46 protein-coding genes and 1 tRNA gene are annotated in these 50,369 nt (G+C 67.4%); 38 read left to right on the top strand and 9 right to left on the bottom strand.

Annotated features, from left to right (window positions below; translation table 11 throughout):
* Window positions 1-86 precede the first annotated feature (86 nt).
* The 4 genes from OJI97_RS06780 to OJI97_RS06795 form a co-directional block, all read right to left on the bottom strand.
* On the bottom strand, window positions 87-875 hold the full coding sequence (locus tag OJI97_RS06780; protein ID WP_297662298.1) for a hydrolase 1, exosortase A system-associated: 789 nt from the start codon (window positions 873-875) through the stop codon (window positions 87-89).
* On the bottom strand, window positions 860-1,528 hold the full coding sequence (locus OJI97_RS06785; protein WP_297662299.1) for a hypothetical protein: 669 nt from the start codon (window positions 1,526-1,528) through the stop codon (window positions 860-862). The genes OJI97_RS06780 and OJI97_RS06785 overlap by 16 nt, the downstream gene beginning before the upstream one ends.
* A 125-nt stretch (window positions 1,529-1,653) precedes the next feature.
* On the bottom strand, window positions 1,654-1,914 hold the full coding sequence (locus OJI97_RS06790) for an acyl carrier protein (RefSeq protein WP_297662300.1): 261 nt from the start codon (window positions 1,912-1,914) through the stop codon (window positions 1,654-1,656).
* A complete protein-coding gene (locus OJI97_RS06795) occupies window positions 1,911-2,927 on the bottom strand; it encodes a GNAT family N-acetyltransferase (protein WP_297662301.1) in 1,017 nt (338 codons plus the stop codon). The genes OJI97_RS06790 and OJI97_RS06795 overlap by 4 nt, the downstream gene beginning before the upstream one ends.
* Window positions 2,928-2,962: 35 nt before the next feature.
* Here OJI97_RS06795 and OJI97_RS06800 point away from each other — a divergent pair, with 35 nt between their 5' ends.
* From OJI97_RS06800 to OJI97_RS06855, 12 genes are all read left to right on the top strand, one after another.
* Window positions 2,963-4,486, top strand: a complete 1,524-nt coding sequence (locus OJI97_RS06800; protein ID WP_297662302.1) for an acyl-CoA ligase (AMP-forming), exosortase A system-associated — start codon at window positions 2,963-2,965, stop codon at window positions 4,484-4,486.
* Window positions 4,483-5,712 carry a pyridoxal-dependent decarboxylase, exosortase A system-associated gene (locus tag OJI97_RS06805; RefSeq protein ID WP_297662303.1) on the top strand — a complete coding sequence of 410 codons (1,230 nt, stop codon included), beginning with the start codon at window positions 4,483-4,485 and terminating at the stop codon, window positions 5,710-5,712. The genes OJI97_RS06800 and OJI97_RS06805 overlap by 4 nt, the downstream gene beginning before the upstream one ends.
* Window positions 5,713-5,895: 183 nt before the next feature.
* On the top strand, window positions 5,896-6,552 hold the full coding sequence (locus tag OJI97_RS06810) for an XrtA/PEP-CTERM system exopolysaccharide export protein (protein WP_297662304.1): 657 nt from the start codon (window positions 5,896-5,898) through the stop codon (window positions 6,550-6,552).
* A 52-nt stretch (window positions 6,553-6,604) separates the two neighbouring features.
* Entirely contained in the window at window positions 6,605-8,143 is a 1,539-nt protein-coding gene (locus OJI97_RS06815; protein WP_297662305.1) for an XrtA system polysaccharide chain length determinant, read from the top strand.
* Between the two features lie 14 nt (window positions 8,144-8,157).
* Window positions 8,158-9,189: an AAA family ATPase gene (locus tag OJI97_RS06820; protein ID WP_297662306.1), complete on the top strand. Its 1,032-nt coding sequence runs from the start codon at window positions 8,158-8,160 to the stop codon at window positions 9,187-9,189.
* Window positions 9,186-10,910, top strand: a complete 1,725-nt coding sequence (locus tag OJI97_RS06825) for a hypothetical protein (RefSeq protein ID WP_297662307.1) — start codon at window positions 9,186-9,188, stop codon at window positions 10,908-10,910. The genes OJI97_RS06820 and OJI97_RS06825 overlap by 4 nt, the downstream gene beginning before the upstream one ends.
* A 13-nt stretch (window positions 10,911-10,923) precedes the next feature.
* Window positions 10,924-12,093 carry an XrtA/PEP-CTERM system-associated ATPase gene (locus OJI97_RS06830; RefSeq protein WP_297662308.1) on the top strand — a complete coding sequence of 390 codons (1,170 nt, stop codon included), beginning with the start codon at window positions 10,924-10,926 and terminating at the stop codon, window positions 12,091-12,093.
* A 45-nt stretch (window positions 12,094-12,138) separates the two neighbouring features.
* Window positions 12,139-12,999, top strand: coding sequence for an XrtA system polysaccharide deacetylase (locus OJI97_RS06835; RefSeq protein ID WP_297662309.1), 861 nt, complete (start codon window positions 12,139-12,141; stop codon window positions 12,997-12,999).
* Window positions 13,000-13,016: 17 nt separating this feature from the next.
* On the top strand, window positions 13,017-14,063 hold the full coding sequence (locus OJI97_RS06840) for a FemAB family XrtA/PEP-CTERM system-associated protein (protein ID WP_297662340.1): 1,047 nt from the start codon (window positions 13,017-13,019) through the stop codon (window positions 14,061-14,063).
* Complete coding sequence (locus tag OJI97_RS06845; protein ID WP_297662310.1) at window positions 14,063-15,268, top strand: TIGR03087 family PEP-CTERM/XrtA system glycosyltransferase; 1,206 nt, start codon at window positions 14,063-14,065, stop codon at window positions 15,266-15,268. The genes OJI97_RS06840 and OJI97_RS06845 overlap by 1 nt, the downstream gene beginning before the upstream one ends.
* Window positions 15,265-16,743: an exosortase A gene (gene xrtA / locus OJI97_RS06850; RefSeq protein WP_297662311.1), complete on the top strand. Its 1,479-nt coding sequence runs from the start codon at window positions 15,265-15,267 to the stop codon at window positions 16,741-16,743. Before OJI97_RS06845 ends, xrtA begins: the two co-directional genes overlap by 4 nt.
* A gap of 13 nt (window positions 16,744-16,756) precedes the next feature.
* Window positions 16,757-18,652, top strand: a complete 1,896-nt coding sequence (locus tag OJI97_RS06855; RefSeq protein WP_297662312.1) for an XrtA/PEP-CTERM system amidotransferase — start codon at window positions 16,757-16,759, stop codon at window positions 18,650-18,652.
* 117 nt (window positions 18,653-18,769) lie between these two features.
* On the opposite strand, the gene OJI97_RS06860 is transcribed toward OJI97_RS06855, so the two are convergent.
* Together OJI97_RS06860 and OJI97_RS06865 are read right to left on the bottom strand one after the other, a co-directional pair.
* Window positions 18,770-19,117: a GntR family transcriptional regulator gene (locus OJI97_RS06860; RefSeq protein WP_297662313.1), complete on the bottom strand. Its 348-nt coding sequence runs from the start codon at window positions 19,115-19,117 to the stop codon at window positions 18,770-18,772.
* A 70-nt stretch (window positions 19,118-19,187) separates the two neighbouring features.
* The gene (locus tag OJI97_RS06865; protein ID WP_297662314.1) at window positions 19,188-19,769 is read right to left on the bottom strand and encodes a nitroreductase; all 582 of its coding nucleotides are present in this window, start codon (window positions 19,767-19,769) and stop codon (window positions 19,188-19,190) included.
* A 318-nt stretch (window positions 19,770-20,087) separates the two neighbouring features.
* On the opposite strand from OJI97_RS06865, the gene OJI97_RS06870 reads away from it, so the two are divergent.
* From OJI97_RS06870 to OJI97_RS06925, 12 genes are all read left to right on the top strand, one after another.
* A complete protein-coding gene (locus tag OJI97_RS06870; protein ID WP_297662315.1) occupies window positions 20,088-21,734 on the top strand; it encodes a peptide MFS transporter in 1,647 nt (548 codons plus the stop codon).
* Between the two features lie 2 nt (window positions 21,735-21,736).
* Complete coding sequence (locus OJI97_RS06875) at window positions 21,737-23,155, top strand: amidohydrolase (protein ID WP_297662341.1); 1,419 nt, start codon at window positions 21,737-21,739, stop codon at window positions 23,153-23,155.
* Complete coding sequence (locus OJI97_RS06880; RefSeq protein ID WP_297662316.1) at window positions 23,152-24,453, top strand: amidohydrolase family protein; 1,302 nt, start codon at window positions 23,152-23,154, stop codon at window positions 24,451-24,453. Before OJI97_RS06875 ends, OJI97_RS06880 begins: the two co-directional genes overlap by 4 nt.
* A 142-nt stretch (window positions 24,454-24,595) precedes the next feature.
* Window positions 24,596-25,297 carry an NnrU family protein gene (locus OJI97_RS06885; RefSeq protein WP_297662317.1) on the top strand — a complete coding sequence of 234 codons (702 nt, stop codon included), beginning with the start codon at window positions 24,596-24,598 and terminating at the stop codon, window positions 25,295-25,297.
* A 12-nt stretch (window positions 25,298-25,309) separates the two neighbouring features.
* Window positions 25,310-25,858 (top strand): DUF1003 domain-containing protein, encoded by a 549-nt coding sequence (locus tag OJI97_RS06890; RefSeq protein ID WP_297662318.1) that lies wholly within the window; start codon window positions 25,310-25,312, stop codon window positions 25,856-25,858.
* A 257-nt stretch (window positions 25,859-26,115) separates the two neighbouring features.
* Window positions 26,116-27,300 (top strand): GNAT family N-acetyltransferase, encoded by a 1,185-nt coding sequence (locus OJI97_RS06895; RefSeq protein ID WP_297662319.1) that lies wholly within the window; start codon window positions 26,116-26,118, stop codon window positions 27,298-27,300.
* The gene (locus OJI97_RS06900; RefSeq protein ID WP_297662320.1) at window positions 27,297-28,163 is read left to right on the top strand and encodes a cupin-like domain-containing protein; all 867 of its coding nucleotides are present in this window, start codon (window positions 27,297-27,299) and stop codon (window positions 28,161-28,163) included. Before OJI97_RS06895 ends, OJI97_RS06900 begins: the two co-directional genes overlap by 4 nt.
* 83 nt (window positions 28,164-28,246) lie before the next feature.
* Window positions 28,247-28,465, top strand: coding sequence for a translation initiation factor IF-1 (gene infA / locus OJI97_RS06905; RefSeq protein WP_010162480.1), 219 nt, complete (start codon window positions 28,247-28,249; stop codon window positions 28,463-28,465).
* Window positions 28,466-28,491: 26 nt separating this feature from the next.
* Window positions 28,492-29,064, top strand: coding sequence for a nucleoside triphosphate pyrophosphatase (locus OJI97_RS06910; RefSeq protein ID WP_297662342.1), 573 nt, complete (start codon window positions 28,492-28,494; stop codon window positions 29,062-29,064).
* Window positions 29,057-30,022 carry a ribonuclease gene (locus tag OJI97_RS06915; RefSeq protein ID WP_297662321.1) on the top strand — a complete coding sequence of 322 codons (966 nt, stop codon included), beginning with the start codon at window positions 29,057-29,059 and terminating at the stop codon, window positions 30,020-30,022. The genes OJI97_RS06910 and OJI97_RS06915 overlap by 8 nt, the downstream gene beginning before the upstream one ends.
* Window positions 30,012-30,206: a DNA gyrase inhibitor YacG gene (locus tag OJI97_RS06920; RefSeq protein ID WP_297662322.1), complete on the top strand. Its 195-nt coding sequence runs from the start codon at window positions 30,012-30,014 to the stop codon at window positions 30,204-30,206. The genes OJI97_RS06915 and OJI97_RS06920 overlap by 11 nt, the downstream gene beginning before the upstream one ends.
* 97 nt (window positions 30,207-30,303) lie before the next feature.
* Window positions 30,304-30,379: transfer RNA gene (locus OJI97_RS06925), tRNA-Phe, on the top strand.
* A gap of 75 nt (window positions 30,380-30,454) precedes the next feature.
* On the opposite strand, the gene copD is transcribed toward OJI97_RS06925, so the two are convergent.
* Together copD and OJI97_RS06935 are read right to left on the bottom strand one after the other, a co-directional pair.
* Window positions 30,455-31,414, bottom strand: coding sequence for a copper homeostasis membrane protein CopD (copD, locus tag OJI97_RS06930; protein WP_297662323.1), 960 nt, complete (start codon window positions 31,412-31,414; stop codon window positions 30,455-30,457).
* A gap of 4 nt (window positions 31,415-31,418) precedes the next feature.
* Window positions 31,419-31,718, bottom strand: coding sequence for a copper resistance protein CopC (locus tag OJI97_RS06935; RefSeq protein ID WP_297662324.1), 300 nt, complete (start codon window positions 31,716-31,718; stop codon window positions 31,419-31,421).
* Between the two features lie 214 nt (window positions 31,719-31,932).
* Between OJI97_RS06935 and OJI97_RS06940 the strand changes: the two genes are divergently transcribed.
* From OJI97_RS06940 to OJI97_RS07000, 13 genes are all read left to right on the top strand, one after another.
* Window positions 31,933-32,199: a hypothetical protein gene (locus OJI97_RS06940; RefSeq protein WP_297662325.1), complete on the top strand. Its 267-nt coding sequence runs from the start codon at window positions 31,933-31,935 to the stop codon at window positions 32,197-32,199.
* Window position 32,200: 1 nt separating this feature from the next.
* Complete coding sequence (locus tag OJI97_RS06945) at window positions 32,201-32,638, top strand: periplasmic heavy metal sensor (RefSeq protein ID WP_297662326.1); 438 nt, start codon at window positions 32,201-32,203, stop codon at window positions 32,636-32,638.
* A complete protein-coding gene (locus tag OJI97_RS06950) occupies window positions 32,635-33,213 on the top strand; it encodes an RNA polymerase sigma factor (protein ID WP_297662327.1) in 579 nt (192 codons plus the stop codon). Before OJI97_RS06945 ends, OJI97_RS06950 begins: the two co-directional genes overlap by 4 nt.
* Window positions 33,214-33,298: 85 nt before the next feature.
* Complete coding sequence (locus OJI97_RS06955) at window positions 33,299-35,095, top strand: copper resistance system multicopper oxidase (protein ID WP_297662328.1); 1,797 nt, start codon at window positions 33,299-33,301, stop codon at window positions 35,093-35,095.
* A complete protein-coding gene (locus OJI97_RS06960; RefSeq protein WP_297662329.1) occupies window positions 35,092-36,039 on the top strand; it encodes a copper resistance protein B in 948 nt (315 codons plus the stop codon). Before OJI97_RS06955 ends, OJI97_RS06960 begins: the two co-directional genes overlap by 4 nt.
* Window positions 36,040-36,303: 264 nt before the next feature.
* Complete coding sequence (locus OJI97_RS06965; protein ID WP_297662330.1) at window positions 36,304-38,628, top strand: TonB-dependent receptor; 2,325 nt, start codon at window positions 36,304-36,306, stop codon at window positions 38,626-38,628.
* Between the two features lie 147 nt (window positions 38,629-38,775).
* A complete protein-coding gene (locus OJI97_RS06970; RefSeq protein WP_297662331.1) occupies window positions 38,776-40,533 on the top strand; it encodes a hypothetical protein in 1,758 nt (585 codons plus the stop codon).
* A 185-nt stretch (window positions 40,534-40,718) separates the two neighbouring features.
* Window positions 40,719-41,636, top strand: a complete 918-nt coding sequence (locus tag OJI97_RS06975) for a hypothetical protein (RefSeq protein WP_297662332.1) — start codon at window positions 40,719-40,721, stop codon at window positions 41,634-41,636.
* A gap of 10 nt (window positions 41,637-41,646) precedes the next feature.
* Window positions 41,647-42,324 carry a fumarylacetoacetate hydrolase family protein gene (locus OJI97_RS06980; RefSeq protein ID WP_297662333.1) on the top strand — a complete coding sequence of 226 codons (678 nt, stop codon included), beginning with the start codon at window positions 41,647-41,649 and terminating at the stop codon, window positions 42,322-42,324.
* A gap of 96 nt (window positions 42,325-42,420) precedes the next feature.
* Window positions 42,421-44,049 carry a thiamine pyrophosphate-binding protein gene (locus tag OJI97_RS06985; protein ID WP_297662334.1) on the top strand — a complete coding sequence of 543 codons (1,629 nt, stop codon included), beginning with the start codon at window positions 42,421-42,423 and terminating at the stop codon, window positions 44,047-44,049.
* Complete coding sequence (locus tag OJI97_RS06990) at window positions 44,046-45,488, top strand: aldehyde dehydrogenase family protein (protein WP_297662335.1); 1,443 nt, start codon at window positions 44,046-44,048, stop codon at window positions 45,486-45,488. Before OJI97_RS06985 ends, OJI97_RS06990 begins: the two co-directional genes overlap by 4 nt.
* Window positions 45,478-46,725, top strand: coding sequence for a kynureninase (gene kynU, locus OJI97_RS06995; RefSeq protein WP_297662336.1), 1,248 nt, complete (start codon window positions 45,478-45,480; stop codon window positions 46,723-46,725). Before OJI97_RS06990 ends, kynU begins: the two co-directional genes overlap by 11 nt.
* A gap of 23 nt (window positions 46,726-46,748) precedes the next feature.
* Window positions 46,749-48,122, top strand: coding sequence for an amino acid permease (locus tag OJI97_RS07000; RefSeq protein WP_297662337.1), 1,374 nt, complete (start codon window positions 46,749-46,751; stop codon window positions 48,120-48,122).
* Between the two features lie 52 nt (window positions 48,123-48,174).
* Here the strand turns inward: OJI97_RS07000 and OJI97_RS07005 are convergent, their stop codons facing one another.
* Window positions 48,175-49,137: a LysR family transcriptional regulator gene (locus OJI97_RS07005; protein ID WP_297662338.1), complete on the bottom strand. Its 963-nt coding sequence runs from the start codon at window positions 49,135-49,137 to the stop codon at window positions 48,175-48,177.
* 161 nt (window positions 49,138-49,298) lie between these two features.
* On the opposite strand from OJI97_RS07005, the gene OJI97_RS07010 reads away from it, so the two are divergent.
* Window positions 49,299-50,315 carry an amidohydrolase family protein gene (locus OJI97_RS07010; RefSeq protein WP_297662339.1) on the top strand — a complete coding sequence of 339 codons (1,017 nt, stop codon included), beginning with the start codon at window positions 49,299-49,301 and terminating at the stop codon, window positions 50,313-50,315.
* The last annotated feature ends 54 nt before the right edge of the window (window positions 50,316-50,369 follow it).

Below are 50,369 nucleotides of genomic sequence, written 5' to 3' on the forward strand. Positions count from 1 at the left end.
GTGGGGTCAGCCGACGCATGCTCTGGGTTCCCGCTTTCGCGGGAATGACGAAGATGGGGAATGGTCGCTTCCCCACCCCGACACCGTCAGCCCAGTCTTTCCAATATCCGCGCCGCCAACCAATCGGCGTCCGCACCGGCGAAGCTGTGCGAGCCGCTGTCCAGACGTTCGACCTTTATGTCGCCCGGCCGGCAAGCCTCCGCAAACGCCTGCGCGGTGCGGTCGCCGGTTGCGAGGAGGATCGTCGCGGGGCAGGGCAGCGCCGCCATCGCTTGGTCGAGGCGCGCGGGCAGGCTGTCCGGTGCGGCGGGCGGCTTCGCTTTGCCGAGCGCCGACAGCCCGCGCAGCAATTTGCGGACATCGATCTCGCCCTTGAGCAAGCGGAGCAGGCTTTTCGGGTCTTTCAGCCGCGCCAGATAGCGCGCGCGGATCGCGGCCGCGGGGGGCAGCGCGGGTTCGTCCGCTTCTGCCTCCTCCTCCTCATAGGTCCACGGATTGGCGAGGATCAGCCCGTCCAGCGGCAGCGGTTGATGCAGCAGCAGGGCGCTCGCCGCGTCGCAATTGCCGAAGGCGATGATACGCTCGACATGCGGCGCGGCCGCGCGGAAGGCGGCGATGGCGGCGGCGATGTCGGGACCGCTGCTGGTATAGCCGCCGTTCGCGCCTTCGCTGTCGCCGATCCCGCGGCGGTCGAAGCGGAAGACCGGATGCCCCGCGGCCGCGATGCGCTGCGCGAGCGCCGCCATGCCGCGATGCGCGCCGCTGCGGATCTCGTTGCCGCCCGAGACGATCAGCAACCCCGTCGCGCCCGGTGCCTCGTCGAGGCTCGCGGCGAGCGTATCGCCTTCGCAGGTGAAGGTCAGATGATGCCGCATGTCTGGCTCCATGCGATGATATCGGCGGCGATCGCGGCCGCCATGGCGGCATCCTCACCGGGCTCGGCGCGCAGCCAGAGCGGGGTGCCGGCGATGCCATCGGCGCCGAGACCGACGCTGCGCAGCGGCTCGACCGGCTGCGCCTCGGCGGTGCCGAGCTGCGCGATCATGGCGGGCGACAGGGCATTGCCCGCGAGCAGCAGCGGTGCGGTTCTGGCCGCCTCTTGCAGGCTGTCCAGCGACGACAGGATTCCGGCTTCGCGATCGGCGGCGACGCGCGCGCGCATCATCGTGCGGAGCAGCGACGCGCCGCCCACCGGCGCGAGGCGCCACCAGGCAGCGGCCTTGGCGCGATGGTCGATCAGCGCGCCGCCGCGGATCGCGGCGATGATGACGGGACCGACGATGCTTGCCGCGATGTCGGCGAGCGCCTCCCGCCACCGTTCCAGATCGACGTCTTCGAGCGCGACGAGGCTTTCATTCTGCCCGGGCAGGTCGGGCAGGACCGCCGCGAAACCGTCCGCCGTCAGCGCGCGCATCGCGAGCACCAGCGTGCGGCGCAGCCGGTTCGCTTCGTCGAACAGCGGGGGGACGAGCAGCACGGTGGCGCGGTGGGCGCCCGCGGGGGCGAGGCGGAACTGGTGTTCGGCCATCGCTCAGGTAAACCGCGTGTCCCCGCGAAGGCGGGGACCCATTATCTGCGGGTTCGAGATCGCGCCGACCGGAGATGGACCTCCGCCTTCGCGGGGGAACACGGCAGATGGGCTGGCGCTGATTGTCAACCGGCCACCTTGCGCTGCGAGAAAGCCAGCAGATGACCGTAGGTTTCGAAAATTTCGCCATCGATCTCGTCGTCGTCGATGGTGATGCCGAGCCGGTCCTCCATTTCGGTGAGGACGGTTGCGACCGCCATCGAATCGAATTCGGGTAGCTCGCCGAACAGGCCGCTGTCGCCGGTCAGCGCGGCGGCGCGTTCCTCGCCGAGGCCGAGCACGTCGGCGAGCAGGGCGCGGAGGGTGGCGTCGACGGTATCGGTCATGTGTCTTTCCTGATGAGCGAACGCGCAAAGGCTTTGCACGCCGGTCCCCATGCCGCGATGCGCGCCGGATTGAAAGCCTCGATGCGCCACAGCGGGTCGTGGCGGTTCATCCAGTCGCGCTTGTAGGCGTCGTTGCCGGTGCCGAAATCGACCCGCGCCACTTCGTCGACCTCGATGACATGGCGGAACAGCGCCGCCGACAGCAGGGTGCCGGGCGACGCCTTCAGACTATCCTCGACATGCGCGAGCTTGTGGATGAAGGCGGTGCCGTCCTCGACGGTCCAATACTGCGCCGCGACGGGCCGCCCCTCGATGCGGGCGAGCCCCATGCGCAAGGTGCCGCGTGCCGATTCGCCCTCGGCAAAGGCGCGAAGCAGCGCGGGATCGCCCTCTTCGGGCTTCCAGCTCGCGGCGTAAATGGCTTCATAGGCGGCCCAGGCGTCGGCGTCGAAGCGGGTGAAAAGCGCAATGTCGACGACGCCCTTCTTTGCCTTGCGCTTGACCGTGCTGCGGAGCGCGCCGGGGCGGCTCTCCCACCAAGCATCATGGTCCGTCCCTGCAAGGTCGAGCCAGTGGCGGTCGCCCGCGGGCGTCGCCCGGACCCACCAGCCCGCCTTGCGGAGCGCAATGGCGAGGTCGCCGGGCAGGTCGTCCATCTCGGGCACCGGATAGAGCGTCAGGCGCGCGGCGCGGCGCTTCAGCCGCGCGAACAGGTCGCTGAGCGCCCCGCCGCGTTCGCCGGGATGCGCCGGGCCGACGTAGAGCGGCCGGATACCGAAGCTGTACCAGCAGGTCAGCCCCGAAAAATGACCCGGCTTTTCAAGGCGCAGCGGCAGCCATGCGTTGACCGCCCCGCAGTCGCCGCGCGCGTCGTCGCGGCCTTGGCCCGCGAAGCCATGCGCCGCGAGCAGGTCGAACCACTCGGCGCGGTCGAAGGGCGAGGCAAAGCCCGCCGCGCGCGCTGTGGCGGGCAGCAGGACATTATTAGCGTGATCTTCACCGTTCCCTTGCATGACCCAGCGCTCTATCACCTAGCTCCTAACAGCCGATGACCATGATACAAAATCCGCCGTCGCGTCCGATCGACCATCTCGTCCGTTTTGGCGCCGCCGACGCGCCTGCGCTGCTGACCGGCGACCGGGTGACGAGCTATGCCGATCTCGATGCCGGGGTCGGACGGCTCGCGGCGTGGCTGCTCGATCAGGCGGGCGGCCCCGGCGAGCGCGTCGCGAGCTGGGGCGCGAAGAGTCGCGCAACCTGCCTGATGCCGCTCGCCGCGGCGCGCGGGGGGCTGATCCATGTGCCCGTCAACCCGCTGCTGAAAGGACCGCAGGTCGCGCATATATTGGCCGACAGCGGCGCGGTGCTGCTCGTCACCAACGGCTCGCGCGCCGACATGCTCGGCGATGGCCGCCCCGACGCTTGCGCGGTGCGCGATCTCAAGGTCGCTGAAGAGGTAATCGATTCGGGCGGCGACGGCCTGCCGCTTTCGGTCGCCGAGCCCGACGACCTCGCCGCCATCCTCTATACCAGCGGCTCGACCGGGCGCCCCAAGGGGGTGATGCTCAGCCATGCGAACCTGTGGCTCGGCGCCGAAAGCGTCGCCTCCTATCTGAAACTTTCGTCCCATGACCGCGTGCTCGGCGTGCTGCCGCTCAGCTTCGATTATGGGCAGAACCAGCTTTTGTCCGCGTGGCACGCGGGCGCGGCGGTCGCGCCGCTCGATTATCTGACCGCGCGCGACGTGGTGAAGGCGGTCGCGCGGCACCGGATCACGACGCTGGCGGGGGTGCCGCCCCTCTGGGTGCAACTGGTCGAAAGCGACTGGCCGGCCGAGACGGCGGCGCTGCTCGAACGGCTGACCAACAGCGGCGGCGCGCTGACCCCCTCGCTGATCGACGCGATGCGCGGCACCTTTCCGAACGCCGCCATTTATCCGATGTATGGGCTGACCGAGGCCTTTCGTTCGACTTACCTCGACCCCGCACTGGTGGCGACGCATCCGACCTCGATGGGGCGCGCGATCCCGCACGCCGAAATCCTCGTCTGCCGCCCCGACGGCAGCATCGCTGACGATGACGAGCCCGGCGAGCTTGTTCATTGCGGGCCGCTTGTCGCCAAAGGCTATTGGCGCGATGCCGAGCGCACCGCCGAACGCTTCAAACCCGCCCCGGCGGCGTCGCGCTATGGCGGGACTGCGGTCTGGTCGGGCGACACGGTGCGGCGCGATGCCGAGGGTCTTCTGACGTTCGTCGGCCGCGACGACGCGATGATCAAGACCGCGGGCAACCGCGTCAGCCCGACCGAGGTCGAGGATGCCGCCGTCGCGTCGGGCCTGATCTACGAAGCGGTCGCCTTCGGCGTCCCCGACGCGCGCCTCGGCGCCGCGATCGTGCTGATCGTGCGGGGGAAGGGGGCGCGCGACGAGGCGGGGCTGGCGGCGTATCTTCGCCAGACTCTCCCCAATTTCATGCAGCCGCAAGCTGTCGAATGGCGCGACGCCTTGCCGCGCAATCCCAACGGCAAGCTCGACCGGGTGGCGATCGCCGCCGACTGGAAGGTGACGGCATGAAACCGCACGGCCCGATCCCGCCCGCCTTTCGCGCCGATGCGAGCGGCATGTTGCTGATCGGCGGCGACCGCGCCGAAGCGCTTGCCGATGCGGCGGGCGATACGCCGCTGTTCGTCTATGACAGCGCGATGCTGACCGCGCGCGTCGCGGAGTGGCGTGCCGCGATGCCGAAGCAGGTCCAGCTTCATTATGCGATGAAGGCGAACCCCTATGCGCCGCTGCTCGCCTTGATGGCGGGGCTGGTCGACGGGTTCGACGTCGCCTCGGGCGGCGAGCTCAAGGCGGCGCTGGCGAGCGGGATGGCGGCGGCGCACATCAGTTTCGCGGGGCCGGGCAAGCGCGACCGCGAACTCGAAGCGGCGATCACGGCGGGCGCGACGCTCAACCTGGAGTCGATGGGCGAAGGTGAGCGGGCGCTTTCGATTGCCGAGCGGCTCGGCGTCGTCCCGCGCCTCGCGGTGCGGGTCAATCCCGATTTCGACCTCAAGGGATCGGGGATGAAGATGGGCGGCGGCGCCAAGCCCTTCGGGGTCGATGCCGCCGCGGTTCCGGCGCTGGTGCGCCGCCTGATCGACGCCGGCGCCGACTGGCGCGGCTTTCATATTTTCGCGGGATCGCAGGCGCTTGACGCCACCGCCATCGCCGACACGCAGGCGCAGACGGTGACGCTCGCGGCGCGGCTGGCGAACGACATCGGCGCGCCGCCCCCGCTCGTCAATCTGGGCGGCGGGATGGGCGTGCCCTATTTTCCCGGCGATACGGCGGTCGATGCCGCGGCGGTCGGCGCGGCGCTGGCGGAGACGCTCGGCGACCGCGATCCGGTTCTGGCGAATAGCGGTTTCGCGATGGAACTCGGGCGCTGGCTCGTCGCCGAGGCCGGGGTCTATCTGACCCGTATCGTCGATCGCAAGACCAGCCATGGCGAGACCTTCCTCGTCACCGACGGCGGGCTACACCACCAACTCGCCGCGAGCGGCAATTTCGGCACCGTGATCCGGCGCAACTATCCGATTGCGGTGGCAAGCCGCTTTGGCGAAGCGCCCGCGGAGACGGTGTCGGTGGTCGGCTGCCTCTGCACCCCGCTCGACCGGCTCGGCGATCAGGTGGCGCTGCCGCGCGCCGATGTCGGTGATCTTGTTGCGATTTTTCAGGCGGGGGCTTATGGAGCGACCGCGAGTCCAGCGGCCTTTCTGGGACAGGGACCGGCGCAGGAAATGCTCGTCTGAACCGCCGGCACGGTTAATTTCTGTGCCAAGGCGGCACAAGGTTCGACGAGCGCGGTGCGAACTTATCCCAATACTAACGGTATGTTCACCCTTTCCGAGCAATGGCTGACCCTGACGCAAAGGCTGTTGTCGCGGCATATGGAGCCTGCGCAGGGCCGCGGCCGCTCGAAAGGTGATTTGAATATGATGTCCTTCCCCCTGCTTCGCGCCGCCAAGGCGGCGCTTGTTTCGGGCATCGCCGCCACCGCGCTGACCGGCTGCATGGGTGCGGGCGGCGCCGCGCCGCAACTGCCGAGCGCCAATTTCGTCGCGAATCAGGAAGGGCCGGGCGAGGAATATATCATCGGCCCGCTCGACGAGCTTCAGATCTTCGTGTGGCGCAATCCCGAACTGGGCGGCAAGGTGCAGGTCCGCCCCGACGGCCGCATCACCACGCCGCTGATCACCGACATGCCCGCGGTCGGCAAGACGCCGACGATGCTGCAGCAGGACATCAAGCTCCAGCTCAGCCAGTATATCACCGACCCGATCGTCAGCGTGATCGTCACCAGCTTCAACAGCACTTTCTCGCAGCAGGTGCGCATCGTCGGCGCGACCGAAAAGCCCGCGTCGATCCCATTCCGCGCCAACATGACCGTGCTCGACGCGATGATCGCGGTCGGCGGCCTCGGCGAATATGCCGCGGGCAACAAGGCGCGGCTCGTCCGGTTCGACAAGGGCACGGGCAAGCAGCACGAATATGCGCTGCGCCTCAACGACCTGATCAAACGCGGCGACATCAAGGCGAATGTCCGGTTGCAGCCGGGCGACGTCATCATCATCCCCGAAAGCATGTTCTGACGCGGAGCCAGAACTCCGCACGATGCCGATTGCCAAGGATTGAAACCAGACGATGAACGGCCTTTACGACGAAATCCGGGTGATGGTGCACAGCGTCTGGACGCGGCGCTGGCTGGTGCTGGGCGTCGCATGGGGCATCTGCATCCTCGGCTGGCTGGCGGTCGCGTCGATCCCGAACCGCTATGACAGCCGCGCGCGGCTGCTCGTCGAGGTCAACCAGATCCTGCCCGACGATGCCGGCGGCAGCCCCTATTCGGGCGCCCGGCAGATCGACCAGATTCGCGAAACGCTGACCAGCGCGCGCAACCTTGAAAAGGTCGCGTTGACGACGGGTCTGATCGGTGCCGACGCCGGCGAGCGCGACAAGGCGGGCGCCGTCGCGATGCTGCAAAAGAATATCAAGGTCGTCCCGCAGCAGCAGAATATCTTCGAGATCACTTCGTCGGTCGGGGTCGGCAGCCTGTCCGACGCCGACAATGCGAAGCTGGCGTCGGGCGTGCTCGACAGCCTGATCACCGTGTTCCGCGACGATCAGCTTCGCGGCGGGCGTATGGACGCGCGCGAGGGGCTGAAATTCCTCGATGCGCAGATTGCCGATCGCGAAAAGGGGCTGCGCGAGGTCGAGGCGCGCCGCGGCGCGTTCGAGGCGCAGAATATCGGGCTGATTCCCGGCGGCAGCGGCTCGCCCGCGCAGCGTGTCGATGCCGCGCGCGCCGAACTCAGCCAGATCGATTCGCAGCTCGTCTCGGCGCAGGCGCAGCTCGCGGCGGCGAATGGACAGCTTTCGGCGACCCCCGCCACGGTGCCGGGCGTCGGCGGTGTCGGCGGCGGCGTCGCGCGTCAGCAGCTTGCCGGGGCGCAGAACGAACTTGCGTCGATGCGCGCGCGCGGCCTGACCGACGCGCACCCCGACGTGATCGCGCTCAAGAGCCAGATCGCCTCGCTGAAGGCGATGGCCGACCGCGAAGGTAGCGGCGGCGGTGGCGGCGGGATGCAGAACCCCGCCTATGCCTCGCTCGCCGCGATGCGTGCCGATCGCCAGGCGACGGTCAGCGCGCTGTCGGCGCGCAAGACGCAGCTGATGGGCGATATTGCGAAGATCACTTCGCAGCAGATCCAGAACCCCGGCATCGCGGCCGAATATGACCGGATCAACGGCGAATATACCGCGCTGAAGGCGCAATATGACAAGCTGCTCGCGCAGCGCGAGCAGGTGCGGCTGCGCGGTGAGGTGCAGACCGAAACCGACGCGATCAAGGTCGAACTGCTCGACCCGCCGACGAAGCCGACGAGCCCGGCGGCGCCGAACCGGCCGCTGTTCCTGACGCTCGTCCTCCTCGCGGGGGTCGGCGGCGGTATCGGCGCGGCCTTTGCCCTGTCGCAGGTGCGCGCCAGTTATGCGACCGCGGCGAAGCTCGAACGCGCGAGCGGGCTGCCGGTGATCGGATCGATCACCGAGGTGGTGACGCCCGACCGCCATGTCGAGCGGCGCAAGCGGCTCGTCTGGCTCGGCGGCGGCGCGGCGGCGCTCGTCGGCCTCTATGCGCTGTTGCTGATCGCCGAATTTGTCCAACGCGGCATGGTCGCGTGAGCGGGGAAGACGACATGAACGATCAACGCCCCGTCAAGCGCCCCCCTTCGCTGCTCGAACGCGCCGCCGACATGTTCGGTCTCGACCCCGCGAAGAATGCGGCGACGATCGACGTCTCCAAGCTGCCGCCCGAGCCCGAGAAAAAGGCGAAGAAGGCCAAGGCGAAGGAAGCGCCTGCCGACGTGCTGCCGCCCGAGGCGCCGGTGGTCGAGGCCGCGCCCGCGGTCGAGCCCGCGCCTGCGAAGCCGTCGCCGCGCAAGGAGATCGCCAGGGCCGCGCCCGCGATCGTGCCGAACCGTCAGGGCACGATCGACCGCGAGCGTCTCGCGGAGCGCGGCATGGTCGTCCCCGGCGCGCCGGTGACCGGCATCGCCGAGGAATATCGCATCGTGAAGCGCGAGATCATCCGCAATTTCGCGGGCACCGCGAACCGCCCGGTCGTGCCGCGCGGCCACCGCGTGCTGATCGCCTCGGCCAATCCGGGCGAGGGCAAGACCTTCACCGCGGTCAACCTCGCGCTCAGCCTCGCGGTCGAGGCCGATCACGACGTGCTGCTGATCGACGCCGACATCGCGAAGCCGAGCGTGCTGGAAACGCTGGGGCTGAAGGAGGGGCTCGAGAATGGTCCGGGCCTGATGGACGCGCTCGCCGACCCGCATCTGGCCCTGGGCGACTGCCTGATCCAGACCGACATTCCGGGGCTCAAGGTCATGCCCGCGGGCGCGCAGCATATGCACGACACCGAACTGCTCGCCTCCGCGCGCACCGAGACGCTGCTCGCGCAGCTCGAGGCGGGGGCGCCGGGGCGCATCGTCATCCTCGATTCGCCGCCGGTGCTCGCTGCCTCGCCCGCGGCGGTGCTCGCGGGGCATGTCGGCCAGCTCATCATGGTGGTGCGCGCCGACCAGACGCTCGAATCCGCGCTGCGCGACGCGATCGGCCTGATGGGCGCCTGCCCGCATATCCAGTTGTTGCTCAACGGCGTGAAATTCTCGCCGGGCGGCCGCCGCTTCGGCACCTATTATGGACAAGGAGGCGCGTCATGATGCGCACCAGTCTCAAGCTGCGCCGCGGGGCGGCGTTCGCGGCGCTGCTGCTCGCCGGAACGGCGACGGGCGCGCAGGCGCAATTTTCGGGCGATCCGGGCGCGGGCGGCGGGGACACGCCTGCCGCGGGCAGCGCGCTGGCGCCGGATTCGGGCACTGGCCGCCAGGGCAAGCGCGGCGAGCGTCAGCAGAAAAAGCGCCAGGTTGCCGTCACCCCCTATCTCGAAGTCGGGCAGGTCCTGTCCGCCGACCTCAAGAACGGCGGCGACGTGCTGACCTATACGACCGTTGCGGCGGGGGTCGATGCGTCGATCGTCACGCGCCGCGCCGAACTCGCGGGCACGCTCCGCTACGAGCATCGCTTCGGCGAGTCGGGCGGGCTGAGCGACGGCGACATCATCAGCGGCCTTGCGCGCGGGCGGCTCGAAGTATCGCGCGGTTTCAACCTCGAGGCCGGGGCGCTCGCGACGCGGACCAGCGTCGACGGGCGGGGCGCCGACGGGCTGTTCATCGGCCGCGCGAGCAACGCCGCCGACCTTTATTCCGTCTATGCCGGTCCGACGCTGGCGCAGCGCATCGGCGGGCTCGACGTCGGGGCGGGCTATCGCTTCGGCTATACGAAGATCGACGTCGGCTCGGCGCCGCTGCTCGGGCCCGGCGCTGCGGCGCAGGACGTCTTCGACAGCTCGACCAACCATGTCGCCTGGGCGAGCATCGGCCAGCGTCCCGGCGATCTGCCCTTCGGCTGGCAGGTGTCGGGCGGCTATGAGCGCGAGGATGCGAGCCAGCTCGACCAGCGATTCGAGGGCAAATATGCCCGCGCCGACGTCACCGTGCCGATCGGTCCGACCGTCGCGCTGCTCGGCGGCGTCGGCTATGAAGATATCGAAATCGGCCAGCGCAGCCCGGTTCTCGATCAGAACGGCGCGCCGGTGCGCGATGCATCGGGCCGCTTCGTCACCGACAAATCGGCGCCGCGCCAGCTTTCCTTCGACACCGACGGGCTGATCTGGGACGCCGGGGTGATGTGGCAGCCGAGCCGCCGCACCTCGCTGACCGCGAAGGTCGGCCGCCGCTATGGCGACACCATCTATACGGGCAGCCTGACCTATCGCCCCGACCATGCCACGCTGTTGCAGGTCGGCGTCTATGACGGGCTGTCGAGCCTCGGCCGCGGCATGTCGGGCGGGCTGTCGGCGCTGCCGACGCAATTCGACCCGACGCGCAATCCGATCAGCGGCGATGTCGATACCTGTGTCTTCGGACAGGGAACGGGCGGCTGTCTCAACGGCCAGATCGGCAATGCCGGGGCGTTCCAATATCGCAATAGCGGCGTTCAGGCCGTGCTGTCATCGCGCTACGGACGTTGGGCCTATGGCGTCGGGCTTGGCTATGATCGCCGCCGCCTGCTCGTGCCGCGCGGCTCGGTTCTTGCCAATCTCGACGGCGTGACCGACGAAAACTATTATCTGTTCCTGAGTGCGGGGCGTCCGCTGGGCGCCGCTGCCGACATCAGCATCACCGGCTATCTCAGCTATTTCGACAATGGCGCCCCCGGAGCGAGCGACGTTCAGTCGGCGGGACTTACGGCCTCCTATTCGCAGCGCTTCTGGCGCGGGCTGACCGGGACCGCCGCTGCGTCGATCAATGCCTTCGACCAGGACGGCTTTAACAGCGAGCTTATCGGTTCAGCCCTGGTGGGCCTGCGCTACAACTTCTGATCGGGGAATTTCGATGTACGATCAATATTATGGTTTCACCGGTCGTCCGTTCCAGCTGACGCCCGACCCGGCTTTCTATTTCGAGAGCGGCACCCACCGCAAGGCGATGTCCTACCTCGGCTACGGCCTTGCGCAGGGCGAGGGTTTCATCGTCATCACCGGCGACGTCGGCGCGGGCAAGACGACGCTGGTCGGGCATCTGATGAACACGATCGACCCCAATCGCCTGACCGCGGTCAAGCTGGTGTCGACGCAGGTCGAGGGCGACGACCTGCTCCGCCTCGTCGCCGAACAGTTCGCGATCGAATGGGAAGGGCAGAGCAAGGCCGAACTGCTGCGCGCGATCGAACAATATCTGCGCGAACAGGCGCGCGCCGGCCGCCGCACGCTGCTGATCGTCGACGAGGGGCAGAATCTCGCCATCTCGGCGCTCGAAGAACTCCGGATGCTGTCGAACTTCCAGCTCGGCGACCATTCGCTCCTGCAGATATTCCTGCTCGGCCAGCCCGAGTTTCGCCAGACGCTCTTCCACACACCCGCGCTCGAACAACTTCGCCAGCGCGTGATCGCGACGCACCACCTCGACCCGATGGAGCCCGAGGAGGTCGAACCCTATATCCTCCACCGCCTCAAGAAAGTCGGCTGGACGGGCAACCCCAGCTTCGCGCCCGAAGCGTTCGAGCTGATCTTCGATTATAGCGACGGCGTGCCGCGCAAGCTCAACGTGCTGGTCAGCCGCCTGCTGCTGTTCGGCGCGGTCGAGGAACTGCACCGTATCTCGGCGCAGCACGTCCGCAACGTCATCGCCGAGGTCGAGGCCGACCGCGGCATCGACGAGGCGAGCCTCGCGCCGCTGCCGGTCGAGGAGGTCGTCGCCCACGCGGCCGCCGCGACCGCGCCGCTCGACTGGCCGGCGCCCGCCGAAGCCGCGGATGATCGTCCTCCTTTCGCGGCGCCGGTCGAGTCCGTTGCCGAGCCTGCCGAAGCCGCGTCGGCTGTTCCGGTGCCGCCGGTCGACGACGCGCAAATCGACGCGCTCAAGGCGCAGATCGCCAGCCTCGAGGCGCGTCTCGTCGAACAGGACGCCGCGCTCCGCCGCGTGCTCGACCTGCTGATCGAATGGGTCGAGCGCGATCCCGAAAATTCGCCCAACCCTGCCCGGTCGGAAGTGTGGGCCGCGTGACGTGCTGAGCATCATCGGCTAAGATGCTGATGAAGGTGAGGGAAAATGCAGAACGGCCTGTCGGTCGATGTCGAGGACTGGTTCCAGGTCGGCGCCTTTGAGCGCACGATCGACCGCGCCGACTGGCCGGCGCTCGAATGCCGGGTCGAGGCGAATTGCGACGCGGTGCTGCAGATCTTCGCCGATGCGGGCGCGAAGGGCACTTTCTTCACGCTGGGCTGGGTGGCGGAGCGCTATCCGGCGCTGATCCGGCGGATCGTCGATGCGGGGCACGAACTGGCGAGCCATGGCTATGACCATAAGCGCGTGTTCCAGATGACCGCCGAGGCGTTCGCCGCCGACCTCCAGAAGACGCGGGCGATCCTCGAAGATCTCGGCGGTGTTGCCATCCGCGGCTATCGCGCGCCGAGCTTCTCGATCGATACGCGCACGCCTTGGGCGCATCCGGTGCTTGCCGAGCAGGGCTATGCCTATTCGTCGAGCGTCGCGCCCGTGGTGCACGACCATTATGGCTGGCCGCAAAGCCCGCGCCATGTCTGGCGACCGGTGGCGGGCAGCGATCTCGTCGAATGGCCGGTGACGACTGCGCGGTTTGCAGGGCGCACGCTGGCGGCGGGCGGCGGTGGGTTCATGCGCCTGCTTCCATACGCTTTCACGCGCTGGGCGATCGCGCGGATGAACGAAGAGGGGCATCCGGCGATCCTCTATTTTCATCCGTGGGAGATCGATCCCGGCCAGCCGCGCGTCGCCGATGCGCCGGTCAGGTCGAAGCTCCGCCATTACAGCGGTCTGTCGGCGATGGCGGGCAAGTTGAAGAAATTGCTTGTCGATTTCGAGTGGACCCGCGCCGATGCGCTGCTCCCCGCGCAGCAGGATCGCGCGCAGCCGTGGCGCGCCGCGGCGTGAACGCGCCGGCGCATCCGGTGACGCGGGGGCTGTCGGTCGCGCCGCTGGACGATGCGGCGGCGTGGGATGCCTATGTCGCGGCGCATCCCGGCGCTACGCCCTTCCATGCCCGCGCATGGTGCGAAGCGATCACCAAGGCGACGGGGCACAGATGCCATCTGCTCGCGGCCCAAGATGCGGCGGGCGCCGTCGTCGGCCTGCTGCCGCTTCACCATATCCAATCGCCGCTGTTCGGGCAGGCGCTCGTCGCGACCGGCTTTGCCGTCGACGGCGGGCTGCTCGCCGACAGCGAGGCGGCGGCGGACGCGCTTGCCGATGCGGCCGCATCGCTTGCTGCATCGCTCGGCGTTCCGTCGGTCGAACTGCGCGGGGGGGCGCTGCCCGCTGGTTCGGGCTGGCGGGTCGAGGAAGGCGTCTACGCCGGTTTCGCGCGCGACCTCGCCGTCGATGACGAGGCCGAACTGCTCGCCGTTCCGCGCAAGCAGCGTGCCGAGGTGCGCAAGGCGCTCGAAAGCGGGCTGAGCGTGACGACGGGCCGCGGCGTCGCCGAGCGCCGCGACCATTATCGCATCTATGCGACGAGCGTCCGCAATCTCGGCACGCCGGTGTTTCCGAAGGCGCTGTTCGACGCGGTGCTTGATGCCTTCGGCGACGATGCCGACATCTTGACCGTGCGCGACGGCGGGAAGCCGGTGGCGAGCGTGCTCAGCCTCTATTGGCGCGGCACGGTGATGCCCTATTGGGGTGGCGGCACCGCCGAGGCGCGGGGCCTGCGCGCCAACGAACGCATGTATTTCGCGCTGATGCTGCACGCGCGGGCGAAAGGCTGCACGCGCTTCGACTTCGGGCGTTCGAAGGTCGGCACCGGCCCCTTTGCCTATAAGAAGAATTGGGGCTTCGAGCCACGCCCGCTTGTCTATGCGCGCTGGCTCGCGCCGGGCGAAACGCCGCGCGACACCAATCCCAACAGCGCCAAATATAGGCTGCAAGTCGATCTCTGGAAGAAACTGCCGCTGTGGGCGGCGAACCGCATCGGCCCGCTGATCGCGCGCGGGCTGGGGTAATGGCCGAAATCTTGTTTCTGGTGCACCGCGCGCCATGGCCGCCCGATCGCGGTGATCGCATCCGCAGCTGGCATATGTTCGAGGCGCTGGCGAAGCTGGCGCCGGTCCACGTCGCCGCGCTCGCCGACACCGAAGCCGACGCAGCGGTCGCGCGCGCGAAAATGGCGCCGCTTTGCAAGAGCCTGTGCATCGAAGTGCGCAAGGTGTCGCGCCCCGCCGCGCTGGCGCAGGCGGTGCTGCGCGGCGAGCCGGTATCGAACCGGCTGTTCCGGAATGCCGCGCTCGCCGAGCATGTCGGGGCACTGCTGGCGCTCGGCACCGTCACCCATATCGTCGCCTTCTCGGGCCAGATGGCGCAATATCTGCCCGCGCGCTTCGACGGGCCGGTGATCATGGATTTCGTCGACGTCGATTCGGCGAAGTTCGCCACTTATGCGGAGCAGGACAAGCGCCAGCCGCTGAACTGGGTCCATGCACGCGAGGCGAAAAAACTCGCCGCGTTCGAGGCCGATGTCGCGCGCCGGGTCGATGCCAGCCTGTTCGTCAGCGAGGCCGAAGCGGCCTTGTTTCGCGAACGGAGCGGGCTCGGCGGCGATATCGTCTTCGCGGTCGAGAATGGCATCGACACCGATCGCTTCGACCCCGCGCTGGCGTTCGACAGGGTGGACGAGGGCGAAGGGCCGCTCGCGGTGTTCACCGGCCAGATGGACTATCGCCCGAACATCGACGCGGTGCAGTGGTTCGTGGCCGACATCTTCCCGCTCATCCGCAAGGCGCGTCCGGGCGCGCGCTTCGCGATCGTCGGCCGCGCCCCGCCTGAAGAGGTGCGTGCGCTGGCGGCGCTGCCCGGCGTGACCGTCACCGGCGAGGTGCCCGACGTTCGTCCGTGGCTCGCCGCCGCCGATGCCGTGGTCGCGCCGCTGCTGCTGGCGCGCGGGGTGCAGAACAAGCTGCTCGAAGCAATGGCGATGGCGCGGCCGGTGGTCGCGAGCGCCGCCGCCGCGACCGGAATCGACGCGGTGGACGGCGAACATCTGCTTGTCGCCGAAGATGCGACGGCCATGGCGGCAGCGATTGGGCGCCTGTTCGACGATCCGGCCGCGGCGGCCACGATGGGCAAGGCGGCGCGCGCGCGGATGATCGCGCGCTATGGCTGGGACGCCCGCCTCGCGCCGCTCGGCGCCTTGCTGGGGCTGGACGCGTGACGCGCTGGCAGCGGCATCTCGCGGCGCTGGCGGGCCTGTCGGCGGCGATCCTCGCGATCTTCCACGCCGATGCCGCCGACATGATCGGCATCTGGTGGCATAGTTCGACCTTCACCCACTGTCTGCTGATGGTGCCGATGATCGGCTGGCTGGTGTCGCAGCGCGTCGCGCCGCTGAGGCGGCTGACGCCGGCTTTCTGGTGGCCCGCGCTGGTGTGGATAGCGGGCGCGGGGCTGGTCTGGCTCGTCGGCGAGGCGGCGGGGGTCGGGCTGTTCCGCCAGCTCGCGCTGATCCTGATGCTGCAAGGGGCGGTCGGCGTGACGCTCGGCGAAAAGCTGGTGCGCGGGCTGCTCTTTCCGCTCGGCTATGCGCTGCTGCTCGTGCCGTTCGGCGAGGAACTGGTGCCTTTGCTCCAGACGCTCACCGCGCGGATCAGCATCGCGCTGCTCCACCTGTCGGGGCTTTCGGCCGAGATCGAGGGTGTGTTCATCACCACCCGCGCGGGCTTCTTCGAGGTGGCCGAGGCCTGCTCGGGGGTCAGTTTTCTGATGGCGATGCTCGCCTATGCGGTGTTCGCGGCGCACCTCTGTTTCCAAAGCTGGACGCGGCGGATCGTCTTCGTGGCGCTCGCGCTCGCGACGACGGTGCTCGCCAATGCGCTGCGTGCTTACGGCACGATGGTCGCCGCCGAAATCTGGGGGATCGAGCGCGCGGGCGGGATCGATCATGTCTTCTACGGCTGGTTCTTCTTCGGGTTTGTCATCCTGCTCGTGATGTTGATCGCGTGGCGCTGGTTCGACCGGCCCGCGAACGATGCTGCGGTCGATGTCGCGAGACTGGGCGGCCTGCCGCGTCATGCAGGACCGGCGAAGGCCGTGCTTCCCGCCGCGCTCGCGCTGCCCCTGCTCTTCGCCGCCTGGGGCTGGCTGATCGGCGGGCGCTCGGCGCCGCTGCCCGAAACCATGCCGATTGCGACCCCCGCCGGATGGGCGGCCACCGCGCCGGAGCAGGCGGCATGGATGCCGCGCTTCGACGGCGCCGACCAGCGGCAGGTGCGCGATTTCGCCGATGCGAAAGGGCGTCGCGTCACTGTCGCGATCGGCGGCTATGAACGGCAGGCCGAGGGGCGCGAGGTCGTCGCTTATGGTCAGGGCGCGGTCGATCCCGCCAGCAAATGGGCGTGGAGCGCGGCGCTGCCGCCGGTCGATGGCGGCAAGACCGACCGGCTGCTCCATCCCGGCCCGGTGCTGCGCGATGCCGCGACCTGGTATGTCGTCGATGGCTGTGCCACGGGCAGCCCGCGCGGCGCGAAACTCGCTGGTCTGAAAGCTCGGCTCTTCGGCGGCGATCCGCGCGCGCTGTCGCTGATCGTGTCGAGCGAGGAAGGGCAGGGCGGCCGCGATGCGATCATCGATTTCGTTTCCGCGTCGGGCGGAGCGCAGGCGATGGCTGACCGCGCGCTGAAACTGCGCTAAGGCCGCTTCCTATATGTGCGGGATCGCAGGCATTTATCATATCGAGACGGCCAAGCCGGTCGATCCCGCGCGCGTCCGCGCGATGCTCCATCCCATGAGCCATCGCGGCCCCGACGGGTCGGGCGACTGGACCGCGCCCGGCGTCGGACTCGGCCACCTGCGCCTGTCGATCATCGACATCGCGGGCAGTCCGCAGCCGATGGCGAGCGACGACGAAGCGGTCACGCTTACCTATAACGGCGAAATCTATAATTTCCGCGAGTTGCGCGCCGAGCTGGAGGATCGCGGCCACCGCTTCCGCACGTCGGGCGATACCGAGGTGATCATCGCGGCGTGGCGGCAATGGGGCGCCCAATGCCTGTCGCGCCTCAACGGCATGTTCGCTTTCGCGATCCACGACCATGCGCGCGGTTGCCTGTTCCTCGCGCGCGACCGGCTGGGGGTGAAGCCGCTCCATCACGTCCGCCTGTCGGATGGCTCGATCGCCTTCGCGTCGGAATTGAAGGGCCTGCTCCGCCACCCGCTGCTGCGGCAGGAGGCCAATCTGTCGGCGGTCGAGGATTTCCTGGCGCTGGGCTATGTTCCCGACGATGCCTGCATCGTCGCGGGGGTCGAGAAATTGCCCGCGGGCCATTATCTGCTCCTCGAACGCGGCAAGCCCGTTCCCGCGCCGGTGCGCTGGTGGGCGCCCGATTTCTCGAAGCGCGTCCGCGCGAGCGAAGGCGAGGCGGCCGAGCATCTGATCCACCTGATGCGCACCGCGGTGACCGACCGCATGGTCGCCGACGTGCCGCTGGGGGCCTTCCTGTCGGGCGGAGTCGACAGCAGCGCGGTCGTCGCCCTGATGGCCGAGGCGAGCGCCAAGGCGGTCAAGACCTGCACCATCGGCTTCGATCAGACGGCGCTCGACGAGACCGCCTATGCGCAGCAGATCGCCGAGCGCTTCGCGACCGACCATCGCACCCGCACCGTCGCGGCGGGCGATTTCGCGCTGATCGACCGGATCGCTGATATGTTCGACGAGCCCTTCGCCGATGCGAGCGCGCTGCCGACCTACCGCGTCTGCGAACTCGCGCGCGAGGAGGTGACCGTCGCGCTCTCGGGCGACGGCGCCGACGAAGCGTTTGCGGGCTATCGCCGCCTCGTCTTCCAGCATCAGGAGGAACGGCTGCGCGGGATGATCCCGCGTTTCCTGCGCAAGGGGCTGTTCGGCCCGCTGGCGCGCGTCTGGCCGCAGATGGACTGGGCGCCGCGCCCGCTGCGCGCGCGCGCGACGCTGGCGAGCCTGTCGCGGAGCGGAGCGGAAGGCTATGCCGAGGCGGTCGGGGTGACCGGCCCCGCGCAGCGCGCGCGCCTGTTCAACGACGCGGCGGTCCACGCGCTCGGCGACCATATCGGCGAGGCGCGCTACTGGAAGGCGATGGCCGAGGCGCCCGCCGCCGAACCCCTCGACCGCGCCCAATATGCCGACCTTCAGATATGGCTGCCCGGCGACATTTTGACCAAAACCGACCGGATGAGCATGGCGGTCAGCCTCGAAGCGCGCGAGCCTTTGCTCGACTATCGGTTGATCGAATTTGCCGCGACCTTGCCCGCGTCGATGCGCGTGCAGGGCGGCACCGGCAAGGCGATCCTCAAGAAGGCGATGGAGCGTTACCTGCCGCACGACATCCTCTATCGCCCCAAGATGGGTTTCGTGACGCCGGTGTCGCACTGGTTCCGCGGGCCGCTGGTCGAGCAGGCGAAGGCGCTCGCGACCTCGTCGACGCTGACGCGCTCGGGCTGGTTCGACATGGCCGAAATCGAGCGCATCGTCGCCGCGCACCAGTCGGGCCGCCGCGACCATGGACGGCTGATCTGGCAATTCTTCATGCTGGAGAAGTCGCTGGCGAAACTGTTCGGGATTTGATGCCCGATGGCCGCCATGGGGTGGGGATCGGACGGTGAGGGATGGCGCTACTGCCCCCTCCCGCCTGCGGGAGGGGGGAGAGGAGCGGCCGCAATCGCTCGCCAGCCGCCGCTCGGCCTATGCCTCGCTCAGGTCGAGCAGTTCGCGCGCATCCAACCCGATGCGGCGCATCTGCTGGGCGACCGGGGGCCAGATGTTGGTCAGGAAATCCTCGCGCATCAGCGCGCGCAGCCGGTCGGTCGCGCCTTCGGCGACGAACATGCCGACCCCGCGCTTCACCGTGACCAGCGCCTCGTCCTGAAAGGTCTGATAGGCCTTGGCGACCGTCAGCGGATTGGCGCCTTCTTCGGCGGCGAGCGACCGCACCGAGGGCAGCATGTCGCCGTCGCGGTAGGTGCCGTCGAGAATCGCGTTGGCGATGGTGTCGCGCAGGCGTTGATACACGGGTTTGGATTGATCGAGCATGGCGCTTTAATGCCATAAGACAGCATTACAGTCAAATCAGGATATTAGGCAACAGGGCCCTTGCTTGATATTATATGTCCCAGGGGCTCACGACATCGTCATATTCCGGACGCGGCCGTTCGGACAGGTCGCCGCCCGCCGTGCCGAGGAAGAAATAGCCGACTATGCGCTCGCCCTCGCGCGCGCCGAAGGCCCGGACGACCGCGGGGCTATAGGCGGCCCAGCCGGTCAGCCAGCTTCCCACGAAACCATGCGCGTGCGCGGCGTGGAGCAGGTTCATCCCGACCGCGCCCGCCGACATCTGCTGCTCCCACAGCGGAATCTTGCTGTCGGCGACCGGGGTCGAGAGCAGCACGAGGAGGGAGGGAGCCTGATGCGCGAACTGGTCGAGCGCCGACAGGTCCATGCCCGCGGCGCCGGGATTCTCATCGACCCATGCCTGCTTGAGCAATCGGGCGAACGCATCCCGCTGGTCGCCGGCGACCGTTACGATCCGCCACGGCGCGAGCTTGCCGTGATCGGGGGTGCGCAGCGCGAGCGCGATAATGGCGCGCAGCGTCGCGGCGTCGGGGCCGGGGGCGACCATGTCGCGCGCCTTGCCCGAGCGGCGGGTGGCGAGATGCGAGAGGAGCGAGGAGGTGTCGTTGAACATGAATATCCTTTGGGGCCATAGACCGGAATCGTCATTGCGAGCGAAGCAATCCAGAGCGGCTTGTCACACTCTGGATTGCTTCGCTTCGCTCGCAATGACGAGGTGAATCGATCCAGCCCGCTCCAGCCTTTGGCGCATCCCCTGGGCTTTCCTGCGCAACAACGCAAGTGTTGCGAACGGTTCGCAATAAATTTGCGGCGGGCGACATGGTTTCACGCGCAATTAGATTCTTCCCTTGCGCAATTTTCGCGCTAGGTTGCCCGATATGCGCGGCGAAAAAGCCGCAGACACGATAATCGGGGTAAGGGACGCAATCGCATGAAAGACATGGCCTTGTGGAATGAAGGGGATTGGATCGCGGTCATCGCGCTCGTCCTCCTCGCGGTATTCCTCAGCATCGGCGCGCTGATCGCCGGGAGCAAGAAACCCGAATTCGCCGGTCATCCCAAGGGCCTCTACATGCTCTTCTTCGCCGAGATGTGGGAGCGTTTCTCCTATTACGGCATGCGGGCGCTGCTGATCTTCTACCTGACCCAGCACTGGCTGTTTTCGGATTCCAAATCGAACCTGATCTATGGCGCCTATACCGCGCTCGTCTATATCACCCCGGTGCTCGGCGGCTATCTCGCCGACCGCTATCTGGGGCAGCGCAAGGCGGTGCTGTTCGGCGGCGTGCTGCTGGCGCTCGGCCATTTGTTCATGGCGTTCGAGGGCGATCACGGGATCACCGACGCCGCGACCAAGCAGGCCGACGGCGCGATCAACATCTTCTGGCTCGCGCTGGCGCTGATCATCGTCGGTTCGGGCTTCCTCAAGGCCAATATCTCGGTGATGGTCGGCCAGCTCTATCGCCTGACCGACCTGCGCCGCGACGCCGCCTACACCATCTTCTACATGGGGATTAACGTCGGCGCCGCGCTCGGCACCATCCTCGTCGGTTATCTGGGGCAGAAGATCGGCTGGTCCTATGGCTTCGGCCTGGCGGGCATCGGCATGGTCGCGGGGCTGATCGTCTTCGTGCTCGGCAAGAAGGTGCTGCTCGGCGCCGGCGAAGCCCCCGCGCCGCTCGCCCGGCAGAAGGAATTCGCGATCTACGGCGTCGGCCTCGCCGCGGTCGCGGTGATGTGGGCGCTCGTCCAGTATCAGGGCGTCATCCAGAATCTGCTGATCGTCTCCGGCGTCGCGCTGCTCGGCTATGTCCTTTATGAGAGCTTCAAGCTCGACAAGGAACCGCGCGAGCGCATGTTCGCGATCCTGTTCCTGATCGCGTTGAACCCGCTGTTCTGGGGACTGTTCGAACAGGCGGGGGGCAGCTTCAACCTCTATACCGACCGCTATGTCGACAAGGGCGGCGTGCCCGCGTCGGTGTTCCAGTCGATCAACCCCATCTACATCATCCTGTTCGCGCCGATGTTCGCCGCGCTCTGGCAATGGCTCGGCAAGCGCGGGCTCGAGCCGTCGGCGCCCGCGAAATTCGCGCTGGCGCTGGCGCAGGTCGGCGCGGGCTTCCTCGTCTTCGTCTGGGGCGCGAACAGCGTCGGACCCGAGGTGGCGACGCCGGTGCTCTTCGTCTTCCTGCTCTATATGCTCCACACGACCGGCGAGCTTTGCCTGTCGCCCGTCGGGCTCAGCGCGATGAACCGGCTGGCGCCGAGCTTCCTCGCCTCGCTGATCATGGGCGCGTGGTTCTATATGACCGCGGTCGGCAATTTCGTCGCGGGCAAGATCGGCGAAGCGACCGGCGGCGAAAGCGGCAATATGACCAAGGAGGCGACGCTCGCCATCTATCAGGAGATCGGCCTGATCACGATCGGCGTCAGCATCGTCGTGCTGGCGCTGTCGCCGATCGTGAAGAAATGGATGCACCTCGACACGCTGCGCGACCGCGACGATGCGGTGGCGGGCGAGAGCGAGCTTGGCGAAGCGCAGGCCGCGGGTGTCCATCCCGAACCCAAGGGGGCATGAACATGATGAAGGGCGTGAAGGGCGGCTTGCTCGCCGCGGTATCGCTGGCGCTCGCCGGCTGCGCGGCGACGGGAACCGAAGCGAAATCGGCGAGCGACAAGCCGGCTGCGACGGCCACGGCCGACCGGCCGGTGCGGTTCGACAAGAATCCCTATCCGTCGACCTACAAGCCTTATCCCTCGCGCCTGACGGTGGTGAAGAACGTCACCATCTTCGACGGCGAGGGCGGGCGGATCGACCATGGCTCGATCGTGCTGTCGAGCGGCAAGGTGTTGTCGCTCGGCGGCCCCGACATGGACTTGCCGACCGACGCCGACGTCTATGACGGCACGGGCAAATATCTGACCCCCGGCGTGATCGACATCCACAGCCACCTCGGCGACTATCCGAGCCCGAGTGTCGAGGGCCTTTCGGACGGAAATGAAGCGACCGGGCCGGTGACCGCCGAAGTCTGGGCCGAGCATAGCGTCTGGCCGCAGGACCCCGGCTTTACCCGCGCGCTCGTCAATGGCGGGATCACGACGCTCGAAATCCTGCCGGGCAGCGCGAACCTGATGGGCGGCCGCTCGGTCGTGCTCAAGAATGTGCCCGCGCGCACCGTGCAGGGGATGAAATTCCCCGGCGCGCCCTATGGCCTCAAAATGGCGTGCGGCGAGAATCCGAAGCGCGTCTATGGTAGTAAAGGCCGGATGCCCTCGACCCGCATGGGCAATATGGCGGTCGACCGCCAGACCTGGGCGAAAGCGGTCGCCTACAAGAAGAAGCTCGACGAGGGGAAAGCCGTCGATCGCGACCTGGCGATGGAAACGCTCGCGGGCGTGCTGTCGGGCGAAATTCTGATCCAGAACCATTGCTACCGCGCCGACGAAATGGCGCAGGTCATCGATATGAGCCACGAGTTCGGCTACAAGGTTTCGGCCTTCCACCACGCGGTCGAGGCCTACAAGATCGCGGACCTGCTCAAGAAGGAAGACATCTGCGCCGCGATGTGGGCCGATTGGTGGGGCTTCAAGATGGAAGCCTATGATTCGGTGCCCGAAAATATCGCACTGGTGTACAAGGAAGGCGCCTGCACGATCGTCCATTCGGACGACGCGAACCAGATCCAGCGCCTCAACCAGGAAGCCGCCAAGGCGCTCGCCGCCGGGCGCCGTATGGGGATGCAGATCAGCGACGAACAGGCCTGGACGTGGCTCGGCATCAATCCCGCGAAGGCGATCGGATTGGCCGACAAGATCGGCAGTTTGAAGCCCGGCAAGATGGCCGACGTCGTGCTGTGGAACGGCAATCCGTTCAGCGTCTATACGCGGCCGGAGAAGGTCTGGATCGACGGCGCGTTGATGTTCGACGCGAACGATCCGAAACGGCGGCCGGTGACCGACTTCGAACTCGGACAGCCGGGCGAAGGAGATGTGAAATGATCCGCACGCTTCTTCTTTCCGCCGCCGCGCTGATCGCGCTTCCTGCCACGGCGCAGGACATCGCCATCACCAACGCGAAGCTCGTCATCGGTGACGGCAGCGCGCCGATCGAGGGCGGCACCGTCGTCGTGCGCGGCGGCAAGGTCGTTGCCGCCGGGCGCGGCGTCGCGGTTCCCGCGGGCATCGAAAGCGTCGATGCTGAGGGGCGCTACGTCACCCCCGGCATCGTCGCGGCGTTCAGCCGCGTCGGACTGGTGGAGGTCGATTCGGTAACGGGCAGCAACGACCGCTCGGCGAACCGGTCGCGCTTTTCGGCGGGGCTCGACATTGCGCCCGCGCTCAACCCGATGGGGTCGCCGGTCGCGGTCAATCGTGCCGCGGGCGTCACCCGCGCGATCGTCGCGCCGGGATCGAGCAGCAATTTGTTCGCCGGGCAGGGCGCGGTCGTCGATCTGGCCGACGACATGGATATGGTGACCCGGCCGCGCGCGCTGCAATTCGTCGCCTTCGGCGAGGACGGGTCGGCCAAGGCCGGCGGCAGCCGCGCCGCGACCTTTCTGCTGTTCCGCGAGCAGTTGCTCGCCGCGCGCAGCTATGCCCGCAACCCTGCGACGCTGGCGGAATGGGGCAATGACGCGATGATCCAGCGCGCCGATGCCGAGGCGCTGGTGCGGGTGATCAACGGCACGACGCCGCTGTTCGTCCGCGTCGACCGCGCCGCCGACATATTGAACGTGCTCAAGCTGAAAGGCGAATTTCCCGCGCTGAAGCTCGTCCTCGTCGGCGCGACCGAGGGCTGGCTCGTCGCGCGCGCGATTGCGGCGGCGAAAGTGCCGGCGATCGTCTCGCCGCTCAGCGACCTGCCCGACAGTTTCGAGCGGCTGGGCGCGACCCAGTCGAACGCGGGGCGGCTGGAGGCGGCCGGGGTCGATGTCTCGGTCGGCGTGTTCGACGACGACGACGCGCACAAGATGGGCTATACCACCCAATATGCGGGCAATCTCGTTGGCCTGACCAAGCTGCCGGGCGCGAGCGGGCTGACATGGGACCAGGCCTTCGCCGCGATCACCAGCGCCCCGGCGCGCGCGATCGGGATGGAGGGCAGCATCGGCTCGCTGAAACCGGGCCGTGTCGGCGATGTCGTGATCTGGGATCACGATCCGCTCGAACTCGGCAGCCGCCCGGTGCAGATATGGATCGACGGCAAGCGCCAGTCGCTGACCACGCGTCAGGACCGTCTGCGCGACCGGTACCTGACGCCCGAGGAAGGCGCGCTGCCGAAAGCGTATGAGAGGTAGGAATATAATCGTCATCCTGGCGAAGGTCGGGATCTCGACCTCACGTCGTGATGCTCCGGTGAGATCCCGGCCTTCGCCGGGATGACGAACAGGGGTATGATCGGACGATTCCAACGGAAGGACCGATAGGAGAGGTCTGTCGATGCAACCCATGTCGCTTTTGGTCGTCACCGGCGCATTGTTCGTCGGCACGCATCTCGCCCTGTCGCATCCGCTGCGCGACGGGCTGGCGCGGGGGCTCGGCGAACGCGGGTTCCTGATCGTCTATTCGGTCGTGGCGATCGCGACCTTCCTCCTGATGGTGCAGGCGTTTCGCGGCCTGCCGCCCGAGCCGCCGCTCTGGACCGTCGGCGATCCCTTGTGGGTCATCGCTTCGCTGCTCGTTCTGTTCGCCAGCATCCTGTTCATGGGGTCGCTGATCGGCAATCCCGCCTTGCCCGCGCCGGGCGCGGCGGTGAGCGCGCAGGGCGCGCCGCGCGGGGTCTTTGCGATCACCCGCCACCCGATGATGTGGGGCTTTGCGCTCTGGGCGCTCGCGCATGGGCTGGTGATGCCGACGCCGGGGCAGATGGCGCTGTCCGCGATCATTGCCTTCCTCGCGCTTGTCGGATCGGCGGGGCAGGACGCGAAGAAAGCGCGGCTGATGGGCGATGCGTGGCGGCACTGGGCGGCGCGGACGAGCTTTATCCCCTTCGCCCGGCAGGTCGCGGGCACTACCCCGTGGGGCGACACCATCCCGCGCGGACACGCCTTGTTTGGCGGGATAGTGCTGTGGCTTGCGGCGACCTGGGCGCATGGCGCGCTCGGCTATATGGTCGCGGGGATCTGGCGCTGGGTGGGCTAGAGTAGAGGCGCGATGAACCACGAAGAAAAGGTCGCCGACCTCTCGCTGCGCCTGCTCGGCCGCGCCTATGACCAGCTCGACCGGGGCGAACAACGCGTCATCCGCGCCATCGCCGAACGCGCCCCGACGAGCCGGAACCTGTCCGGCAGCGACGACGACACGGATGCGTCGCAGACGAGTTTCGGCGAACGGCTCGCCGACCGCGTCGCGGCGATCGGCGGGTCGTGGGGGTTCATCATCGGCTTTGCGATCGTGCTGTTCGCGTGGATGCTGATCAACTCGAAAGCGCTCGAGGGTTTGGGGCTCAGCTTCGACCCGTTTCCCTTCATCTTCCTCAACCTGATGCTGTCGATGCTCGCCGCGATCCAGGCGCCGGTGATCATGATGAGCCAGAACCGGCAGGCGGCGAAGGACCGGCTGACCGAAAAGCTGGATTATGAAATCAACCTGCGCGCCGAGCTGGAGATCATGCGGCTGCACGAAAAGCTCGACCAGATGCGGTTTCACGAACTGCGCGAGATGGTCGAGGAACTGTGCGAGCGATTGGATAGGCGGGGGTAGCGACGGCGGCTTTGGGGTGGTGAGCGGATATTCCCCTCCCTGAAAGGGAGGGGTTAGGGGTGGGTAGCGAGCATAGCGAGCAAGGCGGAAGAACGCCGCCTTTGGCGGCTACCCACCCCCAGCCCCTCCCTTTCAGGGAGGGGAGATCAATGTCTACTTCCGGTTGGAAAGCCGTCCTCTCGATCTGCGGAGGGTGATAGAAGAGCGTAGATGAATTGCCACGCCCTCTTAACCACTTGCTGCTAGGCTCGCCGCCGATGACGGTTCATCCCGCCTTTCCGATCAGCGCCGCCGATGCCGCGCCGCTTGCCGTGCGCGTCGCCGATCCGTTGTCGTTGTCCGACGAGCTTGCGGCGGCGTGGGACCGGCTGGCGGGTGAAGCCAGCGAGCCCAATCCCTTCGTCGAGCGCTGGTGCCTGCAACCCGCGCTGCACCTGCTCGATCCCGATCGGCGGGCGCGGCTGGTGATGGTGCGCGCCGACGACGCGGGGCCGCTGATCGGCGTGATGCCGCTGGCGCCCGCGGCGAAATATGGCCGTCTGCCGCTGCGCCATGTGACCGGATGGGCGCATCCCAATCATTTTCTCGGGAGCCCGCTGGTCCGGGCCGGGATGGAGCCGCTCTTCTGGTCGATCCTGCTCGGCTGGTGCGACGCCGCACCCTGGGTGAGCACTCTGCTTCATGTGCCGCGCCTGACCGAAGACGGACCGCTGCACCGCGCGCTGGCCGAGGCCGCGCGCGGGCGCGGCGGTGAAGCGGAGACCGTCCACCGCGAGGAGCGCGCGCTGCTGGAAAGCAACCTCTCGGCCGAAGCCTATTGGGACGCGGCGGTGCGCGCAAAGAAGCGCAAGGAGCTTCGCCGCCAGGCGAACCGTCTTGCCGAACAGGGCGCGGTGTCCTTTCGCCGCTGGCAACCGGGCGAGGCGATCGAGCCCTGGATCGACGCCTTCCTCGATCTCGAAGCGCGCGGCTGGAAAGGCCGGGCCGGATCGGCGCTCGCCAGCCATGGCGAGACCGAAGCGTGGTTTCGCGCGATCGTCGCGGCCGCCGCCGGTGCGGGCAGGCTCGACATGCGGCTGCTCGCGCTCGACGATCGGCCGCTCGCGATGCTGATCAATTTTCTCAGCCCGCCGGGCGGCTTTTCGTTCAAGACCGCGTTCGACGAGGATTTCGCCCGCTTCTCGCCCGGGGTGCTGCTGCAACAGGCGAACCTCGACCTTTTGGACGACGATCGCATCGATTGGGTCGACAGCTGCGCCGCGCCCGGTCACCCGATGATCGACAGTGTGTGGCGCGAGCGTCGCCACCTCGTCTGGGTCAACGCACCGCTTGCGGGCGGCGCCGACCGGCTGCGCTTCAAGGCGCTGGTCGGCGTGGAAAAAATCTGGCGGCGCTGGAAACGCGCCGCGTCCGCCGAACATCATCCACAGGAATCGCCATGACGGCTCATCAGACCATCGGCCAGTCCGTTTTTCCCGCCGAAACGCTCGCGCGCATGGAAGCGCTCTATCCGGCGGAGGCGGGGCTGCTGCACCATCGCCTGCCCGACCATCCCCTGCTGTCGCTCGACGCGCTCGCGGCGCTCGGCGAAAGCCTGCCCGCCGCGCAGGCCGAATATAATCCCGGTGAACTGCCGATCGGAATCCGGCCCGAGGATATCCCGTCGAACGGCCTGTCGATCGGCGAGACGATCCGCACGATCGATACCAATCGCAGTTGGGCGGTGCTCAAGAATATCGAGACGGTGTCCGGCTATCGCACGCTGCTGATGGATCTGCTCGGCGAACTCGAACCCGTCGTCGCGCCACGCACCGGGGCGATGCTGACGCCGCAGGGCTTCATCTTCATCTCCTCGCCCGGATCGATCACGCCGTTCCACTTCGACCCCGAGCATAATATCCTGCTGCAATTGCGCGGCAACAAGGTGATGAACGTCTGGCCCGCGGGCGACGAGCGTTTCGCGCATCGCACCGAACATGAGCGCTATCATCTCGGCGGGCACCGTAATCTGCCCTGGCAGGACAGCTTTCGCGAGCGCGCGCAGCAAGTGCCGCTCGGCCCCGGCGACGCGGTGCTGATGCCGGTGATGGCGCCGCATTTCGTCGCCAATGGCGATGCGCCCTCGATCTCGCTGTCGATCACCTGGCGCAGCGAATGGAGCTATCGCGAGTCCGAGGCGCACGCCGCCAACGCCACGCTCCGCCGCATCGGCCTCGACCCCGCAATGCCGCCGCGCTGGCCGAGCTATGCCTGGGCGAAAACCATCGGCTGGCGGGTAGCGCGGAAGCTGAAACTCGTGTCCTGAACCGACCGTTACAGATTGCTTTCAATTGCGCACATTTGGCGTTATGGGCGCCCATCCCGATATTTCGAGCCCCTAGAGGATAGATGGCGAAAGAAGAACTTCTGGAGATGCGCGGCCAGGTGGTCGAATTGCTTCCCAACGCAATGTTCCGCGTGAAGCTGGAAAATGATCACGAGATTCTGGGCCACACGGCCGGCAAGATGCGCAAGAACCGCATCCGCGTTCTGGTGGGCGACGAAGTGCTCGTCGAACTCACCCCCTATGACCTGACCAAGGGTCGGATCACCTATCGCTTCAAGTGAGCGGCGCGGCGACACCTCCCGCGCCAATTCCGGCTCTCGTCTTGGCTTCGACCTCGCCGCGCCGGCGCGAATTGCTGGCGCGCATCGGCCTGACGCCCGTGCGCGTCGCGGCCCCCGACATCGATGAGACGCCGCTGAAGGGCGAACTGCCGCGCGCCTATGTCGCGCGGCTCGCGGCGAGCAAGGCGCTGGCGGTCGACCGCGCGCCGGATGAAGTGGTACTTGCGGGCGACACGACCGTTGCGGTCGGGCGCCGCATCCTCGAAAAGCCGGTCGACGAGGCCGACCTCCGCCGGATGCTCGGACTGCTTTCGGGGCGGCGGCATCATGTCTGGTCGGGTGTCTGCGTCATTGGTCCCGACGGCCGCCCGCGGGCTCGCGTTGCTGACACGATCGTGGCGTTCAAGGGGCTGAGTCAGGCCGAAATCGACTGGTATGTCGAAAGCGGAGAGGGGATGGGCAAGGCGGGCGGCTATGCGATCCAGGGCAAGGCGGAAGTTTTCGTCCGCTTTCTGTCGGGCAGCCATTCCAACGTTGTCGGCCTGCCGCTGTTCGAGACGCGCGCGCTTTTGAGCAGCGCCGGAGTGCCGCTTGGCTGAGTGGCTTTATGAAGCCGGTATCGGCGAATGCCGCGCCGCGCTGGTCGAGGACGGGGCAATCGTCGAAGCGCGGATCGAACGCGACGGTGACGGTCCGCGCGTCGGTGCGGTGTTGGCGGCGCGGCTGGTCGAACCGGGCAAGGTTGCGCTCGATGCGCCAGGCGAGCCGTTCGCGACGCTGCCCCCGCCGCCGGGGCTTTCGCTGGGAACGCGGCTGACCGTCGAGATCACCCGCATGGCGCTGCGCGAGCGCGGGCGAGACAAGCCGGCGCGCGCGCGCCTGTCCGACCTGGCGGCGGGCGCCGGTCCCGATCTGCGCGCGCGCATCGCGGCGATGGAGCTGCCGATCGCCGAGCTGAACACGATGGGCCCTGACCGTCTGGAAGAAGCGGGCTGGTCCGAGCTGATCGGGCATATCCGCGCGGGCCACTGGCCGTTCGCGGGCGGCGCGCTGTGGGTCGACACGACGCCCGCGATGACGCTGATCGACATCGACGGCGACGGAAGCGGGCTGGCGCTCGCGCAAGCCGGGGCCGCCGCGGCGGCGCATGTCATTCGCTGCTGCGATATCGGCGGGTCGATCGGCATCGATTTCCCGACCCTCGGCGGCCGCGCCGAGCGGCAGGCGATCGACGCGCTGGTCGACGAACTGCTGCCGCCGCCCTTCGAGCGCACCGCGATCAACGGCTTCGGCCTGATGCAGATCATCCGCCGCCGCGAGCGGCCGTCGCTGGTCGAGCAGGTGCGATTCGATCCCGTCGCCACCGACGCCGCGCTGCTGCTGCGCCAGGCGGAACGGGCAAAGGGCGCCGGCGCATTGCAACTGACCGCGCGCCCGGCCGTTGCCGATCATATCGCGGCGCGCGCCGACTGGATCGCCGAGTTGCAGAAACGCACCGGGCGGCCGGTCGAGATCGTGCGCGATGCCCAAGTGAAAGGAGTGGGCCATGCCCAGTGAAGCCGCCGCCGTACCCGGGAAATGCCCGCTTTGCGGCAAACCGCGCGTCCAGCAATATCGCCCGTTCTGCAGCCGCGGCTGCCGCGACCGCGACCTCAATCACTGGTTCGACGAACGCTATCGCACCCCCGCGCACGAAGGGCCCGACGGGGGCACCGACGATGCCCGGTTCGAAGGCGATTGACCCCGCGAAATTGACGCAACAAAGGCTCTGGACAGGATGAAACACCCTGCCTATAGCCGCCGCTCGCCAGCAGGCCGACCGGCCTCGCGACGCCCGTGCCCGGGTAGCTCAGTTGGTAGAGCATGCGACTGAAAATCGCAGTGTCGGCGGTTCGACTCCGTCCCCGGGCACCATTTCATCGGTATGCGTCGGCTTTTCCGGGAAACTGGCGTTCGCTTCGGCGGCACTGTCGCGGGTCCATGCTTTGATCATATCGCTTCGCCGCCGAAAGGGTCGAGCGTTCCGAACCAGGCGACCAGGGCCAGGATCGCGAGGGCGGCCGCCGCTTCGAGGATCAGACTCCTGCGCAGGGCGGCGATGGCTTTGGACGGATGTGTGTCGCCGCCTGCGTCCATCCGCGCGGCTGCGATACCGAGCGCCGGGGTGAGCCGCCAGCGATTGGCGGCGGCGAGGGCGAGCATGAGCGCGAACAGCGCGAGCTTGGCGAACAGTCCTTGTCCATAGGGCGCGGCGAGCGACCGGCCGAGATTCTCCGCGCCGATGATCATCTGACCGTTGAGGAGCCCGGTTCCCGCGATGGTCAGGACGCAGATCGTTCCCACGACCGAAAAGCGATCGAGGCTGCGCACGGCGATCGCGACCGTCCCCGGCGACGGGCCGCCGCGCCGGGGAGACAGAAGCAGCAGAAAGGCGGCGATCGCGCCGATCCACACCGCCGCCGCCGCCATATGCACGATGTCGCCGATCCGGTGGACGGTTCCGGCGGCGCCCTCGGTCGCGCCGGCGTGGCCCGACCAGGCGAGCGTGCCGACCGCCACCAGGCCCGCCGCCGCGAGTAGCGGGGCGACGATGGTGGGCCACCGCCTTATCCAGATCGACGCCGCCAGCGCGGCGGCGAGCGCGGCGCTGCGATAGAGCCAGGCGGTGCCGACATCGCTTTGTCCGACGATGTCCCGGAACGACTGCGCGTCGAGCGCGAGGAGACCGACGCCCTGCATCGATGCCGCGAGCACGCCCATGCCGAGGGCCGACAGGAGAAGCCCGGCCGCGCAGAGCCACCGTTCGGCGCGCCAGATACCGTCCGTCAGTTCGGGGCTTGCGCGGTCTTGCCGCGTCAGGGCGTGGAGCGGGAAAGCGGCGAGACCGGCGACGAGCATCAGGTCCGCATAGAGCGCGAACCGGATGCCGATCAGGACGGGGTCGCTCACCGCCCTATTTCACCGTGAAGCTGAATTCGCTGCCCATGCGATGGGTGTCCGCGCCCGCGGCCGACCAGCTCAGCGTATAGCTGCCCGCCGCGAGCGGACGCTTGAGCAGGAGCGTCATCGACTTGCCGTCCTTGCCCATCGCCGACGAATAGGGAATTTTCATCGGCGGATGATCGGCCATTCCGGGCATGGCGGTCATGACGAGGCTGGTCTTGATCGTCGCGGGGATCAGCTTCTCGCTGAAGTGCAGACTCACCGACGTCACTTTCGAGACCGTCGAGCCGGCGGCAGGGGTCGAAGCCATGAGCCGGGTGTGGGCGCTTGCCGCGACTGGCGCCACCAGCAGGGCGAGGGCTGCGGCTGCGGATGGAAGAAGGGACTTGAGCATAAAACCTCCAATATCGGGTCTGTCCTGCTAATACGCGGACGGGCGGATTTTCCCTCATCGACCGGTTTGAGGGATGATCGCCGCGGGCGCGTATGCTCTATATAGGAAGGCTGTTCGGCAAAGAGGTCTCATGGACGACGAACTTCGCATCTTGGGCCGGGTCGACCTGCCGGCGGCGCTCGACGCGCTCGACGACCGGGTCGTCCGCGCGCTCGGCGTCCGGCGCCGCGAGGCGGTGGTGATGCGCAGGGTGATGACGCTCGCCGCCGTCCTGTCGCTCGGCGGCGGCATTTTCGCGGGGAGCGTAGTTTCGCGGCCCGCGGTGGCGGCGAGCCCGCTCAGCCCGCTCGCCCCGGCCAGCGCGCTGGCGCCCTCGTCGCTGCTGGACGCGCAATAACATGCTCTCCCGCCGCGTGCTTCTGGTCTGCCTTATCGCCTTTGCCGCCGCCATCGCCGGGGTGTTCGTCGGCCGCCTGGCGACCGACACCCCGAGAGCCAATGAAACCGAGCTTCATGCGCTTCTGCACAGCCAGCTCGACCTGACGGCCGCGCAGAAGGGCCGGATCGACACGATCGAGGCCGATTTCGCCGGCCGCCGGCGCGCGCTGGAGCAGGAGATGCGCGCCGCCAATGTGGCGCTCGCGCAGGCGATCGAGGCCGAGCACGGCTATGGCCCGCGCGTCACCGGGGCGATCGATCACAGCCATCGGGTCATGGGAACGCTGCAAAAGGAAACGCTGGAACATCTCTTTGCGATGCGCGCCGTCCTCGACCGCGACCAGGCGCGTATGTTCGACAAGAGCGTGGTCAAGGCGCTGACCGCCGATGCGCGGTGAGTGCCGGCCCGTCGCAATGGACGGACACCGACCTGGCCGCGCTGGCCCGCGCCGGGCGCGAAGACGCCTGCCGGGAACTGCTGAATCGCCACAAGGCCGGGGTCTACCGGCTGATCGTCCGGCAGACCGGCGATGCCGAGGAGGCGATGGATTTGACGCAGGAGGCGTTTGTCGCGGGTTTCGCGGCGATCGATCGCTATGATGGCGAGCGGCCCTTTCGCATCTGGATCAGCCGGATTGCGATCAACAAGTGCCGCGACTGGGCGCGGCGGCGCAAGGTTCGCGCCTTTTTCACGCGCGCGCTCCCGATCGAAGCCGCGCATGATGTCGCCAGCGGCACGCCATTGCCCGATAGCGAGGCGGGCGATCGGTTCGAACTCGTCCGCGTCCGCGCCGCGATAGCCGATCTGCCCCGGAATTTGCGCGAGGTTCTGCTGCTGCGCGGGGTGGAGGAGATGAGCCAGGCGGAAACGGCGGCGCTGCTCGACGTCAGCGAGAAGACGGTCGAGACGCGCCTCTATCGCGCGCGCGCGAAACTGCGGCAATTGCTTGCCGGGTCGGGCGGCGGCGGATGATATGGATGCGGTGAACGACGGATTGACGTGAGGGGCGGCGGCGGCGCCTGCGTATGAAAGCAAAGAACAAGCATAAACGGTCGGAATGAACATGCAGATCAACAGGCGTCGGTTCGTCAGCGGGGTTTTGGGCGGCGGGGCCGCGGCGACGGCGGCGGCATGGTTTCCCGCCTGGGCGCAGCCGGTGTCGCCTGGCATCACCGCGCCCATCCCGACGGTGTCGGGCAGCGACATCAGGCTGCGCATCGCGCGCCAGACGCTGTTGGTCGACGGCAAGCCGAGCCGCGCGATCGGGATCAACGGGACGGTGCCGGCGCCGCTGGTGCGCCTGAAGGAAGGGCAGACGGCAAGGCTCACCGTCGTCAACGACCTCGATGAGGACAGTTCGATCCACTGGCACGGGCTTCTGCTTCCGTTTCAGATGGATGGGGTTCCGGGGGTCAGTTTTCCGGGGATCAGGCCGCGCTCGACCTTCGTCTATGAATTTCCGGTGATCCAGTCGGGCACCTATTGGTATCACAGCCATTCGGGCCTTCAGGAACAGGTCGGTCATTATGGGCCGATCGTCATCGACCCCGAAGGCGCCGATCCGATCGCCTATGACCGCGAGCATGTCGTCGTGCTGTCCGATCACAGCCGGATCTCGCCCGAGGCGATCTTTCACAAGCTCAAGGTCGATCCCGGCCATTTCAATAACCAGCGCCAGACGCTGTCCGGCCTGCTCGCCGGCAAGGATCAGCCGCTCAGGGAACGGATCGACTGGGGCCGGATGCGGATGGACCCGACCGACGTCGCCGACGTCAACGGTTCGACCTACAGCTTCCTCGTCAACGGCCATGGCCCGCGCGACAATTGGACCGCGCTTTTTCAACCGGGCGAGCGCGTCCGGCTGCGGATCATCAACGCCTCGGCCATGTCGATCTTCAATGTCCGTATCCCGGGGCTACGGATGACGGTGGTGCAGGCCGACGGCCTGAACATCGTCCCGGTCGAGACCGACGAGTTCCAGATCGCCGTTGCCGAGACCTATGACGTCATCGTGACCCCGGCCGAGGATCGCGCCTATACGCTGGTCGCCGAAGCCAATGACCGGTCGGGGATGGGGCGGGCGACGCTGGCGCCGCGCCCCGGCCTGGTGGCGGAGGTGCCGCCGCTGCGACCGCGGCCGCTCGCGACCATGAAGGATATGGGGATGGGCGCCATGGGGGCGATGACGGGCGATGACGCCGCGTGTCCCGCCGAACATGCCGCGATGGGACATTGCACGCCGGCCGTCGACGGCGGGGCGATGGCGGGCATGGACCATGGATCGGGCGGCGCCATGGAGCATGGAATGCGCGACTTCGACGCCGCGCCGCAGGTCAGGCGCGACCCGGGCGTCCAGACGATCTCGCCGATGCCCGTCGACCGGATGGGCGAGCCCGGCCAGGGCCTGGAGGATGCCGGGCACGCGGTCCTGACCTACAAGGACCTCGTTGCGCTCGACCGCAATCCCGACGTTCGCGCCCCCGAACGCTCGCTCGACATCCATCTGACGGGCAATATGGAGCGCTTCATGTGGTCGTTCGACGGCATGAAGATGTCGGATCACCACGAACCCATCCCCTTCATCGAAGGCGAGCGGGTGCGCGTGAACCTGATCAACGATTCGATGATGAGCCACCCGATCCACCTCCATGGCCATTTCTTTGAGCTGGTCACGGGGAAGGGCGACCGGGCGCCGCGCAAGCATACGGTGCTCGTCCAGCCGGGAGGGATCGCAACCTTCGATTTCACCGCCGACGCGGTCGGTGACTGGGCGTTCCACTGTCACCTTCTCTATCACATGTATGCGGGCATGATGCGCGTCGTCAGCGTCCGTCCGCGGGGAGAGCCGGCATGACGCGGCTCGCCCTGATCGTCGCCGCCCAGGCGCTGCTCTTCGCCGTTCCGGCGGGCGCGCAGGACCATGCGATGCACGATATGCAGCCCGCGGCACCCGCGTCCGATCCCATATGCCCGCCGGACCATGCCGCGATGGGCCATTGCACGCCCGCCGCGCCGCCGCCCGCTCCGCAAATGGGCGCGGCCGGCACCGACCTGCCGCCGGGCGACGCGCCCGCTCCCGCGCCGCCCGGCGACTGGTATGCCGACCATATCTATCCGAAGGCGGAGATGGATCGCGCGCGTCACGAGATGATGAAGGAAAATGGCGGACAGACGATCGCGTTTCTCAGCCTCGACCGCGCCGAATATCAGGCGCGCAAGGGGCGCGACGGATATCGCTGGGGCGCCGAAGGCTGGTATGGCGGCGACATCGACCGCATCACGCTCAAGAGCGAAGGCGAAGGCCGGTGGGGCGAGGGGGTGGAGGAGGCCGAGCTTCAACTGCTCTACAGCCGGGCGGTCGGCCCCTATTTCAACCTCCAGGCCGGTGTGCGGCAGGATCTGGGCGAGGGGCCCGACCGCAGCTATGCCGTCGTCGGGTTCGAAGGACTGGCCCCCTATTGGTTCGAGGTCGAGGGTGCGTTGTTCCTGTCGAACAAGGGCGATCTGCTCGGGCGTGTCGAGGGCTATTACGACCAGCGCATCACCCAGCGGCTGGTCCTGCAACCGCGCGCGGAGGTCAATTTCGCGCTTCAGGACGTTCCCGAAACGGGCACCGGATCGGGGCTTTCCGATGTCGAACTGGGGGTTCGGCTGCGCTACGAGATCGTCAGGGAATTTGCGCCCTATGTCGGGGTCGAATGGGCACGCAAGCTCGGCGACACCGCGCGCTTCGCGCGCGCCGGCGGAGAGGATGCGGACGGCGTCAGTTTCGTTCTGGGAGTGCGCGCCTGGTTTTAGCCCGGGTTGATGTCGTTGGCGCTTGAGAAGGCTGTGGTCGGATTGCGCGCACTATAACGAAATAGGAATATCGCATATTCGACAATCTATTATATCGATATAGAAAGCCCGCTAGGTTTCGCTCGTCCAATCGTTCAGGCCGGCACGGGACCTCCCGCAAGAGGACAGGATGCGTCCGGCCGCTGGGGAGGGTAGATTATGCGAATGAATCGAAACTGGCGCCGGGCCTTGCTTGTTACCGCTGCGGCCTGCGCCTTGCCGACCATGGCCGAGGCGCAGTCGGCGCCCGCCGACAATGAAAGTGCCGGCAGCGCGGCGCTGGGCGACGATATCGTCGTGACGGCGCGCAAGCGCGAGGAAAGCCTGCAGGACGTGCCGATCTCGGTCCAGGCGTTCAGCAGCGCGGCGCTCGAACGCGCGGGGATCAAGGATTTCTCCGAAGTCGCCTATCGCGTGCCGGGGCTCAAGCTCAGCGCCGAGCGCGCGGTCGACACCGAACTCTTCATCCGCGGTATCGGCTCCGACATTCAGGGCGCGGGCGCCGACGCGGCGGTCGGCATCTTCGTCGACGGCGTCTATCTGTCGCGCGGCACCGGATCGCTGCTCGACCTTTATGATCTCGAACGCGTCGAGGTGCTCAAGGGGCCGCAGGCGCTGCGCTTCGGCAAGAGCGTCGTCGGCGGCCTGATCAACTATGTCACCAAAAAGCCCGGCGATACCTTCGAGGGCCGGTTCGAGGCGACCTATGGCAATTACAACCGCCTCGACGTCGCGGGGTCGGTCCGCGGGCCGGTGTCCGATACGGTCAGCCTCGGCCTGACCGCCAGCTCGCGCACCCACGACGGCTATGCCAAGAATCTCGGCGGCGGCGATGAGGAGGACCAGAATATGCAGTCGGTCCGCGCCCAGCTTCGCTGGCAGCCCGACGCGACGCTCGATATTAACCTGTCGGCCGATTATACGCGCCACCGCGACGGCGCGCGCTGGGTCGACATCCTGGTTCCCGGCGACAGCCAGGAAGTGACCTATCTCGGCTATTATGCGCCGCCGATCGACAGCCTGCCCGATTTCGTGCTGCCGAACCGCAACGCACCGTTCAAGAGCGCCAGGCATCGCTCGGGCAAGCATAATTTCACCGGCTTCCAGAACGGCGATATGTATGGGGTGAGCGGCACCATCGACTGGCAGCCGAGCGACGGACTCAGCGTCACCTCGCAGACCGCCTATCGCGACAGTTCCTTGCAGGCGCGCGAGGACGGATCGGGGATGTTCTTCGACTTCCCGATCGATCCCGCGACCAACGCACCCGACATCACCTCGGCGATGCGCGCGGGGCTGGACACCTATCTCGCCACCGTGCCCGACAGCTATTTCGACAGCGGCAAGGCCGAGGATGTGAAGCAATTCTCGCAGGAACTGCGCCTGCGTTTCGACAATGGCGGGCCGCTGCGCGTCGAAGGCGGCGTTTATTATCTGCGCGAGAAAATCCGCCGGGCGGAGGATGTGAACTTCCTCTTCCCCGATTATCAGGCGATCGAGTCCTTCGCTTATGCCATCGCCTATGGCGGCATACCGGATACGCCGACGCCGGGGTCGAACCACACGGTCACCACCTCGCTCAACGACAATGTCGGTGTCTTCGGCGAACTCAGCTACAGCATCACCGACAAGCTGACTTTCGAGGCCGGGCTGCGCTATGCCTACGACCACAAGCGCTATTCGAACAATCGCTCGGGCGTGTCGTTCGAGAATGAGGCGGTCAATTTCAGGGTCGGCGAGACGCGGAGCTGGGACGCCTGGCTGCCGAGCGCGACGCTGCGTTTCGAGCCGAGCGACAATGTCACCCTCTATGGCCGCTATGCCAAGGGCTACAAGCCCGGCGGCTGGACCGGCGAGGATGCCAATAATCCGGCCGAAGCGCTGGTGTCGTTCGACCCCGAAACCGCCGACAGCTTCGAGGTCGGGGCGAAGCTGGCGCTCGCCAACCGGCGCCTGTTTATCAACGCCGCGGCCTATTACACCAATTACGACAATCTCCAGACCAACCAGTTCCTGTCGCCGGGGCCGGGGGTGCCGCCCGACAATTTCGTGTTCAACGCCAAGAACGGCACCCGCGCCTATGGCCTCGAGCTCGATTTCCAGGCGCGGATCACCGACGGCTTCACTTTGTCGGGCAATTACGCCTTTTCGAAGTGCAATTTCACCGGCGAGCTGATCATCGATGACGAGGGCACCGACCTCGACGGCAACACCTGCCGCCGCACGCCGAAGCACGCCTTCAACGTCGCGGCCAATTTCGAACAGCCGGTCAGCGAGGGGCTGGTGCTCGTCCTCGGCAGCGACTTCCAGTATACGGGGGCCAATTTCTTCGACAATCCGAACACGCCGATCCTGAAGTTCGGCGACGAAATCCTGCTCAATGCGCGGATCGGATTGCGCGACGCCGACGACAAGTGGGAGTTGACGGCCTGGGCGAAGAATCTGACCAACGAGCTCAACTATACGAGCAAGCTCGAATTATTCGGGACCATCTATTCGACCTATATCCCGCCGCGCACCTATGGCGTGACCGCGCGGTTCCGTTTCTGAGGTTTGATGAGGTCAGCAAATATTCGTCATTGCGAGCGAGGCGAAGCAATCCAGAGCGGTTTACGCGCACGCTGGATTGCCGCGTCCCCCGGATCAAGTCCGGGGTCCTCGCAATGACGATGTGAGTCAATACGAAGGAGGTTCGCAATGAAGCGCGGCATCAGGATCATGGCAGGCATGGGGGCGGGGCTGGCCGCGCTGCTCGGCGCGGCGGCGCTGAACGCCGCGGACGGCAGCGAACATGCCGAGGCGCCGGTCGACATCCGCGACCCCTGGCTCAAGGCGTGGATCGCCGCGACCCCCGACAATCCGCCGCGCCCGCCGGTTCCGGGCACCGATTACGGCATGAACCCCGACGGCAGTTTTCGCCACCCGGTCGCGACGCCGCTCACCAACGACGCGCCGGCCTTTCCCGGCGAGCTCGATCATTGGGACCAGAACAGCTACGCGAAGAATGTGAAGGTCATCGCTTTCTATCCCGCGGTGACCTCGCCCTGGCACGCCTGGGCGAACATCGCCGATTTCGGCGGCAAGCGCTATCTCTATGCCCACGATCGCGACTATCTGCGCATCCTCGACGTCACCGACCCGCGCAAGGCGAAGACGGTGTGGTCGCAAGGCGGCGTCTGGGGTCCGAAGGGGTCGAGCGAGGATTGGGACGCGGCGGCGGTCACCGATTATTTCGGCGGCGTCACCATCGCCTGGAACAAGAAACTGCAACGCAACGTCCTCGTCGCCTCCTACGAGATCGGCCGCTTCGGCCTGATGGAAGACAAGAAGCGCGAGCCGGGCAAGGTGGCCGAGCAGCGCCACTATAATTCGCTCAAGGGTTTCAAGGTCTTCGTCATGGACGGCCCGACCCCCGACAAGTGGAAGCTGATCGCGACGCGCACCACCGATTACCAGCACCCCGACGCACCGATCGGCGAGCAGCAGGGTTCGGGCGCGCTCGACGCGGTGGCGTGGTGGGGCGGCAAATATATGCTGCTTTCGGCGGCGCCCGACGACAGCTATTCGGCGACCGAATATCCCGACTATCTCTATTCGCCCGGCTATCAGGTCTGGGATATGTCGGACCCGGCCGATCCGAAATTCGTCTCGCAGATCACGGTTCCGGGGCAGCGGCTCGGCGACAAGGACAGCGAGGCCGCCTATCGCGCCAATCCGCGCGCCGGCAACCGGACGAGCTGGATGGGCTCGCGAACCGCGCTGCTGCTCACCAAGCCGATCGAGGACGGCGGCAAGATCGGCTTCGGCGGCATGGGCGGCCTCGGCTTCTACAGCTTCGATCTCTCCGATCCCGCCAATCCCAAAACGCTCGGCCATGTGACGATCCCGCCGAGCTATGCCGGGACCGAGTTCGACAATGTCGACGTCAGCCAGTACGACCGCACCGGCTTCGTGTTCGGCAACGGCTATCCGATGAACGGCAATTGCTATGAGCCGTACAAGGACATTTATTCGATCGACGCGCGCGATCCCGCGCATCCGAAGATCGCGGCGCGCTTCCCGCGCCCGACGCCGCCGAAGGACGCCGATTTCACCGATTATTGCCAGCGTCGCGGCAGCTTCGGCCCCAAAAGGTCGGGCGGGATAGGGCAGCCCGGGCAGGCGGAGGATCGCCAGGGCCTCGCCATCTATGCCTTTTATACCGCGGGGATTCAGATCTTCGACGTCAAGGACCCGGCGAAACCGAGCATCGCGGGTTATTTCGTGCCGCGCTTCCCGACCGACGCCGAACTGCCCGACTATGCGAAGGAAAATTCGACCTTCGCGGTGTTCACCGAATATGACCGCAACATCATCTGGGCCTTTTCGGTGAACGGCGTCTACGCGCTGTCGAGCCCGCTGCTCGGCAAACCGAACCTCGGCGCGCCAAAGGCGGTCTGGCCTGCGCGGCGATAGGTCAATCCCATGCAAGCTAAATCAATCCGATTCCCCGAGCGAAGCCGAGGGGCTCGTTCGAGCGAAACGAGAACCTGCACCGTCGCGGCCTCGACTTCGCTCGGCAGGGCCCCTCGGCTTCGCTCGGGGAGTCGGGATTTGCTTGTAGCTCACCATCCCGATCCCACTTTCTGAAGGATAAACTCATGCGCGCAGCCATGATGGCGCTGGCGGGGGCCTTGCTCCTCGCCGGATGCTCGAACGCGGCCCCCGACAAGCCGGCGGCGAAGTCCGCCGAACCCGCGGGCGACAATATCCTCCACATCAGCTGGGGCGGCATCGCCGAGGCCGATGCGGGCGAGGCGAAGCGGCACTGGTCGACCTGGACGATCAACCTCGTCGATGGCGGCCCGGCCTATGGCTGGCTGTCCGACAAGGGCGCCGCCTTGCCGCATGCGCTGAATTTCGAGCTCGCGGGCACCGGCAAGATCGACGCCGTCGCGCTCGACAATCGGTTCGAGCCCGTGGTGCGCGAGGACGGGTCGATGTCGCAGACCGCCGAAGGGTCGCCGGTGCGGCGCTTCGCGCTGCTCGGCTCGACCAAGGGGCCGGAAGGCCCCTACGAGACGCTCGTCGAGGGCGAGGCGAAGGCCGATGCGCAGACCGTCGTCAAGCTGCCGAAGCAGGCCGCCACGCGCTGGCTGCGGCTGCGCATCGACAGCAATTGGGCGGGCAGCGGCCAGACGCGGCTTTCGGACCTCGCGGTCCTCGGCACGCTCGATCAGCGCGGCGGCGCGGCCATCGCCGACGCCAGCGGCATTTACAGTCACGAATACGGCCCGATCCTGCTGCGGCAAAAGGGCAATGAGGTCTTCGGCTGTTATAACGACGGGCTCGGCACGCTGCGCGGCACGGTCTTCGGCCGGATCATGCGGCTCGCCTGGTATTCGAAGGCGGAGGGCAGCATCGGCGCGGCGACGCTGGTCGCGGCGAACGGCAAGCTCTATGGCTTCTGGTATCGCCCCGAAGACAGGATGGGCAGCCCGTGGAATGCGGTGAGGGAAGGCGGCCTTGAAGGCGCCGACCTCGGCAAATGCCGCGCGGCGCTCTATCCGCCAGCCTGAGGATCTGCCCATGCGTTTCGATGTCCCCGCTCCCACCGCCGAAATCGCCGGAAGCGGCGAGCGTTTTCCCGTCCGCCGCATCTTCTGCGTCGGCAAGAATTACGCCGACCATGCGCGCGAGATGGGCGGCGATCCGACGCGCGAGCCGCCCTTCTTCTTCTCGAAGCCCGCCGATGCGCTGGTGGCGGGAGCGGCCGACATCGCGATGCCGCCGCGCACCGGCAACCTGCATCACGAGATCGAGCTCGTCGTGGCGCTCGCGAAGGGCGGCGCGAATATCGCGTCCGACGATGCGGCGGATTGCATCTTCGGCTATGCCGTCGGCAACGACCTGACCCGCCGCGACTTGCAGGCCGACGCCAAGGCCGGCGGGCGGCCGTGGGACATGGCGAAGGGCTTCGACCATAGCGCCGTCCTCTCGCCGATCCGCCCCGCGGCCGAGATCGGCCATCCGTCGAGTGCGCGCATTTGGCTGTCAGTGGGTGGCGAGGTGCGGCAGGACGGCGACATCGCCGACATGATCTGGCCGGTCGCCGACATTATCGCCGAATTGTCGACCTATGTCGAACTCAAGCCTGGCGACCTCATCTATACCGGTACGCCTGCGGGCGTCGGCCGCATCGTGGCGGGCGATGTCGTCGAGGGCGGGATCGACGGCATCGGGACGATTGCGAACCGCTTCCTATAACTGGTTCGCCATATCATCGCGGGTATTTGATATTATTTGTGTATGGCGCCCGCGCCTAATCGGGGTGCGACTGCACTCTCGCATGAAGGATCGCGCATGACATCGACCACAGTGGCCCGCAACGTCGTGACGGGGCTGCGCGACCTGGGCGTGCGTCATATCTTCGGCGTGCCGAGCGGCGGCTGGGTCGATTATATGGAGGCGATCCGCACCACCGACGGCATCGATTTCGTGCTGACCAGCCACGAAGGCGGCGCGGGCTTCATGGCCGATGTGTGCGGGCGGCTGACCGGCGTGCCCGGCGCCTGCTTCGGCACCTTCGGGCCGGGCGCCACCAACCTTGCGACCGGAATCGGCGGCGCGACGCTCGACCGCTCGCCGATGATCGCGCTGACCGACGAGATGCCCGCGCCGCTGCGCGGCCGCACGGTGCAGATGGGAATCGACCATCAGGCGCTGTTCGCGCCGCTGACCAAGGCGACGATGCGGATCGCGGCCGGCAGCGCCGTCGACACGCTGGCCGATGCGGCGCGCATCGCGCTGTCGGGCCGCCCCGGCGCCGTGCATGTCGGACTGCCGCAGGGGATGAGCGCGGAGGCGGTCGAGGCCGCGACGATCGGCGCGGTCACCGTTGACCCGCTGCCGGCGCCCGATGCCGCCGCGATCGACGTGCTCGTCGCCGCCTTTGCCGCCGCCGAAAAGCCGGTGCTGGCGATCGGTCTCGGCGCCGTCCACGCGAAGGTGCAGGACCGTATCGTCGCGCTCGCCGAGCGCTTCGGTCTGCCGGTGCTGCTGACTCCGATGGCGAAGGGCATGGTTGCCGAGGATCATCCCAATTATGCGGGCGTCCTCTTCCACGCGCTGTCCGACACGGTCGGGCTCACCCATGCCGAGGCCGATCTGGTCGTCGCGGTCGGCTATGATCCGATCGAGTTCAATTATGAAAGCTGGATGAAGGACGGGCTGGCGCTCGCCAGCATCGACGTCGCGCCCGCCGACATCGACCGCGAAACACATCCGGTCGCCGCCGAGGTCGTTGGCGCGATCACGCCCGCGCTCGACGCGCTGTTCGCGCTGCCCGCCGAAGCCAAGGGCTGGGACCTCGCCGCGCTCGCCGAGCGCAAGGCGGCGATGTTCGCGAAGCTCGCGGGGCAGGGCGGGCGCTTCGGCCCCTGCGCGGCGCTCGACGTGCTTCGCGACGTCCTACCCGACGACGGCATCATGACCTGCGACGTCGGCGCGCACACCCATCTGATCGGCCAGCATTGGCGCACGCCCCGGCCGGGGACGCAGATCATGACCAACGGCTGGTCGGCGATGGGCTTCGGCCTGCCCGCCGCGATCGCCGCGAAGCTCTGCCGCCCCGCCACGCCCGTGTGCTGCGTCGTCGGCGACGGCGGCTTCCTGATGACCGTCGGCGAGCTGGCGACCGCGGCGCGCGAGAAATTGCCGATCGTGATCGTCGTCTTCACCGACAACGACCTCGCGCTGATCCGCATCAAGCAGGAAAAGAAGGCGAACCCGATCTACGGCACCCCGGTGCGCGCCGAGGGGACGATCGGCGGCCCGTCGCTGTTCGGCGTCCCCGTCACGGTCGCGCGCGACCCCGCCGAGTTCCGCGCCGCGCTCGAGGCCGGGTTCGCCGCCGACGGTCCGGTGATCGTCGAGGCGCTGCTCGACAGCCGCGAATATGACGAACTGGTGCTCCGCAAGGACAAGCCATGATGCATGTCGCGGTCGATACCGGCCGGTCGCTGCTGATCGGCGGTCGCTGGGAAGCGGCGGCGGAGACGATGCCGGTGGTCAATCCGTGGTCGGGCGAAGCGCTCGGCGCGGTCGCCTGCGCCGATGGAAGCCATGTCGAGCGCGCGGTGGCGAGCGCCCTGCGCGGCGCCGAGGCGATGCGCGACCTGTCGACCGGCGAACGCTCGCGTATCCTCCACGCCGCCGCGACGGCGCTTGCGGCCGATGCAGAACGCTTCGCCGCCGCGATCACCGCCGAGACCGGCAAGTCGATCCGCGCCGCGACGCGTGAGGTCGCGCGCGCGGTCAACACGCTTCGCCTCTCGGCGGAGGAGGCGCTGCGGCTCGCGGGCGAGACGATCGCCTTCGACAGCTTTCCGGGCGGCGAGGCGCGGTCGGGCCATTATGTCTATGAACCCGTCGGGGTGATCGCCGCGATCACGCCGTTCAACGATCCGCTGAACCTCGTCTGCCACAAGCTTGGCCCGGCCTTCGCGGCGGGCAATGCGGTGGTGCTCAAGCCCGCCGAGCAGGCGCCGCTCGTCGCGGTCCTGCTCGCGAAACTGCTGCTCGCGGAGGGACTGCCCGCCGAGGCGCTGAACCTGCTGACCGGGCGCGGGTGCGATTTCGGCGGTGCGCTGACCGGACATCCCGGCGTGGCGATGGTCAGCTTCACCGGCGGCGCCAATGTCGGTCAGGCGATCTGCCGGTCGGCGGGGATCAAGCGCGTCGCGATGGAACTCGGCGGCAACGGCCCGGTGATCGTGATGGACGACGCCGATGTCGAAAAGGCCGCCGCCGCCTGCGTATCGGGCGCGTTCGGCGCGGCGGGGCAGAATTGCATCGGCGTCCAGCGCCTCTACGTCCACGATGCCATCTACGACGTTTTTCGCGAGGCGCTGGTCGCCGCTGCCGGCGCATTGCGCGTCGGCGACCCGATGGACCCCGCGACCGACGTCGGGCCGATGATCGGCGGTGACGAAGCGGCGCGGATCGTCGGCTGGGCCGACGAGGCCGTCGCGCGCGGCGCAACCCTGCTCGCGGGCGGTGAGCGCGCCGGGGCGCTGGTGCGGCCGACTCTGCTCGCGGACGTTCCCGACGACGCGCGCGTCGCCTGCCACGAAGCTTTCGGCCCGGTGGTCAGCCTGTTCCGCTTCGCCGACTTGGACGAAGCCATCGACGCCGCCAACCGCGCCGACTATGCGATCCACGCCGCCATCTTCACCGAATCGCTCCGGCATGCGCGCCACGCTGCGCGGCGGCTGCGTGCGGCGGGGGTGATGATCAACGATTCGACCGATTACCGGCTCGACGCCATGCCCTTCGGCGGCGCGGGGCGGGGGAATATGGGCCGCGAAGGCGTGCGCTTCGCCGCGCGCGAAATGTCGCAGACGAAGGTGATTTGTTTCCATGACGCTTGATACTCTCGACCGCGCCGCGTGTGAGGCGATGGACGCCGCCGACCCGCTCGCGCCGCTCCGCAACCGCTTCGACCTGCCCGAAGGGATGATCTATCTCGACGGCAATTCGCTCGGCGCGATGCCGAAGGGCGCGGCGGCGCGCGCGCACGACGTGGTGACGCGCGAATGGGGCACCGACCTGATCAAGAGCTGGAACAGCGCCGGCTGGTTCGACCTGCCGGTGCGCCTCGGCGACAAGCTCGCGCCGCTGCTCGGCGCCGCGCCGGGCGAAGTGGTCGTCTGCGATTCGACGAGCCAGAATCTGTTCAAGGTCCTGTCCGCCGCGGTCGCGCTGCGCCCCGAGCGCCGCGTGCTGATCCTCGAAGGCAGCAATTTCCCCACGAATAATTATATCGCGCAAGGCGTCGCCGCGGCGACCGGCGGGCGCGTCGAGGTTCGGCTCTGCGAAAAGGACGAGATCGCCGATGCGATCGACGAAGACACGATCGCGGTCGCGATCACCCATGTCCATTACAAGTCGGGGCACGTCCACGACATGGCGGCGATCACCGCGCGCGCGCAGGCGGCGGGAGCGCTTGCGATCTGGGATTTGTGCCACAGCGCCGGGGCGATGCCCGTGGATCTGGGCGGCTGCAATGCCGATTTCGCGGTCGGCTGCACCTATAAATATCTGAACGGCGGCCCCGGCTCGCCCGCCTTCCTGTTCGCGGCGCAGCGGCACCAGGGGCAGGCACTCCAGCCCGTCACCGGCTGGTGGGGCCACGCCGCGCCCTTCGCGTTCGAGCCGGGATACCGCCCGCAACACGACATCCGCCAGTTCCTGATCGGCACCCAGCCGATCCTGTCGATGGCGCTCGTCGAGGTCGGGCTCGACATTCATCTCGCCGCCGACATGGACGCGATCCGGGCGAAATCGATGGCGCTGACCGACCTCTTCATCCGCCTCGTCGAGACACGCTGCGCCGGACATGGCTTCAAGCTCGCTTCGCCGCGCGACGCGGCGGCGCGCGGCAGCCAGGTGTCCTTTGCGCACGCCGACGGCTATCCGATCATGCGCGCGCTGATCGCCGCCGGGGTGATCGGCGATTTCCGCGCCCCCGACACGGTGCGCTTTGGCTTCACGCCGCTCTATGTCGGCTTTGCCGACGTGTGGGACGCGGTCGACCGGCTGGTGACGATCATGGATGGCGACATCTGGAAATTGCCCGAGCATCAGGTCCGCGACGCGGTCACATGAGCGGCAGGGGAGGGGATGCAAGCATGGACGAACAGGCCTATCTCGACCGCGAGGCGGGGCTCGAACGCGGGCTCAGCAAGGCGCAGATCACGATGATCGGCCTCGGCGGCGCGATCGGCACCGGCCTGTTCATGGGCTCGGGGATCGCGATCGGCTATGCCGGGCCGGGCGTGCTCGTCAGCTATGCGATCGCGGCGCTGGTCGCGGTGATCATGGTGTTCAGCCTCTCCGAAATGGCGGTTGTCCATCCGACCGCGGGTTCGTTCGGCACCTATGCCGAAATCTACCTCGGGCCAATGATGGGCTTCATCGTCCGCTATACCTACTGGATCCAGCAGGTGCTGCTGATCGGCAGCGAGGCGGTCGCGGTCGGCATCTACATGGGCTGGTGGTTCCCCGACACGCCGGTATGGATGTGGGCGCTCGGCAGCGCCGCCACCGTCGTCTGGGTCAACACGCGCGCGGTGCATAATTTCGGCTCGGTCGAATATTGGCTGACCGTGATCAAGGTGTCGGCGATCGTCGCTTTCATCATCGTCGGGCTGAGCCGCATCTTCGGCGTCGTCGGCGATCCGGTCGGGCTCCACAACGTCACCGGGCTCGCGGGCGGCTTTCTGCCGAACGGCTTTTCGGGCGTCTGGCTGGCGGTGCTGATGGCGCTGTTTTCGTTCATGGGTCTGGAGTTCGTCGTCGGCACCGCGAGCGAGGCGAAGGATCCCAGGGTCGCAATCCCCGCCGCGCTCAGGACGATGGCGGCGCGGCTGTTCCTCTTCTATATCCTCGCGCTGTTCATCATCGTCGCCTTCCTGCCGTGGACCGAGTCCGGCGCGAAGGTCGTCACCGAAAGCCCGTTCGTGAAGATGTTCGCGAGCGCGGGCATTCCCTATGCGGCGGGGCTGATGAATTTCGTCGTCGCGACCGCGGCGCTGTCGGCGATGAACACCAGCATTTATTTGGGCTCGCGAATGCTCTTTTCGCTCGCGCGCGGCGGCTATGCGCCGCGGAAGCTGGGCGAGCTCAACGCGCAGCATGTGCCGATGCGCGCGACGATCGTCACCGGCATCGGCATTCTCGCCGCCGCCTCGCTGTCGATCCTGACCCCGCTCGCGTATAATTATCTCTTCGGCATCGTGCTGTTCGGCGGGCTGCTCGTCTGGAGCGCGATCCTGGTCAGCCACCTGCGCTTCCGCCGCAAACATCATGCGGCCGACCTGCCGGTGCGGATGCCCTTCTTCCCCTATGCGCAGCTCTTGGGGCTGGGATTGCTCGGCGCAATCACGGTGACGATGGCGGTCGACGCCGACTGGCAGGTCGCGGTGTTCGCGGGCGGGCCGTGGCTGGTGCTGATCACCGCCGCCTATTTCGTCTGGCGGCGTGTTGCGGCGGTCAGCGCCTGATCAACCTAGACGGGAACGACACGCGGGGGAACAGGGAGATGATAAGCTGGCGCTAGCCCAGCGCGTCCTGATCCTGTCCCAGTTCGCCCCGGATCTCCGCGGCGACTTCGTGAACGACGCCCATGAAATAGGCGGCGGCGGCCGATAGTTCGACATTGGCGTGCGTCGTCGCGCCGATCCGCGAATTGGCGCCCTCCAGCGTCACCGGCAGCGCGACGAGTCCCGCCTGGCCGAGCCCGACCTGATGCGGCATCGCGGCGAGCATGTCGGTACTGACCAGCAGCGCATGATTGGTCAGGATCGACACCGATTCGATCACGTCGCGCGGGGGTTCGAGGTCTTCGTGGCGAAAGGCATGGTCGATCTGGCGGCGCAGCGAGGTCTGCGGCGGCGGCATCACCCACGCCTGCTCGACCAGCTCGGCGAGCGTCAGCGCGGTTCGTTCCGCCAGCGGATGCCCCTCGCGCACCATGATCGATACGGTGTCGAGATAGAGCACCTCCTGCTTCAGCCCCTCGCGCTCGCGATATTCGGGCAGGCGGCCGAGCACGACGTCGATGTCGCCGGTGCGCAGCCCCGGCATCAGCCGGTCGATCGTCCCCTCGGCGACCGTCACCGCGATCCCCGGCCGCCGTTCGCGCAGCAGCGCGAGCGCGCGCGGCAGCAGCGAGGTCGAAGCCGCGAGCAAAGTCCCGACATGGACGCGCCCCGACAAGCCCTCCTCGAGCGATTGCAGTTCCTCGCTCGCGTGGCGGAGCTGGGCGAGGATCAGCTTGGCGTGCTTGATCATCACCGCGCCGAAATCGGTCGGGCTGACCCCGCGCGACGAGCGCTCGAATAACTGGACGCCGAGCGCGTCCTCGAGCTCCTTGATGCTCTTCGTCGCGGCGGGTTGCGCGATGTTCAGCGCCTGCGAACCCTTCAAGACCGTGCCCTCGTCGGCGATCGCGGTGAGCAGGCGGAGCTGGCGCAGCTTCAACCGGCTCAGCAGGAAATTCTCGTGAAATTTAGGCATGATGACCCTCCGCCCCGATTTTGGTCGGTTATAGCCGTTTTGTAATAGCTAGGGCAAGTCTAGGGATTATTGTTGATAGCTGACCGCCGTTACTCAACTTCATGGCCCGCGCGCATCGGCGCTCCGCGGGAAGGCGAAATGGCGAGGATGCGGCGACAATCATGATGGACGAGGGTGCGACACAGGCGGCAGTGATCGACATGCACAGCCACTTCTTTCCCGCGATGGATGCCGCCTATCGCGCGCGTGCCGAGGCCGAAGGCCTGCCCTGGCTGCGCGATGACGGCGCGGGCCACGGCTTCATCATGCAGGGCGCGAAGACGTTTCGTCCGGTCGACGACATCCTCTGGGACCCCGCGCGGCGCGTCGAGGCGCTCGACGAGCAGGGGATCGATCTTCAGATCATCTGCGCGACCCCGATCATGTTCGGATACAGCCGCCCGGCCGAGCAGGCGCTCGATTGCGCGCGGCGCTTCAACGACGAGGCACTCGCTTTCTGCAACCACGCGCCGCACCGGATGAAGGCGCTCGCGCAGGTGCCGCTGCAGGACATCGACCTGTCGTGCGCCGAGGTCAGCCGCGCGATGGAGACCGGCCATCTCGGCGTCCAGATCGGCAACCACATGGGGCTGCGCAACCTCGACGACGAAGGCATTTTGACCTTTCTCACCCATTGCGCGGAGGTCGGCGCCGCGGTGCTCGTCCACCCGTGGGACATGATGGCGCGCGAGCGGATGCCCCAATATATGCTGCCCTGGCTCGTCGCGATGCCCGCCGAGACGCAGCTTTCGATCCTGTCGCTGATCCTCTCGGGCGCGTTCGAGCGCCTGCCCAGGAGCCTGCGCATCTGCTTCGGCCACGGCGGCGGCAGCTTCGCCTTCCTGCTCGGCCGGGTCGAAAATGCGTGGAAGCATCGCGACATCGTCCGCGTCGACTGCCCGAACCCGCCCTCTTCCTATGTCGACCGTTTCTTCGTCGATTCGGCGGTGTTCGATCCGCGCGCGCTCAGCCTGCTCGTCGATGTGATGGGCGAGGACCGCATCCTGCTCGGCTCCGACCATCCCTTTCCGCTCGGCGAACAGGACATCGGCGCGCTGGTGCGCGAGCATGATGGCCTGTCGGCGACGCAGAAGGCGAAGATATTCAGCGGCAATGCGCGGACGTTCCTGAATTTATAATCGTCATTGCGAGCGAAGCGAAGCAATCCAGAGTGGTCTTGCACCGCTCTGGAT

It is taken from the genome of Sphingopyxis sp. (assembly GCF_025869345.1).
In the GTDB taxonomy this organism is placed as follows: Bacteria; Pseudomonadota; Alphaproteobacteria; order Sphingomonadales; family Sphingomonadaceae; genus Sphingopyxis.

Bases quoted from the DNA above. Each gene is read 5' to 3' on its own strand.
- OJI97_RS06780 (WP_297662298.1), bottom strand. From the start codon at position 875: ATGCGGCATCATCTGACCTTCACCTGCGAAGGCGATACGCTCGCCGCG.
- OJI97_RS06785 (WP_297662299.1), bottom strand. From the start codon at position 1,528: ATGGCCGAACACCAGTTCCGCCTCGCCCCCGCGGGCGCCCACCGCGCC.
- OJI97_RS06790 (WP_297662300.1), bottom strand. From the start codon at position 1,914: ATGACCGATACCGTCGACGCCACCCTCCGCGCCCTGCTCGCCGACGTG.
- OJI97_RS06795 (WP_297662301.1), bottom strand. From the start codon at position 2,927: ATGCAAGGGAACGGTGAAGATCACGCTAATAATGTCCTGCTGCCCGCC.
- OJI97_RS06800 (WP_297662302.1), top strand. From the start codon at position 2,963: ATGACCATGATACAAAATCCGCCGTCGCGTCCGATCGACCATCTCGTC.
- OJI97_RS06805 (WP_297662303.1), top strand. From the start codon at position 4,483: ATGAAACCGCACGGCCCGATCCCGCCCGCCTTTCGCGCCGATGCGAGC.
- OJI97_RS06810 (WP_297662304.1), top strand. From the start codon at position 5,896: ATGATGTCCTTCCCCCTGCTTCGCGCCGCCAAGGCGGCGCTTGTTTCG.
- OJI97_RS06815 (WP_297662305.1), top strand. From the start codon at position 6,605: ATGAACGGCCTTTACGACGAAATCCGGGTGATGGTGCACAGCGTCTGG.
- OJI97_RS06820 (WP_297662306.1), top strand. From the start codon at position 8,158: ATGAACGATCAACGCCCCGTCAAGCGCCCCCCTTCGCTGCTCGAACGC.
- OJI97_RS06825 (WP_297662307.1), top strand. From the start codon at position 9,186: ATGATGCGCACCAGTCTCAAGCTGCGCCGCGGGGCGGCGTTCGCGGCG.
- OJI97_RS06830 (WP_297662308.1), top strand. From the start codon at position 10,924: ATGTACGATCAATATTATGGTTTCACCGGTCGTCCGTTCCAGCTGACG.
- OJI97_RS06835 (WP_297662309.1), top strand. From the start codon at position 12,139: ATGCAGAACGGCCTGTCGGTCGATGTCGAGGACTGGTTCCAGGTCGGC.
- OJI97_RS06845 (WP_297662310.1), top strand. From the start codon at position 14,063: ATGGCCGAAATCTTGTTTCTGGTGCACCGCGCGCCATGGCCGCCCGAT.
- OJI97_RS06855 (WP_297662312.1), top strand. From the start codon at position 16,757: ATGTGCGGGATCGCAGGCATTTATCATATCGAGACGGCCAAGCCGGTC.
- OJI97_RS06860 (WP_297662313.1), bottom strand. From the start codon at position 19,117: ATGCTCGATCAATCCAAACCCGTGTATCAACGCCTGCGCGACACCATC.
- OJI97_RS06865 (WP_297662314.1), bottom strand. From the start codon at position 19,769: ATGTTCAACGACACCTCCTCGCTCCTCTCGCATCTCGCCACCCGCCGC.
- OJI97_RS06870 (WP_297662315.1), top strand. From the start codon at position 20,088: ATGAAAGACATGGCCTTGTGGAATGAAGGGGATTGGATCGCGGTCATC.
- OJI97_RS06875 (WP_297662341.1), top strand. From the start codon at position 21,737: ATGATGAAGGGCGTGAAGGGCGGCTTGCTCGCCGCGGTATCGCTGGCG.
- OJI97_RS06880 (WP_297662316.1), top strand. From the start codon at position 23,152: ATGATCCGCACGCTTCTTCTTTCCGCCGCCGCGCTGATCGCGCTTCCT.
- OJI97_RS06885 (WP_297662317.1), top strand. From the start codon at position 24,596: ATGCAACCCATGTCGCTTTTGGTCGTCACCGGCGCATTGTTCGTCGGC.
- OJI97_RS06890 (WP_297662318.1), top strand. From the start codon at position 25,310: ATGAACCACGAAGAAAAGGTCGCCGACCTCTCGCTGCGCCTGCTCGGC.
- OJI97_RS06895 (WP_297662319.1), top strand. From the start codon at position 26,116: ATGACGGTTCATCCCGCCTTTCCGATCAGCGCCGCCGATGCCGCGCCG.
- OJI97_RS06900 (WP_297662320.1), top strand. From the start codon at position 27,297: ATGACGGCTCATCAGACCATCGGCCAGTCCGTTTTTCCCGCCGAAACG.
- infA (WP_010162480.1), top strand. From the start codon at position 28,247: ATGGCGAAAGAAGAACTTCTGGAGATGCGCGGCCAGGTGGTCGAATTG.
- OJI97_RS06920 (WP_297662322.1), top strand. From the start codon at position 30,012: ATGCCCAGTGAAGCCGCCGCCGTACCCGGGAAATGCCCGCTTTGCGGC.
- OJI97_RS06935 (WP_297662324.1), bottom strand. From the start codon at position 31,718: ATGGCTTCGACCCCTGCCGCCGGCTCGACGGTCTCGAAAGTGACGTCG.
- OJI97_RS06940 (WP_297662325.1), top strand. From the start codon at position 31,933: ATGGACGACGAACTTCGCATCTTGGGCCGGGTCGACCTGCCGGCGGCG.
- OJI97_RS06945 (WP_297662326.1), top strand. From the start codon at position 32,201: ATGCTCTCCCGCCGCGTGCTTCTGGTCTGCCTTATCGCCTTTGCCGCC.
- OJI97_RS06955 (WP_297662328.1), top strand. From the start codon at position 33,299: ATGAACATGCAGATCAACAGGCGTCGGTTCGTCAGCGGGGTTTTGGGC.
- OJI97_RS06960 (WP_297662329.1), top strand. From the start codon at position 35,092: ATGACGCGGCTCGCCCTGATCGTCGCCGCCCAGGCGCTGCTCTTCGCC.
- OJI97_RS06965 (WP_297662330.1), top strand. From the start codon at position 36,304: ATGGCCGAGGCGCAGTCGGCGCCCGCCGACAATGAAAGTGCCGGCAGC.
- OJI97_RS06970 (WP_297662331.1), top strand. From the start codon at position 38,776: ATGAAGCGCGGCATCAGGATCATGGCAGGCATGGGGGCGGGGCTGGCC.
- OJI97_RS06975 (WP_297662332.1), top strand. From the start codon at position 40,719: ATGCGCGCAGCCATGATGGCGCTGGCGGGGGCCTTGCTCCTCGCCGGA.
- OJI97_RS06980 (WP_297662333.1), top strand. From the start codon at position 41,647: ATGCGTTTCGATGTCCCCGCTCCCACCGCCGAAATCGCCGGAAGCGGC.
- OJI97_RS06985 (WP_297662334.1), top strand. From the start codon at position 42,421: ATGACATCGACCACAGTGGCCCGCAACGTCGTGACGGGGCTGCGCGAC.
- OJI97_RS06990 (WP_297662335.1), top strand. From the start codon at position 44,046: ATGATGCATGTCGCGGTCGATACCGGCCGGTCGCTGCTGATCGGCGGT.
- kynU (WP_297662336.1), top strand. From the start codon at position 45,478: ATGACGCTTGATACTCTCGACCGCGCCGCGTGTGAGGCGATGGACGCC.
- OJI97_RS07000 (WP_297662337.1), top strand. From the start codon at position 46,749: ATGGACGAACAGGCCTATCTCGACCGCGAGGCGGGGCTCGAACGCGGG.
- OJI97_RS07005 (WP_297662338.1), bottom strand. From the start codon at position 49,137: ATGCCTAAATTTCACGAGAATTTCCTGCTGAGCCGGTTGAAGCTGCGC.
- OJI97_RS07010 (WP_297662339.1), top strand. From the start codon at position 49,299: ATGATGGACGAGGGTGCGACACAGGCGGCAGTGATCGACATGCACAGC.